Raw genomic sequence first — 57,671 nt, forward strand, 5'->3', positions numbered from 1 at the left:
TGGGATTAATTACTATATATAAATTATGAGTGATTTTAAGAAAAAATTCTGCCCGGAATGCGGCTCCAGCAATATTAAATGGACCATACCGCAAAACTGGTCTCTCTGGGAGTGTTTTAACTGTGGATATGTGGGTCCGGTGGTTATTGATGATGAGAAGATGGCAGATGAAATTAAAAAGCACCATGATTTAAAAAAGAAGGTATGAAATATTTTAAATTAAAAAATAGGGAGTAACTAAAAGGATTAAAAAAAATATAAATTATTTATTCTTTCGCTTTTCCTTTTTTATGTATTCCTCAAGATTGTCCATGGCCTTTTGCACCATCACCGGAGAGGGACCACCCGGCACAGTCCTCATCTTCACATTTTCCAGAGGATCCAGGGCTTTTTTTATAAGGTCTTCATCCAGATTCAATTTATCACCGGTAATATCCACTGATATTTTATCTAAAAATTCTCCGGTGACCTCTTCTGGTTTTAATTTTTGATTTATGGCCTCAGTTACCATTCTACCTACAATTTTATGGGCGGTTCTAAAGGGCATCTTTTTTTCCCGGACCATTATATCTGCCAGATCCGTGGCAGTGGCAAAATTAGCCCCGGCAAGTTCCAGGCAACGCTCTTTATTTACTTTAACACTTAACAGCATATTGGCTACCATGTCCAGTATTTCCTGAGAGTGCTTAACTCCGTTCCATAAATGAGGGGTTATTTCCTGTAAATCACGGTTATAAGTATAGGGCAGGGCCTTTAAGATGGTGAGTATGGTTACCAGTTCACCATATAAAATTCCACTTTTTCCCCGGGCTATTTCTGCCACATCTGGATTTTTTTTCTGGGGCATGATAGAAGAAGTAGATGAGAACTCATCTGCAATTTCAATTATCCCGAATTCATAGGTACTCCAGAGCACCATTTCCTCACAAATCTTACCTAAAGTAGTAACCAGGAGAGATAGACTGAATATGGTTTCGGCAATAAAGTCCCGGGAACTAACAGCATCCATGGAATTTTCCATATAAGCACTAAATCCCAGTAAATCCGTGGTAATATTCCTGTCTATAGGAAAACTGGTGGTGGTCATGGCTGCTGAGCCTAATGGATTTAAATCAACCCGTTTATATGCATCCTTTAATCTTTCATAATCTCTTTTAAGGGAGTGGGCATAGGCCAGTAAGTGGTGGGCAAAGGTGGTGGGCTGGGCATGCTGCAGATGAGTATAACCAATCATCACTGTTTCCTGGTGCTCATGGGCCATTTCCAGGATACCCCCTATAAATTCCAGTATAAAACCCTGGATTTCATCCACTTTCTCCTTTAAAACTATCCTTAAATCAGTGGCTACCTGGTCATTACGGGACTTGGCTGTATGCATAAAACCTGCTTCTTCACCCACCTCACCGGTAACGTAATTTTCCACCGCCATATGGATGTCTTCTACAGAGTGGTCCAGAGTAAGTGCCTCAATGCCCTCGCTTTTTAATTTTTCCAGGGATTGGATTATTTTATCTGCAATTAGAGGATCTATTATTTTTTGACGGGATAGCATGGTGGTGTGGGCCAGGTTACATTCAATATCAGCCTGAAAAATGTATCTATCAAATTCCAAAGAAGAAGTAAATTCAGCCGTCTTAGCACTCATCTTTTTACCCAATCGTCCGGATCTTAAATTCACAGATACTCACCCTTAAAAAAAAGTTATAAAACTTAAGTAATAGTAAAATAAAATAAATTAATAAACAAAGGATTTAACCCTTGTTTTTCCATTCGGTGTAACCACACTTTCCACAGGAGTATCGGTCCCCATGGTCAGCCATGAATACTCCGCTGGAGCATCTAACACAGAAAGGATTTTTACGCTTGATTTTGTCTCCATCCACTTCGTAAAGTTCACATTTTTTCATTATTATTCCTCCTGGCCTTCTTCTTTAGAAGCTTCTTTATTTTTTTCCAGGATGTGTTTAGTTTCTATATCATTTAGACTTTCTTTAGAATCGTAAATTTTAGCATAGCATTTGGCCCGGCCTTCTCCAAAGAAAGGCTGAACATTATCCACTACCATTAATTCTTTATCAGCATCAAGTAATGCAACCAGCTTACTTTTAATATCTAAAAGTTTAGGGGTAGCTTCTCCATGGTATAAGCATTCAAAATCTATTTCAGTTCTGTTAAGAACTGGATTTTCAGTTTTTTCTATTATATTGAGTTCCATATTATTCCTCCTCAAATCTATTGATTAATTCTTCAACTTTTTTCTTTACCTTTTGACTTTTCACCATTACCAGACCCTCATTAGGCTGCCCATATAAGATTACAGAATCTTCAGGGGCTAAAAGGATGCAGGGAAGAACAGCAAGATCTTCTTCACCACTTACTATAATCAAAAAGTTTTCAGAAAACTCCTGTGAAGAGCTTAGAGCTTTTTCTATGGTTTCCCATAGAGCTTTGGTTATAGTTCCCGGGGGGTTTTTGGCTTTTAAAATGGTGGCAGAGTAATTAATTTCTTGATTGGAATCTTTTCTCTGAATCCGATTGTCTATAATGGCTAAACGGGGACAGATTCCTGATTCAATGAGATTTTTTGTAGTGACATCCCCTACCGAAATTATAAAATCTTCAGGGGATAATAAATCAAGTGCTTCTTTAAATGAAGGATAGAGATCTCCTAATGGTTTTTTAAGTTCTGATCTCAATTCTTTTTGAAGTTTTAACACTATCTAACCCTCAATGCATATTCTCCCGGTATATTAATATTCAACTCTGAAGCAATATCAGACTTATCAGGGTCGATGATTATCAGGAGCCCACTCCAGTTAGTGGAAGAGGGTAAATCACACACCGGGCAACGTTCATCATTAGTTATACGGTTGCACTTTGTACAGGCTTTTATGGTCATTTTTTCTTCTTCCTTTTTTCGTTTTCAATCCATTCGTCTTTTCCAAGACCAGGCTGCCTCATGGTAAGACCTATCTTAGTTTCTTTAGAAGATTTACCCTTCAAACTAAGGGCCACTATTCGAGCCCGTACTTTATTACCTTCTTCCAGACTCTTTTTAGATTCTTTACCAAGTAAGGCTCCTCTTTTAGCGTCGTAATTTATATAATCGTCAGTAACCTGAGATACGTGAACCAGACCATCCATTGGTCCCATCCTGACAAATGCACCAAATTCTGCTATTTCAATTACCTCTCCTTCAATTATTTCATGGAGTTCTGGTTTGAAAAATATAGCATTGAATTTCAGGTCGTGATAGGCGGCTCCATCTCCCATGATGACTCTACCGGTACCCAGGTCCTCTATATCTTTAACAGATACCATCAAACCTAATTTTTTATCAATTTTTCCTACATAGGATTCATTTAAGGTTTCAATGGCCACCTCTTCTAAAGGTTCATCAAAACGGTGGGGCGGAATCCGCACAGTGTCTTCTATTTTAGATAGGTAATACAAATAAATCCCTCAATTAACCTTTTTTTTAATTATCCATAAATCTTAAAATATAAAATTTAAGTATCATTTATACTATAAAAATGATAGTATATTAAATCTTAGTTGCATTTTTTGTAGATAGTATATTAAATCTTGGTTGCTATTTCTGGTATAAATCAATGGAGTGTTCAATAGCTTTAAATGCTTTTTCTGCATTTTCCCATCCTAAAATCTGGGTGCTTTTACCCTCCAGGTGTTTGTACTCTTTGAAGAAATGTTCAATTTCTTTTAGCAGGTGGGGTGGAACATCGCTAATATCCTTTACCTCTTCATAGCGAGGGTCCTGAACTGGAACTGCCAGTATTTTATCGTCCTGATCTCCCCCATCAATCATACGCATTACCCCGATGGGTCTACTTTCAATAACGCATCCCGGGAAAGTTGGTTCCTCCATCAGTACCAGTATATCCATAGGGTCACCATCATCGTAAATGGTCTGGGGGATGATTCCGTATTCAGCAGGGTAAACAAATGGTGAATACAGCACCCGATCCAGTGCAAAGGCTTCCATATCTTTATCATACTCGTACTTGTTTCTTGATCCTTTTGGTATTTCAATAACTGCATATACCACTTCAGGTACTGAAGGCCCAGGGGCAATATCTTTCCAGAGATTCATTACATTCCTCCTGATAAACTTGGAATTAATTTAAATGATTTTAATAAATTTAAGTTAAAAAATTTTTAATCCTTAACTACTATGGCCTTCCACAGCCATGTATCTTTTTTGACGTAAGTAAACCACGGTTATCCCTTTAGAACGGGCCCTTTTTTTTAGTTCCCGGTCATTGGTACATAACACTTTTGATATTCGAAGAAGCGCATCATCCACCTTTTCGCCTCTTTTAAGAGGATATTCAGTGATTTTTATTTGAGGAGAAGATACCATCTTCAGGGCAATTGATGCTGCCAGTTTATCCTTACCCTTTGCTGTTTTTTTTATACCTTCCAGTTCTCTAATAACAAAGGAAGGCACAGTTAACTGGTAAGAGGGTAAGATTTTTTCCAGTTCCTCAATGATATCCACCTTGAACTGGAAAGGCAGCATTAAAAATTTGTATCTAAAACCGCCTCTTTATTTGATGATACCATATCCAATTAACCTCCATCTGGCACCTACCCTACGGGATAAAGCAACCCTTTGACCGGTTTCAGCACAAACAGGTAATTTAAGAGTTACACTGGCCTGATTACCAGCAGTGGTAACCACTCCAATGGTGGTGGTGGTACCGGCATTAATCATCAGAGGTTCCTTGGCTTTTATGGGCTCTACTTCTCTTTCTTCTTTAGTACCCACTACTCTTTCGAGTAAATTGACTTCCATATCCAGCTGGTGCATTACGGGAGGTAAGGTTCCTGCTTCACCTGCTACAGATCCTGAAAGAGAATCGGCTTTGGTTAAAGCTGGATCAAGATTGGTACCTACACCGACCAGTCCTCCGGGACCTACTTCATCCACGGTTTCTCCACCTGCTATTAAACCGGTTATACGAGAGTGTAAACTAATCCAGGTAGTTTTACCATCTTTTTTGATTTGTACACCTGGTTTTATTTCTAATTCATCCCCTACTTTCAGTTTACCCTGAACCAGGGTCCCTCCAATAACTCCCCCTACAATGTCTTCTGGTCCAGATCCTGGCTTGTTAATATCAAAGGAACGGGCCACATACATCAGTGGTGGTTTATTGATTTTCCTCTTGGGGGTTTTAATTTTATTTTCAATTAAGTCTATAAGAATATCAATATTAGCTCCTTGCTGAGCAGATACAGGAATTATAGGTGCGTCTTCTGCGCAGGTGCCCTTAACGAAATCCTTAATTTCCTGGTAACTCTCCAGGGCCCTTTCTTTAGATACGATATCTATTTTATTCTGGACTACAATTACTTCCTTAACTCCAATAACATCCAGGGCCATAAGGTGTTCCTTGGTTTGAGGTTGAGGACATGGTTCATTAGCAGCTATAACCAGAACAGCTCCATCCATTATGGCTGCTCCAGAGAGCATGGTAGCCATAAGGGTTTCGTGCCCAGGAGCATCTACAAAAGATACCTTTCTTAAAATTTCGGTATCCTTTCCACATTTCTCACAAACCAGTGCAGTGGTGAAGCACTGGGGTGGGGCACATTCGGCACATTTACGGAAGGTTATATCTGCATATCCCAACCGGATAGAGATACCTCTTTTAGTTTCTTCACTGTGGGTATCGGTCCATATACCAGATAATGCCTTGGTAAGCGTGGTTTTACCATGGTCTACGTGACCCACTAGCCCTATGTTAATTTCCGACTGAATTTTCACAGATTACACCTATAATTTTATTATTAATATTTGCTTCTAATAGATATTTAATGGGGAGGATTATTCTTCTGAAGGATTTTTGATTTCATCCAGGGATTTTTCACCAGATTGAGTTACTATAGTATTAATCTGTACTATATCATCAGATACAGTGTTTCCCCTGACTGTTTTCCTTCTTCTTAGCCCATCACGGGTGGGATTAAAACCAATGCCTCCTGCTAATAAACTTTTAATTCTACGAGGTCCGCTTATATCTTTCCTCATAGGGAAACCGTTTTTATCGCTCCCTCCAGTTATTTTTAATTTATAACCCTTTAATCCAATTAAAGAACCATCGAATTCTTCACCAATGGTTAAACCCACTAATTTTTTAGAGTTAGCAGCGTCTAATTCCATTTGTAAACTTTTTTCTTTTTCTGAAACAACTACTTTAAATGCCACAGTATTTCCTCCTTCATTTCTTCTTTGTAATTATAGTATATTTAATTTTATTCTATTAAGGAGCCTTTTAAAAGACTTTTTCCACAATATATATTTATTCTATTCTATTAATAAGCCGTTTGCATTCCCCAGTCCGGTTCATTCTTTCTTTTAATATCCACTGTTTCACCCAGGGTTTCAAACTCGTCTTCACTCAATTTTTCTTTTAGTTCTCTTTCCAGTATAAAGTAGTGTTTTTCCGGGATGTCCACATATAAGACATCTCCTTCTTCAAAGTTTTTTCCATGAATAGCATCTTTAATGGCCATGGCCACTTTCTGTCCACGGGTGATTGATTTTTTATTATCTCCCTTGTCCTGCATACTCTCCACAGTACCAACTTTACTACCATCTTCCCTTAAAAGAGAATATCCCTGTTTTACAGTGCCGCTTAAGACTTCAATCCCTGCAATGGCAGGTTTACTTTGTCTGAAAATCAGTTTAGGTATTATTCTGATTTTAGCGGGTTTGATAATAGCATCCATCCATTTCTTTTTCTTTTGATCCTCGGTATCCTTGATCCATTTTTCATATTCTTCGGTAATCTGATAGATTACCTTACCAGAGAACAATTTTACCTGGGAGTCTTTAAGTTCCTCCTGGGCAGATGGAAGTATCTTAACATTAAAAGCAATAATAACTCCATTAGCAGGGTCTTCCTGACGAACAATGGCCGCATCTATTATATCTCTACGGGATACATCGCCAATATCTGCGGTCCTTATGGGTATATCTATATCCTTTAACAGGTTAACCAGTGCTTCTAAGGACCCCAGGGTATCAGCTTTTACCATTATACCCACATCTTCGGTATCGATTTTTATATCTTCAATTTCCCTTAACATTTCTTCTTTTATAGATTCCATATTCCCTCTTCCCACTCTTAAAGGGGAACCTGAAACCACGTTTTCAATATTTGGGGCTACTATTTTAATACCGGCAGCGGCCACCACCTCATCCACTTTCTGGAATCTTTTTTTAGAGTCCCTTATTTCTTCTAAAGGTCGAGGCTTTAAAAGAGATCTAATCCGGGTGGTTATAACATCTTCAGAGGTCATTAAGGCTATTTGATCATCCTTTTTAATAATTCCATCGTAAATAACTGCATCAATGGTAAGACCCAGTCCCACTTCTTCTTTTACTTCCAGTATAGTACCCTTAGCAGGGGCGTGGGTTTCAATTTGCAGCTGCTGTTGCAGGTATTGCTGGGCCAGCCCCATTAACATGGTTAATAGTTCGGCTATTCCTTCTCCTGTCTGGGCACTAATAGGGATAATAGCAATCTGGGAGGCAAAATCAGTAACCCGATCAAAACGTTCTGATTCAAATCCTTCCTGATGTAAAATTCCCACCAATTCATAAATCTGGGTTTCCAGATTTTGTTGAATATTAGCTGGCTGTTTAGAAAAAGTTTCCATAAAAGAAGATTTTTCATTAACTTGCCAACCATATAAGCGGTCTATCTTATTAGCAGCAACGATAAAAGGAGTTTTATACATTTTAAGGATATTTAAAGCTTCATAAGTTTGAGGCTTGAATCCTTCATTTATATCCACAATCAAAATAGCCAGATCTGCCAGAGCACCACCTCGCTTACGTAAAGTGGTGAATGCTTCATGCCCGGGGGTGTCAATAAAAAATAGTCCCGGCAGGGTATCTTTGATGGTGACTTTATTTAAAAAATCCCCGCAGATATTTTCAATGACTTCCATGGGAATTTCTGTTGCCCCGATATGTTGGGTAATTCCTCCTGCTTCTTTAGAGGCAATAGCACTACCTCTAATAAAATCCAGTAAGGTGGTTTTGCCGTGGTCCACATGACCCAGCACCGATACTATAGGTGATCTGATCTTCATCGTAGTCTCCAATCATGGGGTTATATTATTTAAAGAATTATCAAGTTTTTAGGTTTATAGCACTTGGATTAAACTATTAAAGAATAGAAAAGTAGAGGGTGGATTATTATTCCTCGTAAATCAGGTCTGAATCAGGCATGCTATAATCACAGATTTCTGAGTCCTGGAAAAATAATGCAATTTCCCTTTCAGCAGACTGGGGTGAATCTGAAGCATGGATAATATTCCTACCTGTATCTAGAGCATAATCTCCTCTGATAGTTCCTAAATCAGCTTCTTTAGGATTGGTAGCACCTACCATTTTTCTAATCATGCTGATACAGTCATCACCCTGTATTACCATGGCTAAAACTGCAGAAGAAGTTATATATTCCACCAGGTCATTGAAGAATGGCCTTTCACAGTGTTCGCCGTAATGCTCCTGGGCCAGCCCCGGGCTGATATGCATCATCTTAACAGCTACAATCTGCAGTCCTTTTTCTTCGAACCTGCTTAGAACTTTCCCCATAAGTCTTCTCTGGATCGTGTCGGGTTTCATCATTACGAAGCTTTTTTCCATCATTCTTTAACCCATTTAACTTTTCTAGGAACCCTTCCTAGTTTAATCATATTCTTCTCGCATTTACTGCTACAGAAAAAGTAAACCGCACCATCTCTTTTAACATACATGGTACCTGTCCCTTCTCCTATTTCTTCCTTACAGAATGAACATTCTCTCATGTTCAGCACCTCTCCTTATTAGATTAAGGAGTACGGATCTCCTTGGCTTCACGGATAGTGTCCAGTAACATCAAAACATCCCCTTCTTTAATAGGGCCCATGACATTCCGGGTTAGTATCCGGCCTTTGTCTCTTCCATCCAGAATCCTGCATTTAATCTGCATGACTTCCCCAGTCATTCCAGTTCTTTTGAGGACCTCAATAACTTCTGCTGGAGTTCCTTCTTCCATATAATCACCTGTTAAATTAAATTAAAAGGCATCATGCCTTTTATAATAGATTGAATTTCTATTAATTTTTAAGTTCTTCGACTTTTTCCACAACTTCTTTAATCAGATCTTCTGCTTCTCCAGCATCAACTATACATGCAGATGCAGTACCCACATTTAAGCCTGCTGCTCCACCAACTTCATCTTTGGTAGGTAAGTATGCATAAGGGATTTCTTTTTCCTCAGCTAGAACCGGTATATGTGCTACTATTTCTGCTGGTTCAACATCTTCTGCTATTAATACCAGCTGAGCATTTCCTCTTTCTATGGCTTTGGTAACCTCATTGGTTCCTTTAGCCACTTTACCAGTGTCTCTTGCTATTTCTAATGCTTCTGCAGCTTTATCAGCTATTTCTTGGGGTACGTCGAATTTTACATAAATTGATTTTGCCATTTTATTTACCTCCTTTTTCATCTGGAATTTTACCATCCATCGGCAAATAGTCACAGCCTAAAAAAAGGCCATGATACACTAAACCAGTGATTTGCAATTTTTAAAGGTCTAATTATGATGCTGAAATATACAGCAAAATTATGGATTTTAAAAAAATTTTATACTCAAACCTAATTCTTTTAAAAGGATAGTCCATAACGAATATAAAAATCCAAAATTAGTCAATTTTGGTAATTAGACATATTATGCATAGGGCCTTATCCTTTATAAAGTTTTTCTATCATTCCTGGATATTCCATCGGGAATGGAAATGATTAACCAGTCAGGACCCGATCTAAATATAGATTGATTTACCTGGATCTTTTAATTTATAATTAATAATATTATAAGTTGTAGAAAAAGATTTAATCTTTTCTAAAGAGTTGTAATTAATAGGGTTATTTAATAGTTTAAGCCCTTATCAGAACGATAATTTTTTTTTAGTGATGGAATTATAAAGGATAATTTAATCAGTAACATGGGCGATTAAATCACCTGGGAAATAAAATCAGATTTTATTAAAAAATTTAAAAATAGAAAATAAAAAAAATGCAGTTTTAATGTTTCTTAGAGTCTTTTAACTGCTAATTCTATGTCAGAAGCTTTTACAGTTTTTCTTCCAGCGTGTTTAGCTAGTTTAACAGCTTCTGAAGCTAGTACTTCCCCTTTTTCTTCTAAAGCCTTAGCCAGTTCTTCCCGAGCGTCATCGCTCACTCTTTCTGCACCTGCATTTTTTATTATTCTTCCGATTGGAGCAATAGGTAATTCCATAATTAATCACCTCATATTAAATAATATAATCTGTATTAAAACTCTTATATAAATATATCGTTTTTTAGTGGGATTATGGGCTAAAAAATATGGTATTTGCTCATGAATCTATAATCCATATGATTATGGCTGATGTTATGTGCAAATATATGTTGATGAAGGAGTCTGGAAAAAAAGATAAGATAATAATAGTCAAAATAAGCTCTAAAAGAAAATAAAAATTAAAAGGTTATCTACTTCTAATAACCTTTCTCAAGTCATTAATATCAGCCTTAACATTCAAGGGTTCACTGCAGGCGTTAATAGCAGTATCAGGATCTTTTAATACATGTCCTGTTACAATACATACCACCTGTTCTCCCTTATCAATCACGCCATCTTCAACCAGCTTAATAAGGCCAGCTATAGATGCAGCCGAGGCGGGCTCCACACCAATTCCTTCTGTTCGGGCCAGCATTTTCTGGGCACTGAGTATCTCCTCATCACTAACGGTATCAGCACAACCATCCGATTCATAAATAGCCCTTAATGCTTTTAGAGAACTAACCGGGGCACCAATACGTATCGCGGTGGCCACTGTTTCTGGATTTTTAACAGCTTCGATTTCCATCCTATTATCTCGAACGGCATTGACAATAGGGCAGGCTCCTTCGGCCTGAATACCAGTCATCATAGGTCTTTCTTTGATAAAATCAGCCTGGTAAAACTCATTAATCCCTTTCCAGATAGCAGAAATATTACCGGCATTACCTACAGGTAAAATGATTCTATCCGGCGATTCCCAACCCAGATCATCCACTATTTCAAAACCAATTGATTTTTGACCTTCTAAACGGAAAGGGTTAATGGAATTAAGTAAGTATAGTTCTCCTTCCAGGGCCAGGGCCGTTACCGCTTCTAATGCCTCATCAAAATTTCCTTCAACAGAAAGTACCTGAGCTCCATGAAACATGGCCTGGGCTAATTTTCCTAAAGCTACTTTACCTGAAGGGAGTAACACTACGCATTTTACTCCTGCCCGGGCAGCATAGGCAGCCAGTGAAGCAGAAGTATTGCCTGTGGAGGCACATCCTACGGTATCCACCCCCAGTTCCATGGCCTTGGTTATTCCTACACTCATACCCCTGTCTTTAAAACTTCCTGTGGGATTTGAACCTTCAACTTTAACATAGAGATCTATTCCCAGATCCGATCCCAGTTTATGGCACCCGATAAAAGGTGTACCACCTTCTTCTAAACTGACAATTCTGGATTCATCCACCGGCATGAATTCCTTGTATTTCCACATGGTGTTTTTTCTACATGCAAAAACATCTCGAGATACATCTGGATTTATTATAACTTCCAGTATGGAACCACATTCTTTACAGGTATATATTATTTCATTTAAATTGTATTCTTGACCACAGGATATGCATTTAATCATTATTTCACCATTAATTTCTTACGGTAAATATTAGTAAAACTGATATTTTCATTTTAATTATAATTCTAAATCTATTTAAATACTCTAACTTAATTAATCTTATTTACTAAAATAAAAAAGTAATAATAACTCTTTTTAAAATATTCGGGCCTATATTCAATCATATATTAGCCATTACGTACTGGGCCACAGGTAGAGTTATATTTGCCTCTATAAAGGCAGCTATGAACAATAAAACAATGGATATGCCTAAAAGTATCAGTGATTCTTCTAATTCCGGTGAATTATTCTGGAAGGTGTGGGTCATTTTTCCCAGAAGGGAACCATACCAGCTTTCTGATATCAGCTCTGTAAAATAGTTGTATACAAAACTGGCCAGTCTAAAACCACCTGCTCCGGCAATGATTATACTTAAAACTTCAAAGATTCCATGGGGAATGGTTAGTATGGCCAGATCTCCTAGAGGAACTCTGCTGGCAAAATAACCAATAAATGAACCATTTATAAACAGGAATATTATGGTAAAGGATCCCAGTAATATACCTCCTCCATACAGGAATAATATTATGCGGAGGTTGTGGGTGAAAAGGGACAGGGTATTTAATTTTATTTTACCCTGGGCTATATTTCTTTCAAAATCCCTTAAAAGGCCTTCCAAAAAGAAACTAAATAATCCGGAAAGAAAATAACCCATAAACATTGATCCAAAGAATATTAGAGCAGAAAGTCCAAAAAATTTTTCATTTCTACGATACAGGGCATGAAGGGTACTTTCATATTTTTCTTTATTAATCATTTTATTCTCCAATGTCTTGAATCAGATTCATTCCATCAATAATTATTATAATAGTTTAATCCAGGTTATTAATAAATTATTTTATATTTAATTTCACACTGCCGCCATAAATTAAATAATTATTAGTATTCTACCAGCACCTTATCTGCTATTTTCGCTGCTTTTTCTCGCTTTTTAGAGAATTTCTCAAAAAATACCCTTATCATATCCCTGGTCATGCTTTTACATTCACCACACATCATGGTACCATTTTTACAGTTATCATGGATTTCCTGTAACTTTTCATCATTTTCCAGAAGATGATAAAGTAACATTTCATAGATTACACATTCTTCTGGCTGACCTCCCAGTTCTTTTTGAATTTTTAGGCTCTCTCTACCTCCTGTTTTCCCGGTCATGACTTTTTTTTCCGCATCTTCCGGGGTGTCTGAGAGAAATATGGCTGTTTTAGGTTGACTACTGGACATTTTACCTCCGGTCAGACCGGTTATAAAGCGGTGATAGGTAGAAGAGGGTGCCACAAAATTATAGGTGGATTTAAATCGATCAGCTATGTCCCTGGTTAAACGTATATGGGGGTCCTGATCTGGCCCCACCGGAACCACCGTGGCTTTAGGCCCACCAAATTCCTCCAGCTGAGGGTGTAATATATCTGCCACCTGGATTAAGGGTACATAGAGATGGGCCATATTGGTGGAACCATTAAACCCATAAATTGCTTTCATTTCATTAAAATTAACTTTTTTTGCCAGTTCATAAGCCAAATCCTGCACAGTACGGTTTTTTGATTGAAGATAAACCCTGACATTGGAGGCTTTAAAGTCCAGGCCCAGGGCCAGGTAATTGGTAATGTATTCGGTTATGGCCAATTTTCGGGAGCTTTCAAAGTCAATTCCCCGTGCCGAATATGATTCCATATCGGCAATAGGGATGTAGATATCTGCACCATTTTTCTGATACCAGATTAACTGATCCACAATCATCTTATGCCCAATATGCATATTACCACTGGGCATCATTCCACTTACAACTGCAAAATCTTTTTTTTCTCTAAGAGCCTTAATTATGCGCCCGTAATCTCGATGGCCAAATATTATCCCTCGACTCATCAAAAGGTGTGGGTTTTCCAACTCACCCAGTAGCTCGGTGAAGGGTTTAATACCAAATTGCCGGGTGAGTTTTTCATAATCTAAACTGGCTGAACTCCAGGGGTTAATCAATTAATCACCTTAAATCTTATTTATCATCAATATTATCTGAATAAATACAAAAATCTGTTATTAGAATATATTCTTAGTAAAATCTTAGAACCTGGAATTATTCTCTAGGGCCGGATCCATTCCACATTATAATAGGTGATGTCTCCTTCTTCATCAACCACAGCCATTAATAGTTTTTTATTAACACCATGGGCTACCCTTACATAGCTGGAAAAATCCAGAACATTTAAATCATAATTTTCTGATATTACATTAACCAGATAATCGGAGTGACCTTCACCGGGAGATTTTCCTCTTTCATAAAGTCTGAATTCTGATCCGTACTTAAAACCAGTTTTGACTATATATCCTCTGTTTCGAAGGTCTTTAAATACCAGGTATTTGCTGTATAAATCCTTATCTTTGATGATGCCGGTCATCTCTTCCCGGGATAGTTCTTTATCCTTAGAAAATATGGAAATTTTTTCTTTATCCAAAAGATAGAGAGCTTCAATCAGGGATAATTCCAATTGTTCATTTTCCATACGCCCGTAATGGCTTTTTTGATTTAATTTCTCTGCTTTAGGACTTATTACTGTAACCAGATCATTTGATAACTCTGAACGCATTTAAATTCTCCTTGAAAGGGATTGGAAATTTATTCAATAATAGCATGCCTTAATTTCAAATCCTGTTCTTTTTTACCCAGTAAGGCCATGAATTCAGCTATAAGGCCATCCAGGAATAAATGGGTGCTATCCTCAAACATGGTCCCCATAGGTGTCAGATCATCGTAATCACCTTTTAGAGAATTGGAATTATAATCCTTCCAGGGTTCTTTGGTTTTACTATCCAGGTAAATAATAACATCCAGGTACTGGCTCAGGGTTGACTCCTCACTGGCGGTGATGGCAATTACTTTAGCCCCTACCTCCTGGCTAGTTTTAGCAGCCAAAGTCACGGTTTTAGTTTCACCTGACCCGGAAATGGCAATAAGGCAGTCTCCTTTTTTTATGGCTGGAGTGGTAACATCTCCTACCACATGCACAGTAAAGCCCAGGTGCATCAGACGCATGGCAAAGGCCTTACCCACCAGTTCTGATCTTCCACTCCCTACAATGAATACCGAATCAGCATCAATTATGGTTTCAATCATCAGTGAAACCTGGCTGGGACTAATTTTTCCTATAACTTCCAGAGCATGCCTGGCTATCTCTTGGGTGGTTTTTTTAATAATTTCCATCTTATTCACTTATCCTGGTTATTAGAACATCTATAAATCAATATTATAAACTGAAAGTGTTTAGAATTTAAAATTTATTCTTTATTAAAAATAAGAATTTAAGTTTAATTATCATAATCCTGTAATCCTTAATCCTGCTAATCTGGTTTTATTTTTTATATTCAGGGTAATAAGAAGGGGGGTTATTTTTTCCACAATACGTGCATTCTCTAAGGGGCCGCAATCTATGGCCCTTACACCAGGAATTTTCTCAGCAAGCTCCATAACCTTGTTTTTTGATTCTGCGTCATCACCTGATACCAGGCAGTCACATTTTACATCTTCTTTAATATTGGTCAGACTTGAAGAGCTGATATTATTAAAAGCAGACACAATTGTGGTTTCTTTTTCTTTTAAAAATTCAGCAGTTCTCTCTGCAGCAGAACCTTCCCATAAATCAACATATCTGGTTGAAGATCCTCCTATACAAGTTTCCAGAGGTACAGTAGCATCCACCAGGATTTTACCTTCCAGATGATCTTTAATACTCCGAAGGGTTACTTTCTGTGCCTGAAGGGGTACAGTGAGTATTACAAGATCTCCCTTTTGAGCTGCCTGTTGATTGGTCATCCCCTGTATACACTCCAGTTCTTCTCCTTTTAACATATTATGGATAATATTAACGGTGTTTTCAGCTTTTTTAATATCCCTTGAACCTAAAAGGACCTTTTCACCTGCTTTAGCAAATCTTAATGCTAATCCAAAACCCTGATCTCCTGTTCCACCTATTATAGCCACTTTCATCTTCAAAACCCCTTTAACTATTTTTAACTAAAACCACTATGTTATTTTTTCATCTTATTACTTATCTTAATATATGGATCAATAAATATTTGCACCGGTTATTATACCTTCTTTAAGCGGGGCTTTAGATAATCCAGGCTTTCTTCAATCTCTGCTTTATTTTTAACTTCTATAGTCAAAATACCCTGGTAATTGATTTTATGCAATTTATTTAGAAGTTTATCAAAGTCTATGTTGCCCTGACCCAGGGCCTGGTGATTATCAAAGGACCCATCGTTATCTGAAAGGTGTAAATGTCCTAATGAATCAAAATCAAGCATAATATCGGTGGAAAAACCCATGGTATGGGCATGCCCCACATCCAGGGTCATTAAAACCCCTAGATTATTAACCAGATTATCTAATTCACCCAGGTCTTTAAATAGATATCCTTCCATCCGGGGCATGTTCTCCACACAAATCTGGATACCCCGGTCCTGGGCATAGGAGGCACATTCTTCTAATGCCTGGTAATTTTTTTCTAATATCTTATCCTGGAAAACCCGTGCTAAAAAAGGCACCTGTCCGGGATGAACCACCACCACTTCTGCCCCAATAGTATAGGCCCACTCCACCGATTTTTTCACCTGACCAATAGATGATCTTTGAATGGATGGGTTTAAAGAAGCTATATTGATATCTGATAAGGGTGAATGTACTGATATATTCAGGGAGTAAGAATCCAGGATATCCACGTCCAGGTTGTGATAGGGATATTCATGAATAATTTCACAGTACTCTACCTGCATACCTTCCAGATAGTTCATAACCTCTTCCCATGGTTGGGGATAAAGGGCTAATGTGGAAACACCGATTTTCATATATATTCATCCCTATTTTTTACTCCGGCCGTACCCGGGCTAAAACAGCTTTATTTTTATCAAGAGCATGTTTAATTATATCTGCCAGTTCCATATCCTTTTTAATTTTTATAGTACCTTTTTTACCCACGGTGGCAGTAAAAAGATACTCCTTTTCCACAATAATATCAAAAGCCACTCCTATGGCATCTTTACCAAAGTTAAGTACCATGTAGTTACCGGTTATTTCCACAGGTATTTCAAAAATATCCTCTCTTTTACGACTTTCTAGAGGCTCAATCCCAATACTTATACCAATTTTTTTTTCCAGTTCCTCAATATTTTTACCCTTTTTACCAATTATCTGGGGGATGTTTTTTTCTTCAATCCAGACCTGGGCCCTTTTGTCAGATTTAACCACTACCTTAACTGGTCCTCCCCTGATTTTCTTTTTGATTTCCCGTTCTATTTCCCTTTCTGCAATTTTCTGCACCGGGGTTTTTTGAGGAAGAGAACCAGCACCGGTAGCCCCTACATCCATAACAATGGTTTGTTCTCCATAGGTGTAAATTTCATGGGCCAGTTCCCCATTTTCAAAGTTACGAATCTCTATTACTGGACGGGATAAATCTGCTTCCTGCATACCACTGGGAACTTTAACTGTTAGTTTCACATCATAGATGGCCTTTACCTTTCCCTCATCAATGAAGATGGTGGTATCCACCACCGAAGGGATAACCCCTAATTCCACCCGGCCAATGATTCTCTGAATGGCATCAATAGGTCGGGTGGCATGGACCACTCCAATCATTCCCACTCCTGCCAGGCGCATATCGGCAAATATCTTGAAATCTCTGCTTTTTCTAAGTTCATCATAGATGGTATAATCCGGACGCACCAGAAGCAATATGTCCGCAGTTTTTTGCATATCCTTTTCCAGAGGTGCGTACTGGGTAATCTCATCCCCTACCTGTAAATCACGAGGGGATTCCATAGTTTTAACTACGGTTTTAAGGTCTTTACTGAAAAAATCGGCCACTGCCTGGGCAAAGGTACTCTTACCTGCTCCTGGTGAACCAGAAATGAGTATGCCTTTAGCAGTATCCCTTAAACGCTCCACGAGTTTTTCAGGCAATCTATAATCATCCAGGGATACCCGGGTTATAGGCCGGACCACGGTAATCTCAAATGCTTCTGAAAAGGGAGGACGGGCAATAGATATCCGGTATTCCCGGAATTGCACCACAGTAGCCCCTTCCATCTCTATTTCAATAAAACTTTTAAAATCGCTTTTAGCCCTTTCTACTATCTCCCGGGCCATAGCATGTATATGGGAATGTTTCAAGGGACGGGAACCAATTTCCAAAAGCTGTATATTACCAGGGGTACCTTTTTTGGCCATGGGCACCACATTTTCTTTAAGATGCACTGACATGGTTTCCGGATCAAAGTATTTGGTTATTTCCAGTTCCTCATATTCCATCACCTCTGGTCGGATATAAACTACATCCAGACCCTGGGCTTTTCCCACTTCGGATTGGACCCGGTCACTGGTTACCAGAACCGCATCTATATCCCGCGCGGTGCTGCGGATCATAGCATCTATTTCCCCTCCTCGAGATAGGGATATCTCTTCTAAGGTGGGCCGGCGCCCTACAAAGCTTATGGTGATAATATGATCTTTATGCAGCTTTTGTAAATTTTTAAGTTCTGAGAGTCCATTAAATCCGGTTTCTCTTCCCCGATTAGCCTGATATTCCAGTTCAGATACCACTGCTTCTGGTACGATCACCTCACTTCCTCTGAATTCTTCTTCCTGAACAATGCTGGTGATTCTCCCATCCACAATTACACTGGTATCTGGCACAATTTTCATTTAACTCTCCCCATATATTTTTTCAGGCTCAAAAACTTTTTTGCCAATAGTTTTCAAATCATCTGAATCCAATCTCCTGTAAAAACAGGAGTAATAGCCGGTGTGACAGGCTCCACCTTTTTGTTCCACCTTTAAAACAACCGCATCCTCATCGCAGTCTACTAAAACTTCATGCACTATTTGCACATGCCCTGAACTTTCACCCTTAAGCCACAACTTTCCCCGGGAAGTACTCCAGTAATGGGCTTTTTTTGTTTCTAACGTCTTTTCAAGGGCTTCTTTATTCATATATGCAACCATAAGTACCTGGGAGGTTTTTATATCCTGAGATATGGCTATAATTAAATCCTGGCCATTGATTTTGTGCTTGAAATTTAATGAAATTTTAACATCTCCTGTTATATATCATAATATGAAGGGTTTAACATAAAAATTTATATTAAAACCAGGTGCTTTTAGATAAATATTATTTTAAGTGAAAAATAAATGGATATAAAACCTGTTTCAGGACCTTATATGTTCCAGTAATTCTTTTTCACTAACTAGTGTTTGATTCCCGGTTTCCATATCTTTCAGGGTTAACTTACCCTCTTCCAGATCTCTTTCACCTACCAGGACCACCTTTCTAACCCCCAGATTATGGGCATAGGATAATAATTTTTTAAGTTTCCTCCTTCCCAGATCCACTTCCACAGATATACCCTGGTAACGTAATTTTTGAGCGATTCCAAATGCAGCTTTTCTGGTTTTGGGACTTATTGGTGCTATAAATACGTCTGCAGCTACTTTAAGATTTAAATCTTTCTTTTGTGCTATTAAAGCAGCCATCAAACGGTCAAATCCAAAGGCAAAACCAGTTGATTCAACTTTTTCCCCACCAAATGTCTCCACCAGGTTATAGGTCCCTCCACCACAAATCTGTTTTTGAGCCCCCAGGGAGGGTACATAAATTTCAAATACCATTCCCGAGTAGTAGTCCAGACCCCGGGCAATACCCAGATTAAGTACATAGTCCTCCATCTGGAACATCCCCAGAGTTTCCACTAATTCTTCCAACTCAAATAAGGCTTCTAGTGCTTTATTTCTATCTTTTAATAATTCTTTTACTTCATCTAGCAGTTTAGATGTTCCTTTCATTTCTATTATCTTATACAGGATTTTTTGAGTGTCTGGCTCAATTTCTGATTCATCTAAAAATTCTTGAAGTAATTTTGGTTCTCCCTTATCAATAAGTCCCATAATATGGTCCTGGGTTTTTCCAGTAATATCTTCTTCATCCAGGATCCCTCTTAATATTCCCAGATGCCCCAGGTGTATCTCAAAACCTTCTAATTCTAGTTCCTTAAGAGAATGGGAAGCCATAGCTATTATTTCAGCATCTGCTTCAGGTGATTTACCTCCAATCATTTCACAACCAAATTGCCAGAATTGTCGGAATCTCCCGGCCTGGGGCCGTTCATATCTGAAACAACTCCCATAATAATACATTTTTATTGGTTTAGGGCTTTTTTGCATTTGAGCCATATATAAACGTGCCACCGGTGCAGTTAATTCTGGTCTAAGAGCCAGTTCCCTATCCCCTTTATCTTTAAAATTATAGAGCTGCTCTACAATCTCATCCCCTGATTTCTGGGTAAATAAAGATAAATTCTCAAAAATCGGGGTTTTAATTTCCTGATAAGCATAATTTTCAAATATCCGTTTTAAGGTGCTGGCCACCACTTTGCGCTGTTTCATCTCTTCAAAGAGGAAATCTCTAGTTCCTCGAGGTCTTGATAGTTCCATTCTATTGCTCCCGCAGGGTTTTTTATAAAATATTAATTAGTATAACTATTTTTATTTAAAATTTAATCTTATCTTAATATCTAAATTTTATTTACCTCTTAGTTTGATATTACTCCATTTAGAGGAATATAGAATATATGGATTATTTTTTCATTAATCAAAATGATATATTATTCCCTAGTATTAATTTTAAGAAAAAAATTTACTTAATAATCAGTTTAATTTGAATATTATTTATTATAATCCGATTAACTTTGAGATATTTATAATAGGCCGGATTTGGTATTTTCTCGAAGGCTTTATTAAAACAAAAAATCATTTCAACCTTAATTTAAGATTATTCATAATATTTAAGATATTCCTGGAGCATTTGAGGAAATGATTTGGCATGTAAGAATCGCAAGCCCAGTCGCTCTGCCCAGACTTTTATGCCTTCATCTGCAGCCACCACTCCTGCTCCTAATTCTTTGGCCAGTAAAAGCACATCGAGATCCGGGGCACTGTCCAGGGTTCCTTTCCTTAAAGCAGCCCTATATTTTTTTCTAAAATCTTTTATGGCCTTACCTACAATCTCCATCTCGATTTTATTTTTTTCCTCACCCCGGGACATCATCACCATGGATTCCACAGCAGCCTGCCACATGGCACTTTCTGATATTTTCATACCTTTATTCATTCTCTCCCGCATATCCTGAACATATTCAAAGAATATCTCTGAAGGAATCTGGGTATCATATCTATTAGGAGTTTTCTTAACAATCCAGGTTTCTGCTTTTATCATTATATCCTCAGGGCACTCATAACGGGCCATGTAATCTGAGAATTCTTTATAAGTTACCGGGGGCATATGGCAACTTATATTCAGTTTAATTCTAGAACGGGCAATCAAATCAATCAGATAATTTACCGACTGATTAAGTTCTCCATCACCTAAATCATCCCGTAACTGGTTATCCGTAAAAGCAGTAGTATCGAGAACAAACCTTTGCTTGGCAAACATTTTATACATCTCCCTAACCCCAAATTCACATATTAAAATAATCGATTATTAAATACACTCCATTTAAATTTGAATCTTATAAATTCCTTTTTTTATAAGGTGAATATATAATAACTTTTATCTTGAAATATACTAATATAATTATGGTTAAAGATTAACCGGCATAGTCTAAACTAAAGAAACAATTCCCACTAGAGATTAAATTAATTCCGCCACCACCGGTAAAATCTGGAAAAAATTATATTAACTTTGCCTTATTTAAGTACTGACACTATGGTTTTAGTTATTTAAAAATACTTACTTTCCAGTTATTTATTTAAGGTGGATAAGATTTACCAGTTATTATAGGCTAGTGAAATTTACGTTGTTATGTAAGGTGAAAAATTGATTACAGGAAAAACTAAGATAATAGGGCTTTTTGGAAATCCGGTAGGTCACAGTCTTTCTCCAGCCATGCATAATGCTGCTTTTAATTATGAAAAAATGGATTATGTATATGTGCCCTTTAATGTAAAGCCTGAATATTTAAAAGAGGCCACCCAAGGTGCTTTTGCTTTAAATATCAGGGGATATAATGTAACCATCCCTCATAAAACCAGAATAATAGACTACCTCCCGGAGGTGGACCCTACTGCTGCTTTAATAGGAGCAGTTAATACAGTGAAAATCCAGGACGGTGTAAGTAAGGGGTATAATACTGATGGTATAGGGGCTATTAAGGCTATTGAAGAAATAACTCCTATTTCTAATAAAAAAGTGATTATACTGGGTGCCGGTGGAGCCAGCAGGGCGGTTTCATTCCAGTTACTATCTTCCTATGAAGTGGAGTTACTGATACTAAACCGGACTCCGGAAAAAGCATTTGAACTTAAAAGTGACCTGGAGAGTAATCTAAAAACTACTTTATCTACCGGGGGATTTGAACTACTACTTGAGGAAATAGAATCAGCAGATATTTTAATTAATACCACCCCCCGGGGTATGCATCCCCATGAAGATGATGAACCTTTTTTAAAAGCCAGAGACATCCCTTCTCATGTGGTGGTTAATGATCTGGTATACAATCCCCTGGAAACAGGACTTATAAAAGAGGCTACTAAGGCCGGTGCTACCACCATTTCTGGATTAAAGATGTTGCTTTATCAGGGAGTAGAAGCATTCAAGATATGGACCGGGCAGGAACCACCAGTGGATATTATGGAAAAAGCGCTATATGATTTTTTATAATCAAAATCATGCCCTAATCTAATTTTTCAGTTATAAATATAATTAAGAGCATTAATCTATTTTTTTTAGTCACAGATACATTTTCATCCGGATCATATCTCTACAGAGAATACCATTTTCATAGAACTCTTCAAAATAATGTTTATAAAAATCAAGCTCCACTCCTACAATCCGGAAACCACATTTCTGATATAATGCTATTTGCTTAATACCACAGTTTCTAAGTTCCGATGGCAAGGATTTCATTTTTCCCGGCCCGGGCCATATTGATAACAAATTTTATCAGTTGTTCACCAATTCCTTTATTCTGAAATTCTTCCCTTACAGCTATATTAAGAATTTCCAGAGTCTTTGGTCGGGTATTAATTATAACAATGATTCCCACAATCTTTTCACTAATTTTTGCCACATACTTTTGGCTACGATTAATATAATCATTTAACATATCCTTAGAAGAATCTCCCAGTAACAGCAAGTCATAAATATCCTTATCTATCTGGGTAATTTCTTCAATCACTATTTTAATTGTCATTTGATAATAATTCCTCTTTTATTATGGAGTTATAGAATAAGATATTTAAATTTTTAGCAATTATCCTGATTTATTTCTACTTTTTATACTGGCTATGGCTTTTTTAAGTGCAATTTCAAATTCATAAGACTCTCCCTGGGATTTATTCAATGCTTCTTCCAGATAGGGAATGGTATTCTCCTCACCAATGGTTCCCAGGGCATAGGTAGCATTTACCCGGACAAGATAACTATCATCCTGCAGGGACCTTAAAAGTGACTTTATGGCCACATCATCACCGATTTTACCCAGAGAAGTTACAGTACAGGCTCGAAGAAGAAAATCATCTTCACCCAGTATTTCACTTAGGTGCTTAGATGCTTTTATATCTCCCAGATTTCCTAATGCCCCTACCAGTTCACATTTAACATTTAAGGAACCATCTTTTAAGGCCTGGATTATGGGATCAACTGCTCTTTTATCACCAATAGCCCCTAATGAGAGAGCAGCATTTTCACGTACATGCCAGTATTCATCATTTAATAATTTAATCAGTACCGGGACTGCTTCAGGATTTCCTATTCTTCCTAAAGATAGGGTAGCTGCTTTACGCAGGGGCCAGTATTCATCATCTAGACAATTGATTAAATCATCCACAGAATCATCGGCATGAATATCTCCCAGAATATAAGCCACCTTTTCACGTATTCTATTATCTTTACTGGTTTTTAAGGTACTAATCAGTCCGTCAATGTCCTTTTCTTTTCTCATTTTTTCTAAATCATTCCCGGAATTCATTATTAATCGCTCTTTGTATTAATTTGAAGGGTTAGTGTACTAATTTATATCCAGTTCTAATTAATAATTGGTTTATTTTCTAATAATTTTTATTATTAAAGTTAATTTAATAAGGTACAATAACAAAATAAAAAATACAGTTAAAATCTTTTAAAAATAAGTTATTTTAAAATACATGATTTTGTTTCTTATTTAAGTAGATTCCGTCCTGGAATATTATTATGCAGATTAAAATTTTTCAAAATTAAAATCAAAGGATTACTATAAAAATTATTTACTAAAATGGTGATTATATGAGTGGACCATGGGTGGAAAAGTACAGACCAGCAACACTAGACGACGTGGTGGGTCAGGATCATATCATAGAAAGGCTCAAAGCTTATGTGAAAGATGAAAGCATGCCTAACCTTATGTTTACAGGGCCTGCAGGCGTGGGTAAGACTACCACGGCACTTGCATTATCTAAATCAATCTTAGGAGAATACTGGAGACAGAACTTCCTGGAACTCAATGCTTCTGATGCCCGGGGTATTGATACGGTGCGGACCAATATCAAAAATTTCTGCCGCTTAAAACCAGTGGGAGCTCCCTTTAGAATAATATTCCTGGATGAAGTGGATAACATGACCAAAGATGCTCAGCATGCTCTTAGAAGAGAAATGGAAATGTATACCAAGACTTCTTCATTCATACTATCCTGCAATTATTCTTCTAAAATCATAGACCCCATACAGTCTCGTTGTGCCATATTCCGCTTTACACCGGTAAAAGGGCATCAAATAATTAAGAGAATGGAATTTATCGCCCAGGAAGAAGGCCTGGATTATGATCCTGCGGCTATTGAAACCATGGTTTACTTTGCCGAAGGGGACCTGAGAAAGGCCATTAATATTCTACAATCCTCGGCTTCAGTGGGAGAAAAAATCACAGAAGATAGTATTTACCAGGTAATATCTAAAGCCAGACCTAAAGATGTTAAAAAAATGATTATTAAATCATTGAATGGGGATTTCATGGGAGCACGTGACTTACTTCGTGAAATTATGGTTTTGCAGGGTACCAGTGGGGAGGATATGGTGAATCAGATTTATCAGGATGTTTCTCGCATGGCCACAGAAGAGGAATTAGATGGTTCTTCTTATCTGGAGATAATTGAAGCTATTGCTGAGACTGATTTTAGAATAAGGGAAGGTGCTAATCCTAGAATACAATTAGAAGCACTTCTAACCAGGTTCTTATACAAGGCCCGGACTTAAGATATATAATCACTCTTATTTTTTTCGAGGATAATTACATGTTATGGACGGAAAAATATCGACCCCGAAGCTTTGATCAGGTAGTGGGCAATGCCAAGCAGGTTAAAGAGATTAAAGAATGGGTTGATCAATGGATTAAAGGAGAAAAACAACCCTGCCTATTTTTAGTGGGTCCTCCTGGAACAGGTAAAACTACCCTGGCCCATATAATTGGTAGAGAATTTTCAGATTATGTGGAATTAAATGCCAGTGATAAACGGTCCTATGATATTATCAAAAATACAGTGGGAGAGGCTTCTGCCACCAGATCACTATTTAGCCAGGGATTGAAATTGATTATTCTCGATGAGGTGGATGGTATTCATGGTACTGATGACCGGGGTGGCAGCCGGGCTATTAATAAGATAATAAAAGAGGGACACCACCCCATGATTTTAACGGCTAACGATCCCTATAGCAAGCGTATAAAATCATTTAAGTCTAAATGTAAGGTTATTAATATTAAAAAGGTGCATACCAACTCTATTAATGCTCTTTTAAAAAGAATATGTTCTAAAGAAGGGGTCAGCTTCGATGATCAGGTATTAAAAGAACTGGCTAAAAGATCCAATGGAGATTTACGTTCAGCCATTAATGACTTAGAAGTCCTGGCCCGGGGCAAGGATAGTATTGATAAAAGCAATCTGGAGGAGGTAGGGGTGAAGGATAATCGCTCCAATATCTTCGATTCAGTGCGCCGGGTATTAAAAAGCAAAAACTTACCTAAAATCCGCCAGGCCATGTACCTGGATGAGGATCCCACCCTGGTGATGGAGGTTATGGCTGAAAACATCCCCCGGGAATATGAAAAACCACAGGAAATCCAGCGGGCATATGAAATGATTTCCCTGGCAGATTTGAATTTTGGCCGTGCCCGTTCCAGCCGCAACTACTCTTACTGGAGATATGCCTCTGATTTTATGGGTATCGGGGTGGCTTTATCCAAAAAAGAAACCTACCGAAAGTTTGCCCGCTATACGGGATCCACTTCCTTTGCTCTTCTGGGTAAAACTCGCTCTAAAAGAGATTTAAGAGACAGGGTTGCGGATAAAATGGCTGAGAAAATGCATATCTCCCGGCAGGTGGCCATATCCCAGTTCCCCTATCTGAGTCTCATATTTGATAATGATGAGATGGCCTATGAAATTGCCACTTATCTGGGACTGGAAGATGATGAGGTAAAATTATTCCGGAAGAGAAAAATAAAAAAACCCCCTAAAAAAAAGAACATTACACCTAAAAAAATAGGCACTGATATAAAATCAGATGGAATAAATTCTTCTATTTATGCTAAAAAATCAAAAAGTAAGTCTGAATCTGATAATAAAAAGGCTAAACCTAAGGATAAACCTCTTAAAAAGAAAAAAATATCTAAAAACTCGGCTAATGAAGATAATAAACCCGCTCCCAATGAAAAAGAAAATGAAAAAGAAAAACAAACTTCTCTATTTAGTTTTAACTAGAAACTGATTTCCTGGAATTTTATATTAAATTCAGTGGGGTCTTTACGATTGACGGTAAGCTGGCCATTAATTTGTTCAGTAAGACTATTTACCAGTTGCAGGCCCAACGATTTAGTATTTTCTACATCAACTTCTTCGGGTATGCCTATACCATCATCGGAGACGTTCAGGATAAAATAATCATCCTGAGGGTAAAAATCTATTTTTATTTTCCCTTTACTTCCCGGTGGGAAGGCGTATTTCATACTGTTGGTTATTAGTTCATTTACTATTAGTCCCAGGGGTATGGAGGTGTTAATATCCAGCATTACGTGTTCTACATTTAATTCTAATTTTACCTGGCGGGGGTCTCCTACAATGGAGTGGTATAGTTCTGCAGAAAAGGTGCGGATATATTCTCCAAAGTCTATTCTTTTAAGGTCAGTGGAACGGTATAATTTTTCATGAATAAGGGCCATGGATTTAGCCCTATTTTGGCTTTCTTTAAATACAGCCAGTGCTTTTTTATCCTTTATATAACGCGATTGCAGACTCAAAAGGCTGGAAATTACCATTAAATTATTTTTAACCCGGTGATGAATTTCCTTCAAAAGCATCTCCTTTTCTTCCAGGGCCTTTTCTAGCTGGATGTTCTTTTTTACCAGTTTTCTTTTGGTAGTGGTCAGTTCATTATTTAGCTGAGTGAGCTGGACATACTGGGCATCAGAAGTTTTTAAATCATGTTTATAACGGGTTAAATCTTTCATAATACTCCTTAAAGCATTGTTTTGCTCGGTATTTATGTGGTATATTTCTTCCCAGAACTTTTCAATATCTTCCGGGGATTTAACTCCATAAATAAGTAAATCATTATCCTCTATTAATAAACCTGAAAAATGCATTACCTCAATTTTTTTATCCAGGGAAATATTTATTTCCCAGTTAAAAGTAGCTTGTTCTTCTTTTATTCTTTCTATAAAATTTGATGCTTTATTTTTACTCTCAACATCTACAGAATCTATAAATGAAACTCCCTTTTTGAAGTAGCCACTTAAATTTAATCCATCGTGGATTATGTCTTTTATTTTGCCAGTGGGAGTGCAGGATAATGCTATTCCTTTTATTTCTTCTTTTTTATAGTTTTTCATATGCATTCCTGAATATCAGATTTTTTAATATAGTCTTTTTGCCAGGTAATCATCCAGTCTAAATAAAGGGTTATCTCTGAGGCATATTCCTCCGTTAAGGCTTCTATAATTTGTTCACGGTAAATCTCAAGCCTTATAAGAATATGTTTCAGGGCCACTCCATCATGTGGCAGTCGATCACAGGCCCAGTTTAGTTGATATTCCAGTATGGATACTTCCCCTAGTGACATTGCTGATTCTAACATCCTGGTGGTAAATTCCATTCCAATGGTCAATAATTCCCTGGCCTGGTCCCCATGCTGATCAACCTCATCTGAACGCTTCATAGAAATATTAACCGTATTTTTAATTATATCTGGAGAATGTTCTTTAAAGGACTTCAATGCTTCTGGAGAAACTGGAGGAAATTCATCTTGATTCATTATAATGACCTCTTTTTATGAAATTAATTCGCTGGCCACTTTAATTGCTTCCAGGGCATTGGAGGCAGTAGCATCAGCACCAACTTTTTTCCATAACTCCGGTGATATGGAAAATGGTCTACCTCCTACCATAATTTTTAACCGGGATCTCAAGGGGAGTGAATTAATTTTATCAACTAATTCTTTTACAGCCGGTATATTAAAATGAATAGATGCAGATATGGCAACTACATCTGGTTCTAAAGTGGATATAGTATCTAAAATACTATCTAATGGCGTGTTAGCCCCTAAATAATAGGAATCCCATCCCTCTAATTCAAATATATCTGCTACCATCCTTAACCCAATTTCATGCATTTCTCCAGCCACACAGGTAGCCAGTAATTTATAACCCTTTTTTGGTGACTTGAAGATTACAGGATATAATTCTGACATTATCTGCTGGGTGGAGGCAGAGCAGTAATGTTCCTGGGCCACATTTATGATGTTTTTCTGCCAGAGCCTTCCCACTTCATGCTGGCTGGATTCGAAAACTTTTATATAAATATCTTTAATAGGCACACCCTCATCTAAAGAGCTATGGATAATTTTGCTGGCTTTATATCGGTCTAAATTTAAAAGAGCATCCAGGTAATTTTGGGCTATTTCACTTAATTCTCCTGATTCTTTTTCAAACTCACTTAAAACCATATTCCCCACCACCTTCTTAAACTGGCAATGATTTTCTCTTAAAAAGATTTTATTACATATATATTATTTTATTTGCTTATTTAAATATTCATTCGCCCTTATTTATTTCATTTTAGGAATTACCAGACGGATTATAGTCCGTTAAAATATAAATTAAACCGGGGATTTTTTAATTTACAGGGATTTTTTAGTAATAAATTGGCTGGATTTTAAAATATTTTCCCTCACCTGGGGCACCACACCCTCTAAAAATAGTAAAAATTCAGGGGATAATTCTTCATCATCAACTGGACCGGCTTCATTTTCTGGATTTAACCAGTCCTCCAGCCACTTTTCAGGAATATTTAGAAGGGGATAAATTAAACGCACCTTACCTCTTTTAATTTCCGAACTTTGTAACTTAATTTTTTTACCGGTAAAAATTCGTTCTAAAACACCTTTCACTTCCTCATCCAGGGTTAAGGGAATAGCCAGGGAGTCAAAATTATAATCTGATTGTTGGTCCAGGTCTTCCACTTTTAAATGCTTTTTTATGATTTGTATTCCATATTTACGGGTGTAGGGTTCTAAAATAATATATAATGCTTTGTTTTTTAGTGTTAAATCAGATTCAATCACCACTCTTTCCTGGGGATGAAGAGAATCCCCCAGAACCCGGGAAGAACGTGCACATATTTTCTGAAATAGGCTGGATCGTATTACCTCTCCTGAAGGGTAGTTTTTTAAAAATAATTCTTCCTTTTTACGGGAAAACCGGGAAAACCGTAGATTATTAATATATAGCCGGGGGTAAACTACACTAACAAAACGGGTATCCACCCCAATTCTTTTTAAAAATACCAGTATTTCTTTTTTTTCAGGTATCATAACATCAATAAACCATTTTAAAGGGTTTTTCACCACTTTCTATATAATTGATCTTTAATATTTGAATTATTTTAGTTTTATAAAAACAAAAATTTAATTATTTTATTATAGATATTATGTTTCAGTTGTTTTTAGAAAGGGTTTTTTATTAATATAAGATAGGGGACTTTTCATGTTTAAGATTTTTGGCCAAAAAAAGGATGAAAAAGAGGATATTTTAGAAATAGTACTAACAGAAGAGGTGGACTGTGTAGGGGATTTCACCTATAATTTCTACTGGCAACACCAGGGAGAAAAACTGGATCCTGATGAAAAGATCCCGGGTAATGATTATTCCTTCCGGGATGTGGTAGAACACCTTAAAGCCAAAAAAACCGTTAAAATTAAGGGCAATGTGGGCCACCGTTTATGTTCCAGCATGGGGGTGGATATTAAATATTTTGGAGGTAGTAGCCAGGATATAGAAGTGGGTACGGTGATAGTGGATGGAAATGTGGATAGCCGGATGGGTATTAGTATGGTACGGGGGACTATCTATATTAAAGGAGAGTTTAAAACCCCCATAGGTAATCTCCTGGAACTAAAATCAGATAAAAAAGGTTACCGTAAATTCAAATCCATCACCGATATTGTCAAAAATGGTTTAAATGGGGAAAAACTTATAGGGGCCCAACTATCAGGCAAGCGGTTGTTAATTAATGATGGCCTGGTAAAAGACACGGTAGGAGCCCGCCTGGATATAGATGCAGAAATTGTAATGGAGGGGGATGCTGATTTATCCACCGGAATATTGATGCGCCAGGGACGGGTGATAATAAATGGTAATGCCGGAAAAAACACAGGAGCACTTCTAAATGGAGGTACAGTGGTTATAAATGGAGATTGTGATGATTTTACAGCTATTGAGATGAAGAAAGGATTAATAATTGTTAATGGTGATGCTGGAAAATTTTTAGGGGCTCAAAAGAAAAAAGGTAAGGTTTTAGCTAAAAAGGGAAGTCCCATTCCTCCCACCACTAAAAAAATGCTGGATGAGGCTGATAAGAAAATTTTGTTACAGCAGGGATATAATCCTCACCACTTCCAGGCATTTGAATAACTTTTTCTAACCAAATGTAACTTAAGTAATATTTCAGATTAGAAATTTGAATTTTTTACTAAAAAATTAATTTTTATAGACTGTTATAATAATTATTTATTTAATTTAAGCTATTTGATAGTTTTAATTTCTTATTAGATTTTGATTATATCTTTAAAATAGATTTAAATTCTTATTATGTCTTTTATTTTATTTAAAGTCAGGTAATAACCAAAAGATTTATAAGATGATTATCATATTATGGAATCGAAATATAAGATGTAATATTCATGGAGGAAAATACCATAATGAAAAAATTCAGTACATGGAAGCTTAAATTAAGATTAATTTTTGCCACCTTCCTGCTCTTTGCACTGGTTTATGCTCTGGTAGTACTGGTGGGATCATTCTTAGGCATATCTGGACCTCTATTTTATGTTGGTTTTGGTCTGGCTATTGTGGTAATTCAGTACCTGGTGAGTCCAAAAATGGTGGAACTTACCATGAAGGTACGTTACGTTTCCCCAGAAGAAGCCCCTCAACTGCATCAGATGGTGGAGGAACTCTCTCGAAATGCAGGTATACCCAAACCTAAAGTGGGTATAACTGAAATTGCCGTACCCAATGCTTTTGCCTTTGGAAGAAGTAAGGGTGACGGTCGGGTATGTGTTACCCGGGGCATAATTAATCTCCTGGATCGAGATGAGTTATATGCTGTTTTAGGTCATGAGATATCCCATATAAGGCACTCGGATATGGCAGTTATGACAGTTATTAGTGCCATACCCTTAATCTGTTATTATATCTTCTGGAGCACACTATTTAGCCGGAATGATAACAACAACGGAGCTGCACTTATAGGAGTGGCGGCTTTAGTTGCTTACTTAATTGGACAACTACTGGTGCTATTCGTATCCCGGGTGAGGGAATACTATGCCGATGAAGGTAGTGTGGAAATCGGAGCACAACCTCATAAAATGGCCAGCGCTTTGTACAAACTGGTATATGGTTCGGCCAATTTAAATAAGGATCAGTTAAAAGAAGTAGAAGGGGTAAAAGCCTTCTTTGTAAACGATGTATCTGATGCCCGGAATGAAATAAATGATTTAAGACAGGTTGATTTTAACCAGGATGGTATAATCAGCCAGGATGAATTAAATCAACTCAAATACTCCGATGTAAATATTAAAACTTCCAGTAAACTATTTGAACTTATATCCACCCACCCCAATATGGTAAAAAGGATTAAAAGATTAGCAGATATGAACTGATTTTTTAATCCCCAACTTTTTTTTTTAAAATTCAGTACTTCTTTTGAAAAATATTAGTTCCAGTTTAATTTAAAATTAAAAAAAATATAAGGGTTTAAAACCCTTAAAATTCGCTGTTTAATTAAGCTTTTTCAGTTATTAACTGTCTTAATTCTTCTATTTTGGTAGTAAATGCTTCTAAATTATTAATAGCTGTTTCTAAACCAGATCCAGTTTCTAAAAATTCGATATAATTGGTTAAGAAGTTATTGTATTCCTGTATGGCTTCTGTGGCTTTTGCTTTTATTTCTTCATATCCGGCAGGTGGAGTACTTGCTTCTAAATCAGAAAGTATGGCCTGCACATCTTTTTGACTATTTTCCAGTCTAGTTTTTAATTCATCTTCAGTTATATTCCCATCTACCTGGGCTTGTAAATTAGAATTTACTTCCATTCCAATTTCACCCATCTTAGAAATATAATCATTTATCTCATTAAGGTATTCTGCACCTTCTTGATTATTTCCAATACAACCTGATACCAGAACTAAACTGGAAACCAGCAATATTATAAAAACACCTTTAATTTTCAATCTCAAACACCCCCTTTCATATTATTAACTATCTATATAATTAGTATTCAATATATTTTTCTAACCTATTTATTGAAAATCAATATTTTAATTCTTTAGAGGATAAATCCACGGACCGCGAGTATAAAAAAAATTATTATTTTTTCTAAAACAACATTTAATTTATTCTATTTGAATACTGTCATGATGTTTTTGAAACTAAAAAAAGAAATTTATAAACAGATGAATGAAAGATATAACATTTAATATAATTCACCCTACATAATAGGTATAACATTATCTTAAAAAAGGGAATTTAATAATAATCTGGCAAATGGGGGTGGAGAATATATACTGTAAAAACTGTGGATCAAAAAATGAAAAAACAGCTAAATATTGTGAAAAATGCGGGCAAACTCTAAATTCAGGTGGTTCAAATACCACCAAAGTTTTAATAGCACTGGTCTTAATTTTATTCATAGGACTGGGTGCTTTAGCCGCTTATGTAATGAGTATGGATACCACACCGGTGGTTATAAGTTCCACCTATAATGAGACTCAGGAAAAAACCCAGGCCTACCAACCATCCTGGAAATTAATTGATACTTATCAGGGAGTAAGTGGTGATTCCCGATCATTTACCACCAGGGGTAATAAATTTAAAGTAACCTACTCCGCCAACCCCCTGGTAAATTATAATATCAATTATCTGGAAATACTGCTTATTCAAGGTAGCCAGAGACTGGAAACTGGTTATGTATCATGGGAAGCATATGATTCCCCTAATACTAAAAGTGGAACTATAGAAGTAAGTAAAGGACCAGGAACATATTACCTGGATATCTATGCCTATGAATTAAAAGACTGGAATATAGAGGTATATGACTACTATTGATACCCGGGATAATAATCTGCAGTCATTAATCCGGGAATTCAAATAAAATGAGTTAGATTAAAGTTTTAATCCCTACCCCCCTTAGTCCTGTACCTTTTATTAACTATAATCATATTCTTTATCCCTGGTTTTCTAAAAATTCCTGGATATATTCCTCTAATTCAGTTATCCGGGAGGGTACAAATAGATTATGTCCCTCTCCTCTTAAAATAATCCACCGGGAATCAGCTAAAGACTCTTGCATAATTTTAGATAATTCTATACTGGTTAATTTATCTTCACTGCCTGAAAAAATTAAAACCGGACATTTAATTTTAAATAATTCTTCGCTGATATCAAAGTTTAAAATAACATCAATAGTACTCATAAGGGAATTTATTGAAGTAGTTTTGGCTTTAAGGACCTTAAATTCTTCTAAGGCTATTTTATTTTCAGATAGAAACTCCGGGGTATTAACCACCTGCACTGCTTCATCAAAAAAGGCCTCATAGTTTTCCTTTAATTTTTCTTTAAAATTATTCAATTGGAACTTTAAATTATGGTCTACCTGACTAAATCCAGAAATTATTGTTAGTGATTTTATCAGATGAGGAGCATCACAGGCTAATTTAAGTAAAATAGCAGATCCCCATGAAAAACCAATAAAATGTGCTTTTTCTATGCCCTGATTTTTTAGAAATTCTATTAAAGTATCATTAAAAGAATCAAGATTAAAATCATTATTAATCTCTGAAGAAGAACCATGGCCCGGTAAATCCAGGGCCAGGGTGAAGTAATCTTTTTCAAATTTATTTATTAATGGCAGCCAGATACTTAAATCATCAGAAAAACCATGTAAAAAAATCAGGGGAAATCCAGCACCGCTCTTCTGGTAATGTAATTCCATATTATTTATTTTTGAATAGATGATTATCCCTCCCATTTGACCCCTGCTGAAAAGGTGATTCTAATTCCTATTTTATGATAGCAATTACTAAAAATTTATAGATTATCAGTTACCATAATTTAATATACCTATATTAATTTCAGTATTTACCTTAAATAGTTGGGAGAGGGTTTTACATGGTACGTTACCAGTTAGATGAAATTCCCAGTTCAATTAAATGTTCTAATTGTGGAAAAACTTCTCTAGAAGTAGAAGGAAGCTTTCAACAGGCCGGTAATTTTATAATAGTTTATTATGAATGCCCTGACTGTGGGCATAAAGATAAATTACAGTGTGGAAAGCCAGTGGATATTATTGATTAATATATAAAAAAGGGGACTAAAAAAAAATGAAGGTTAGTGAAGATATAAAAAAAATCTCCCTTAAGGGAGAGTTTAGAATATGCCCGGAGTGTGGCTATGAAAGTGGTTTTCATAATTCCTTTTTAAAAAATGAAGCCGGTAACTATCAGAATATCCTCATATGCCCCCAGTGCGGGGCCCGCTATGATGTGGGATGGGAAGTACCAGTATAATAGTAGAAAATCCAAAATTAAGGGAACATAAATAAAATAAACAGGTGAAAAATATGGAAGACTACGATGTGAGTGGATATGATATTGTTTCTAAAAAAATAAAAGAAAGTCTGGGGCTTAAAAGATCCCCGGTAGCCATAAAATTTGTTCTAAAAAAGGAGGATCTACCTGAGAAGATTCAGGAAATTGATAAAGCAGTAAGGCACTGTGAAATGGTAACCCGGGCCAGTCTGGGTGAAACATTCTATGCCACCTCCGAAGATCAATCCTGTAAAGGTGGAGCAGCAGCCATTGGTGCAGGTGAAGCTCCAGAAAAAATTAAAACCGGAGAATTTTATTATGATCTGGGACGCTTTTCCAGTATAGGTGCGGCTAAAAGGACCCTGGATGCTATTCCAAAAATAGACATGGATATTTATGCCACTATCTACGCTCCCCTGGAGGATGCTACCTTCCATCCGGATATAATTGTGGTGGTGGGAAACCCGGCCCAGGCCATGAAATTATCCCAGGCCCTGGTCTACACCCTGGGTGGTAGGGTGAAAGCAGATTTTTCCGGTATACAGTCATTATGTGCTGATGCAGTGGCCGGACCCTTTACCAGTAAAAATCCTAATATAACTCTGGGTTGCAGCGGATCCCGTAAATTTGCCGGTATTGAAGATGAAGAAGTAATTGTGGGACTTACCGGGGAAAATATTGGATGCGTGGTTAATGCTCTGGATGCTATTAGCTAAGCATCCCCCTATTATTCTTCTTTAAAATCATTTAAAATAAGTTCATAATCCTTATAATGATTTATATTTATTAATTCCAGCTTATTTTCTGGAGGAAATCCATAAAATTCCACTCCTTCTTTAAACATTTTTCTTAACATGGGGTTGAGGTTGCTTTTATAATGGGGCAGGTAATCTAAAAGCAGATTCCGGGAAGAGGCAAAGGGCATCCCTAAACCTTCAGCAGAATCCAGATGACCGTAAGTTTTTCTACCCATAATAGAAACCATGTTATCTGGATTATCACTATTTATAATTTTATCTTTTAATTTTCTAAGGCTATTACTTTTTACGGTGGGCTGATCACCAGCTATACAAAGGCATATATCACCAGAAGCAGATTTTAATCCATTATACAATGATTGGGCCAGGGGAACATCAACTGGATTATTTTTAATTATTTTTAAGCGAGGGTCATGGATATTACTTATAGCAGGTAGTATTTCATCCTGGTAATGACCTACTACCAGGATACATTCATCTACCGGGACATTTAATACACGCCTTATGGTGTGCTGCAGCAGGGGTTTACCCTTAATTTCTAAAATGAGCTTATTTTTAAGGGGCAGGCCTTTTTTTTCCAGGTCTTCCCTCATACGCCTATTTTGTCCTGCTGCTGTTATTATGGCACTGGTAATCATTTTATCTTTTTATTTCTAATGGGGGAGTTAATTTACCCTGGATAATCTAAATGGGGGAGTTTTTGTCTCATTATCTAATTAATTGGAGAGTAACTGTCCTGATTATCTAATTAATAAGGGCAGTAACTGTTGATAAGATATTAATTGGGTAATAACTATTGGATTACCTAAATTAATTGGGTACTAACTCATAGACTTCAGCATAAATCTGTGTATTTCCGGCTGTGCCTCTGGTCCACATAATTATTAGTAAAGGATATTCCCGGGTATTATTCACCTTTACTCCAGTGGAAGGATCCACTCCAAAGGCTACACAGTTAAATGACCAGTTTAAACCTACCGGTAGAGGTACTCCTGCTGAGGTAACTGCTCCTCTTAATGCCCGGGCCGGAGGACAGGTCCCATGGGAAGCAAATCCACCTGGTGCTTCAGGATCCCTCACCCCTACAAAACCTCCTGATTTTCTACCAGAAGCCAGACTCTCAGGAGGTACTATGGTCCCGTTCCATCTATTGGCAAATTCTCGAGCATTATGGGCCCGAGAATAATCATTGAACTCTGGAAAAGACCCTAAATAACTAACCGATCCAGATACTTTCTGGGGAGTGTAGTCATGCATATAAGCCATTACCGGGGCCCCTTCTGGGTAATCTTTAATGTACTCCCGCACAGATTCCCCGAAATAATCCTCAATTTGGGAGGGAGGTACCGTATTTCTACCATCACTGAAATTGGTAAGAGCATAATCCAGTACAATTTTATCTCCTGTCTGGGCCTTATCATACCATTCTTTTACTTTTTCCCCGGAAATATATTGATTAGGGATGGTATCATTGCTGATATCTTCCCCACCAACCACCCTCAAAGTCTGGTTATTTTCACTGATTTCTAAACCGTCTTCAGTTTTATATCCATAGACATAGGGGTTTTTAAATCCCCAAATAAAATTATCAGGGGGGTTAACTGTTAATTTTTCCGCATTAACCACCAGCATTCCTGGTCCTTCATAACCGGTGGCAACTCCATACCGGGAAATACTGCCTCCCGTAAGGTGCACAATAGGGGTGCGGATACTGCCGGTTAATAAAGACTCCATTAAATCCAAAATACGAATATCCCGGGCAAATTCAATCAGATAGCGGGGGTGGGTAATTAAGGGAACCTTCCTTATTTTACTATCATCCACCACATCAGTTCCAGGTAATATGGTATCCCCTGGTGATAAACTGGTGATTTCCTCTGCATTCTGAGCAGGGTATACTTCTTCCAGGTAAACTCCCAGAGGGGTGCTTATAATACCTAGAAATATTAACACTACCAGTACTTTAAATGCCGAGTTCTCCCAGTATTTTTTTAGAATACTTAACTCCTCCTTCTCCAATTATTAATATAATATCCTTATCTTTAACCAATTCCAGTGCTTTTTCCAGGGCCTCCTGCACCTGTTTTTTACTGGCACCCAGGGTTCCTTTTTTTATATTCTCGGCACTGGCACGAGTTTCCACAACCTCTTTATGGATATATTTAGAAGATTTATAGGCAGCATAGGAAGCAGGTATAACCACATCGGCATAGTTAAGGATTTTTGCAATATCTCCATCACCCTGGCTGCCGCTTTCTGAGGAAATGGTGTTTACCACTATTAGTTGAGAATCATCAGGTTTCTTACTTAAAATTCTTTGAATAACTGCTTTTACACCGGCAGGATTATGAGCATAATCTATGATTATAGGGGGATGGTCGCCTATTTTTTCAAACCGACCTTCCACACCACTAAAATCTTGAATACCAGCTACTATATCTTCAAATTTAATACCCATTGCCCAGGCACCTGCTGCAGCAGATAGGGCATTGTAAATATTATATATTCCCTCTATTTTTAATTTAATCAGGGCCTGTTCTGATTTAATCCGAAGCACCATACTTTCTTCTGTTACCTGACGCCCGGATATATCCAGTGGTGGTTTTTTAAATCCACATATACATTTATATTTGCCTAAATGTCCTAAATAATGTTTTTCATACTTGAGCAGGGCTTCACACTGGGGACACTCCCGTCCCTCAGAAAAGGTATTGGTTCTGGTATTAATATTTTCTATACCATAGAATATTATATTTTCCGGATTTTGGGAATGGGCAAAACTGGCTACCAGAGGGTCATCGGCATTTAGTATCAATATATCTGCCACTTCTGTTATTTCTTTTTTACACTGCACATAAAGGTCAAAATCATCATCTTTTTTTAAGTGGTCCCGGGAGATATTGGTTACCAGTCCCAGATCAACTTCACAGTTTAAGGCAGAGTTTTTTATTTCATCCAGGTTTCCAAAGGTACCTATTTCCACCACGGCCATATCTCCTTTAAGACGAGCCTGTAAAGCAGGAATGAGTTCGGTATTGCCCTGGATAGGCATATGATGTTCAGGCACCAGGTAACCTGCTTTATGGAGGATATTTTTCAATATCTGGGTGGTGGTGGTTTTTCCATTGGTACCGGTAATGCCGATAACTGGTTTATCCACCTTACAGATGGCCATTACTTCCTCCACACCAATTATATCTGCATTACTATTTTGGGTAATCATATCCCATACTTTCTGGTTTTCAAATAGTCCGGGGGTGAGTACAATGGTATGGGCTTTTTCTAATACCTCCCGGGAGTGGCCTCCCAGATCCATATTTATACCTTCCTTTATAAACACATCTTTCAAATAGGTATCTGGACTTAAATCAGAAACTGTTACATCAGCTCCGTTATTTTTTAAAACTCTGGCTAATAAACTCCCTACAGTTCCACAACCTCCTATCACCACCACCTGGGAGTTACAATCCTCATAATAATCCAGGGCTTTAAGGATATCATTTTTTACATTGCTATAAGCATTCACTACACCAGGACCCAGGTGCAGGATAGTATCACCTGGTGCTGAAATTTCCAGAGCCATTAAAATAGAAGTGGTAACATCTTCCACTCCATAGCTTTCCACAGCTTCTGCACCAGAGATTACTTCTTCTACTGCTGTCCAGTCAACTTCCTCGGTGGTTTCATTTTTAGCACTGGAAATAATCACATCTGCTTTTTTATCTAAAATACCACCAATTTTTGATTTATCTCTGGTGGTAAGGGTGTCCGGGTTATCCAGGCTTATTATCAGTCTTCCCGGAACAGATAATCCTTCTAATAATTTTTCCATACTTTCCGGGTTATGGGCTGCATCCATAAAAATATTAACCTCATTAAGTTGGCCTATTTTCTCAAAACGACCTTTAACCCCGGGGAATGATTCAATTTGTTCTTTTAAATATTCCAGATCAAAACCCAGGACCAGCCCGGTCCCCAGAGCAGCCAGCGCATTCTCTATATTACAGCTACCCGGTATTTTTAACTGTATATCTGTTTTAAAGGGCCCTATTTTTTTTGGGGTGAAATTATCACAACTGCAACTTAGCTTTTTACAATGGACACATATACTACTAGGAAGGGTGGTGGTTACCAGGGTGAAACTGGAACCATCCAGACCATTTAATTTGATATTCTCTGCTCGAATATTAAGATCCTGAGGGAGAGGACCATAAATTTCATCCTCAAATTCTATGCACTGGGGGATTCCCAGTCCATAATAAACACATTCTTGGTTAATCTCTCTTGTTTTTTGGATGATCACCGGGTCATCACCATTTACCAGTAACACACCCTGGGGTGCAATTAAATGGGATAGTGAAAAGTTACGGTTTATATACTCTTCATAGCTTTGGAATTCATCCATATGATCCGGGGTGAGGTTGGTTAATACTCCGGCACATAGTTCCAATCCATCAGCCATCCTTATAGTTCCATGGGGAAGTTCAAATATAGCCAGATCCTTTTTACTGGTTTTTTCACTCACCACCAGTTCTACCAGCCCTTCAATTACCAGAGAATCCTGCAGGGATGAAAAAGTCACGGTCTCCAGCTTTCCTTCCAGCAAGTGGTTAATCATATTGGTGGTGGTGGTTTTACCATCAGTCCCTCCAATACCCACCAGGGGTAAGCTCAGCAGGGAATTCAAAATTTCCCCTATATGGGAAGTAGTTATGAGATCTATTTTTTTATTTTCTTTACTCTTTTCAATGAATTTACGTATATCTGCCTGGGGTGGTATGTTAGGGGATATGAAAATAGCATCTGCCCATAATACACTGTCAAAGATATGGGTTCCCAGCTCAAAAACAACCCCCTTTTCTTCCAGTTTTTTAATTTTTTTTCGGGCTTTTTTAGGAAGGGAGTTATAGTCCTGCATATCTGAAACCCTAACCTGATTACCTAAATATTTTAATAAATTAGCAGCAGGCCTTCCTGCATTCCCTGCCCCTACTACCAGTATTTTTTTGCCATTTATCAATGTATCAACCTTTAGAAAGTGATTCAATATAATTTTGTATTTTCATTATTTTATTTTGACCATTTCCACCTATAAAAATATTTTTAAATGATATGTATGGTTTTATAATCTCAGGGAGTTGATTTAATTCCTTTATGATTTTCACTTCACCTTCAAAGCCCAGTGATATTAATTTCTTCACTCCCAGGGAAGTGGTATCCTCCAGACCAGGGAATAAAATAATGGTCTCTGGATGGGATTTATATACTTCCTCTAAAATTTGAAACCTCCATTTTTCCTCTTTTCGGGGTGTTCCCACCACCATCACCGGAAAATCTCCTTCTTTTAAAACTTCCTGAATGGCCCCGACGTTATCAGTTTTACCTACCACAATGTGGCTGCCCTGAATATTAAATGATTTTATACGCCCTTTGATGGGATTAAAATTCTCCAGTGAATCTTTAATAATATCCTGTTTTATTTTTAGAAATTGGGCCACAGTTTCTGCTGCTCCTGCATTAATTTTATTAAATTCTCCAAAAAGAAGAAGGGGATAGGAGGTCTTATCATAAAAACTGAAATTTACTAGATTTTTTGATATTTCCACCAGATACTTATCCTGTTTATTCAACAGACTATGTTTTGACTTTAAAAAAGCACCCAGGTTATGGGCATAGTTTTCCAGGGACTGATGGTGGTTCAGGTGGTCGGCCCCTATATTGGTGGCCACCACCAGATCGAAGTCAAAACAATGTTCGGCATAGTCCAGGGTCATATCACAGACTTCCACAATCATCACCTGGTATTTATCACCATCAGCTTCTAAAATTAGTTCACTGTAACCATCAAATCCACCCCCGGCATTACCCCCGATTAAAACATCCATACCTGCCTTTTCCAGTATGCTTTTTATCAAAAAAGAGGTGGTGGTTTTTCCATTGGTTCCGGTAACTCCAATGGTGAAAATTGAACGGTGGGTGTTTATTTTATCAGACAATAGTATCTTAGATTTTTTAACTTTTTTACCTAAAGGAGTTTGCCATAAACCGGGACTTAGAGCCACAGCATCGGCTGAAAATATTTTATCTTCATCATGGAATCCTAAATCAAGATCAACATCCTTTTCTTTCAGGATGATTTCTTTATTAAGGTCAGTAGCATAGATCTGGTGATTCCTATTTTTAAGAGATTTGATGGCTTTTTTACCCTCAACTCCCAGTCCAATTACGGCAACTTTCATCAATACACCTTAAATATAAAATTAAGTAAATTATTCTGGTTGTCTTTTTCTGGTTTTTAAGATTAATTATAAGAAATTTTTATTAGTTATCTATTAAAATAAGTAATATTTAAAGTAATTTTTTATGCATATTTTATTAAAAATTCACAAGTTTATTCCTGTTGATAAATTAGAATAAAGTAAAAAAACCGGGAGTTAAGTAATGATTATTTTCTAAAGGATATTTTATTCTACTTTAGAATCATTTTTATCTTGATTTACAATATTATCTTCTTCTTTGTCAATACCATACTCTTCTTTTAGCTCATCCAGGATATCTTCATGTAGATTAGAAACTTTTACTTCTAGTTGTTCCCTTTTTCTAGTTTTTACTCTACGGCCAATAATCCATAACACCACTACCACCGACAGGATAAAAGCCAGTGCTACTACAACCGGGATTAAAAGCGAGTAATCAAATCCATCAATATTGAATTCCGGCCCCATAGTTAAAATATTGGTAAAGAGATATATAATAGTAATCATTTGAAATTTAAATAAAAAATATGTTTTATTTTACATCTCGGGGGTAAAAAATGGGATTAAGATATGATACCGGAGGACAGGGGTCAGCTGAATATGTGCTGCTTTTTGCTGCAGTTATTGTGATTGTTATTGCTGGATTATACATGTATTATTCTTATTTTAGTTTTGGAGAGGAAGTGGAAATGGTGGATGTGAGTTTAACCATTACCAATACCGGGCCCCGGCCATCCCAGTTTATTTATGAAGCCAATAATACCACTGGTGTAAATCGCCATATAAGTACCGGTAACCCTGGAAATTTCTTTTTCACCTTGGCTCAGGGCCGAAGCCGTACCTTTTCTTTAGGCACCATGCATTCTCCTGCCAGCTTCACCATTGAAGGAGGGGTGGGAAATCCCACCCGTGGAAGTGCCCAGCAAAGAGGTGAAGGTCAGTCTGGTAGATGGACCCTTACTATTGGAAACCAGACCATCTCCTGGGATATAAAGGGTCCTTATGATTGGAGAAAAAAACCTTCAGGTAGTGTTATTAGAAGCTTTTCTATAAGTGGAGGGGGAGGAGGACTTCCATTTAATATCACCGAAGACCTGCAAACCGTGAGGACCAATGTGAGTGGGGCCTTTAAAATAATATAAGTTTTAATATCCCCTTTTTTTATTAATTTTTATATGCCTCAAAAAGTACTACTTTTTATAATCCACTATTATTAGTTTGTTTTACAGTATTTTAATAATCCACTACTTTTAGTTCTTTTACCGGTGTACCATCACTCCACAAACCCATAAAACGCTGCTGGGTGGTATTTCCCAGGGCGTATTCTCTGTTTATCCCATAGAACGCTGCTTCATATAGTCCATCAAATAATTTCCAGGTTCCATAATAATCCAGGGCATTAACCATTAAACGATATTCTCCACAATTTAAAATTGCTAAAGGGGAGAGATGGTCTGCAATTAAAGGCGGGTTTCCATGGAAATCTGATACCATAATTACATAATTTTTATTTTCCGGGGGTATGCTGGTGGTTTCTTTTATTATCTTTTCTGAATCAAAAGAACCTACAATATCATCCCTATCACCAGCTAAAGTTAATAGTAGGGTGCTGGATGGTATTTTAGATAAATCCTCCAGCAAGGGTCCCATGGTCCGGTTTTCTGAACGGGATAAACCGGGTTGGACACAGAATATTGCTTTTGGTTGGGGAATACCTTCCTGGGATGCTCGAGCTGCCATATTGATGGATATAAGACCACCAGCGGAGTGCCCTACCAGGGCCAGATTTTCCCTCTGGGGCCGGACATGCTCACCATTTTCCAGCTGGATAAATGCATCTTTAAGGGAATAAATAGCATTCTGGGTGAAATTGTCTGAAGAATCCAAAATACTGGACTGATAACGGGGATAAATCACAATATTGCCTTTTTTTACCAGATGATCAATCCAGGGACGATAAAATAAAGGATTGGTAGCGGACCATCCGTGGTTAAATACTATTACTGGAGCAGATTCAGGTGAAGGGGATCCTGGCTCAAATATCCAGTACTGCAATGCTCCACTACCATAAGTAGAGGATATCACTTGAGAATGATTATAATCCCTTCCACCAGGACCACTAACTGCCTGGAAGGGCCCCTGAATGTTTGAAGCATATATGGGAGTGCAAAAAGCTATAATTAAAAATATAAAAGCAAAACCCGAAAAAAATAGATATCTATGGGAGGAAGACGCAAGAATCATGTATAACTTTTTTTAATTAATTGCTAATTAATCTATTCCTGGTAAGTTTTTTTAAAATAACAGGGAAAAAAATTTGTATTTATAAAAACATAATTACATTGATGATGAATACCATTTTTCGGTAAAAATCAGGGTAAGTATCTCTTTAAAGATAATCTCACATCATGGATAGGGATAATATGAAAGAAGACAAAACACAAAAAGCTACCTTTGGAGCAGGATGTTTTTGGGGTGTGGAAGATGCATTTAGAAAGCTTAAAGGAGTTAAATCCACAAAAGCAGGTTATATGGGTGGTCATCTAAAAGACCCCACCTATGAAGATGTATGCCGGGGGGATAGTGGACATGCAGAAGTGGTTCAGGTGACCTATAATCCAGAGGAAGTATCTTATATGGATCTTCTGGATTTATTCTGGAAAATTCACGACCCTACCACCTTAAATCGTCAGGGGCCAGATATTGGATACCAGTACCGTTCTGCTATCTTTTATCATAACCTGGAGCAGAAGGCCCAGGCCTTGATTTCTATGGAAAAACTGCAGTCCTCCCCGGGATATGATAGGGAAATTGTAACTGTTATTGAACCAGCCACCACCTTTTACCAGGCAGAGGAATACCATCAACAGTATCTGGAAAAAACAGGGAAAAAAAGCTGCCATTTCTTCTAGTTATTTAAAAGATACTACCTTTTATAATAGGAGAACAATTTATTTACTTCAAAAATCATATAATATAATGATTTTATGTTAAAATCACTTACAACCACTCTTTTAAAACAATCAACTTATTTTAAAAGGCAGATTCCTATCTTTTATATTTACTTAAGTATCCTTATTTATTTTTCAAATACTTTAAATTACTTCTCTTTTCCAATGGATTTATTAAATACTCCTTTTAGAGCTTTTAATTCTTATTTATCATAATAAAGTATAATGCGGGTGAAAACCAATGTCCATGATAAAATTAGAAGAAGATGTTTCCCTGGTGCTTTGTGGTGAAGCAGGGCAGGGAATTCAAAGTGTGGAGAATATTATGGTGCAGGCCTTGAAGATGGGAGGTTACCATGTTTTTTCCACCAAGGAATACATGTCCCGGGTGAGGGGTGGTCAAAACTCTACCCAAATCCGGGCCTCCTCAAAAAGGGTTAAAGCTTATCGGGATAGGATTGATATCCTGGTGGCTCTAAGTAAGGGTGCTATTCCCCACTTAGAAAAGAGAATAACTGAAAATACCCTTATATTAGGAGATGAAGAGGTACTCCAGGACTTGGAGGAGAAATACTATAATCTCTTAAAAGCCCCCTTTATTTCTAAAGCCAAAAAACTGGGAGGCCTCATATTCTCCAATGTGATTGCTGCTGGTGCCCTGTCCTGTATTATGGGAGTGGATAAAGAGATATTTGACGAACTAATCACTCTTCTTTTTGCATCCAAGGGTGAAAAGATCCTGGAAAACGATTTAAAAGCCGGGGTGGAAGGATACGATATAGGGAAAAAAATCCTTGATAGTGGTCGGATTTCAATTAAAATAGAAAAAAACCCGGCTACTGGTAAAGAAATATTAATTAACGGTACCCAGGCAGTGGGGTTAGGTTGCATTTCCGGGGGATGTAAATTTATTTCAGCTTATCCCATGACTCCTTCCAGTCCCTTACAGGTCTTCATGGCAGATAATGCCTCAGAATTTGAAATGGTATTTGAACAGGCAGAAGATGAAATAGCTGCCTTAAATATGGCCTTAGGAGCATCTTATGCTGGAGCACGGGCTATGACTGCCACCTCAGGAAGTGGATTTGCCCTTATGCAGGAAGGGGTGGGACTAGCAGGGATGATTGAAACCCCGGTGGTTATCTATATTGCCCAGAGGCCAGGACCAGCGGTGGGCCTGCCCACCCGAACTGCCCAGGAAGATCTTAACTTAGCCCTTTACTCGGGGCCCGGAGAATTTCCCCGGATAATCTTTGCCCCCGGGAACTTTAAAGATGCCCTGGAATTATCCCATAAATCATTCAACCTGGCTGAAAAATATCAAATCCCGGTATTTATATTATCCGACCAGTATATGGCGGATATTTATTATAACCTGCCCTCTCTGGATATAGAAAAACTGGAAGTAGAGGATTATATCTTTGAAACTGATACCGATTATAAAAGATACCTCTTCACCCCGGATGGTATTTCACCCCGGGGTATACCTGGTTATGGGCAGGGCTTAGTATGTGTTGACTCAGATGAACATGATGAAGAAGGACACATAACAGAAGATCTTAATCTTCGAACCCGTATGGTGGATAAAAGACTAAAAAAGATGGATAAAATAAGAAAAGAAGCAGTTCCTGGTGAATTTTTTTCCACATCAAATTCGTCGGCCTATACAACTCTGATAATGGGCTGGGGTTCCACTTACTGGCCCTTGAAAGAGGCCCTCCTGGAAATGGATAATGATAATCTGGCCCTATTACACCTCAAACAGTTATATCCTCTCTCTTCCCAGGCAGGGGAATTAATTAAAAAGGCCAAAAAAAGTGTTATGTTTGAGAATAATGCCCAGGGCCAGATGGCCCAACTCATTCAAAAGGAAACAGATTTGAAAATTGATCATAAGGTTTTAAAATATAATGGAATGCCCTTTTCTGTTGAAGAAATTTTAGCAGTATTGGAAACTCTGGAGGAGGAATAATAAATGGATCCAGAAATCTTTGAAATGGAGAATGCAGATATTGCCTGGTGTCCGGGATGCGGGGATTTTCTTATATTAAAAGCATTAAAACAGGCCCTGGCAGATTTAGAATTAGGTCCAGAAAAACTGGTTTTAGTATCCGGTATTGGACAGGCTGGAAAACTACCCCACTACCTTAAATCCAATGTATTCAATGGTTTACATGGCAGATCCCTATCACCAGCCACGGGTATTAAAGCATCAAATCCAGATATGGTGGTTATTGATGTTTCTGGTGATGGTTGTATGTATGGGGAGGGGGGAAATCACTTCATGCACACCATACGCCGTAATCCAGACATCACCAACATAGTATTAAACAACATGGTCTATGGTTTAACCAAGGGTCAGGCATCACCCACCAGCCAGATAGACTTTAAAACCCCATTCCAGGTAGATGGAGTATTTGAAGAACCATTTAACCCCTTGGCCGTGGCCATAACTTTAGGTGCTTCTTTTGTGGCCAGAACATTTGCAGGAGATATACCTCATATGGTGGAAGTCCTGAAAAAAGCCATAGAACACAAGGGATATTCACTGGTGGATATATTTCAACCCTGTGTTACCTTCAACAAGGTGAATACTTTTACCTGGTTTAAAGAAAACACCTACCTCATGGATGATACCCACAATCCCTACCTTAAAATAGAGGCCCTGAAAAGAGCCCTGGAAGGAAATGATGGTGAAGGTAAATTCCCCCTGGGCATATTTTATATTAAAAAGGGCCATCCCACCTTTGAAGAAAATCTATCAGTTTATAAAAAAGACAAAACACCCTTATTCCGGAGGAAAGTGGATAAAAATAAATTAAAAAATTTAATTGATTCTAAAAGAGGCCTGTAAATAAATATGCCTTTTATAAGTATATTATTTACAGGATAAATTATAACAGGTAATACCATGTTTGAAGAAGAAATGGACAACCGGACATATAAATTATTTATAAGCCAGTATAAAGAGGAAGAAGAAGAAAATATACTTTTTATAAATAGACTGGAACAGGCCCATGATTTCCAGTGGGAAAATAATTCCCTCCCCCAGGATACACCACTTGAAATCAAAAATAAGTTAAAGGAAGCAGATGTGGTGGTGGTACTCTCCGGACTATACAGTAACCACCCTGATTACATTAAAAAACTAATAAATACTGCCCAACAAGAAGATAAACCCCTGGTCATTATCCGGCCCTATGGGGTGGAAAATATACCTCTGGAACTGGAAAAAAAAGCCCAGGAAGTGGTGGGATGGAATGCTCCCTGTATTGTGGATGCCATAAAAGGTGTTTTAGGTGTGGGGGAGGGTAGTTGTGATTTATAAAAAATTAATTCACCTTTAGATTACCGGTACTTCCTCCCGGGCCACATCCATAATCACCCGGGATTCTCCTTCTTCTTTTTTAACTTTAATTATATTATCAGCAGCTTCTTCCAGGTCACTATCATGGGTAACAATAATCATCTGGGGCAGTACCGATAATCTCTTCAGGATATCGATTAATTCCTGACGACGGTAACTATCCAGATGGATGGTAGGCTCATCCAGCATAATAAGCTCCAGTTTACCTCCAGATAGCACCCGGGTAATGGCCAGACGCAAGGCCAGGGCCACTGCAATTTTCTCCCCACCACTAATCATATCTAGAGTGGTCTTACCCCCGGGACCATATACTTCCACCTCATAGTCCTCATCCAGGGAAATATCGGAATACTCAAAATTGAACCTGTCAAAAAACTTACGGGCCTCCTCCTGAATAAGAGGCCGGGAACGGTTCCGCAGATCCTTTTGCACTCCATCCTTGCCAAATAACTTACGAATATAATTCAGAACTTTAATAAAATCTTTAAGATTATCTAACTCTTTTTCAACATCCTTTAAAGAATCCAGATCCTTTTGTAGATCCTCTATAGCAGAAATGTTCATGCCCTGAATTCCCTCATTTTTACTTTTCTGGCTATTTAACTCTATGAAGGAATCTTTTTTTTGTTCATAAGCCTGGAGAATCTTTTTATGTGCAATATCATCATACTCGATTTTAATAAGACTACTGTGAAGGGATTCCTTATTTTTCATATTTTCTTCCAGGTCCAGTTTCTTTTTTTGCAGCTTTTCGATTATGCTATTTTTTTGAGATACCCGGCCCTTCAATTGATTTAAATTATTCTTGAATTCTTCCCTCTTATCAATTTCTTCCTGGAGGATATCACTATCCAGCAGGGAATAATCCTCTTTAAATTGTCTGAAATAATCCAACTCCAGGGAGGATAATAATCCCTTTATCCGGGAGTCTTCTTCAATTATTTTTTCCACCAGACTATTTTTCTCTTTTTCCAGAGTCTCCACCGGATCCAGGTTTTCCAGGGAATGTTTGGCCTTGAAATAATTCTCTTTATGATTTTCAATCTCTTTTAACCGGCTTTTTTTGGATTTTATACTGGATTCTATTTCTTCAAGGGCGATATTTTGGATTTTTAAATCCTCCAGTTTCATCTCCAGATTACTCAGTTTGTGGGAGGCCGTATTTCTGGTTTTTATTTTTTCCTGAAGTATATCCATATTGATGTTCTGGAAGGAATTTTTACGTTTTTGTAACTCTTCCTTTTCATTATCCAACTTCTCTATAGATTCTTCCAGAGCCACCATCTGCTTTTTATTGGAAGTGATATCCTGCTGGTAAAGTGTTACCAGCTCTGTTTTTTTGATTTTACTGATATCTGACTGGCAGATGGGACACTTATCCTCCACCTCTTTTAATTCCTCCAATGGTTTTTTTAGCTGCTGGTTTTGATTTTTAAGGGATAATAAGGTTCCCTTTTTATCCTGCAGTTCCTGGTCTAGAAGATTCAGTTTATGGTTCAGGGCAATTTCTAATTTTCTATGGAGTGAATCTATTTCCTCTGCCGAGTCCAGATTACTCTCCAGGATCTGGTTGTAATAAGAGAAAGTTTCACTTATTTGTTGATTCAATTGGTCTATTTCCTGCTTAGTTTTATCTTTATCTGATATGAGACTTCTTATAATGGCCGGGGTGCCTTCAAACTTCTCTTTATCTTTAAGCAGGGATTCTATTTTCTTTTCGATGTTATGATACTCCTCCTGGAATATCTTATTTGAGACTAAAACTTGATTTAAATCATTAACCTTTTTTAAATTTGATAAAATCTGTTTTTCAGTTTGATGGTGTATATTTAAATTGTTAAGGCCTTTTTGGAGTAAAATAAGATTATTTAAAGGAAGGATTTCAGTTTCCAGTTTACTTATTTTAGATTCATCTTCTTTTATCCGGGATAAATCTTTTTTCAGGCTATCTTTATCTTCCTTTAATCCTTTTAGAATATTTTCCAGGGAATCCAGACGGGATTTGATTTCACGGTACTCCAGTTTTTTCTCATCCAGTTTCTCCTTATCAGTTTTTAGCTGTTCTATTTCCTGGTGAATAGCTTCAATCTCCTGGTTTAATTCCCCTATAAAAACATCCCTCTTATTTTTTTCCTCCATTTTATCAGCTAATTTTTTTTCCCAGGTTTCTTTAGACTCCATTTTACCCTTTAAAAACTGTTCTTCACTACTATAGTGGCCAATTAAGGGAACCATATTTTTCCAGGCGTTTTCCAGGGATTCAATACCCAGTAATTTACCAATCAGCTGCTTTTTTTCAGAAGGCTTTTTATCAATTAAATCTGCTATTTCGCCCTGGCGGATATATACGGCATTTAAAAAGAGACTGCTATCCATTTCCAGCAGGCTTTCAATTTCAGCACTTACCCCTTTATCCCCGGTAGCAATCTGATGGAAACCATCCCGGTCTTCTTGTTCTAAAACAGCCCGTGAAGTGGATTTACTTCTCTCCCGGGTAACCTGATAAGTTTTACCATTAACCAGGAACTTTAAAACCACCCTTAATTTCTTTTCTCCAGTTTTAATAAGACTGGGTAAATTACGAGCAGAATAACTTTTAAAAAGAGCAAAACTAACTGCCTCCAGGATACTGGACTTACCCGCCCCATTTTCGCCCATTATGATGGATATGCCTGCTGGAAACTCGATTTTACTTTTAGGGTGGGACTTGAAATTATGCAGTTGCAGTGATTTAATAATCATAATATTCCTCTAAAAATTTTTGACTTATCTTCTGGGCTGTATCCATATTACCTTCTGCTATTTCCTTAAAAAGCACCACACCCATATCGATTAAAGGCTTATTATCAGTTTCTTTTAGATGTTCCCGTAAAAGGGTGGGGATATCCAGTCCCGGACCATCCACCATCTTTTTTTCCGCATCCAATTCATCTATCTGGAAATTTGGACGCAGACTAAGCACCATTTCTGAGAGAGAATCATTGAGTTTCTGGTATGCCTCTGCACGGGAAAAATTACCTCCACTCACCGTTAAATGCAGTACCGGTTTACTCTTAAGTTTATGGATATAATCCTGCAATTTAACTATCTCCCTCTCCAGATGGGAGTATTCTGCACGGGTTTTGATAAACTCCCGGGGTAGTTCTATATTAACCGGATCCACCTGGAAGGATTCTCCATGGGTATCCACCAGATAATATCCTTTGCCTTTTTTCTGGTAGTTTTCCACTTCATCCATCTTCCATATCTCGGTAGAACCGGGATAAACCATTTTACCCCCTCCATAATCATCCACAATCCGGCTATGGATATGGCCCAGGGCATAATAATCAAATCCTTCTGGAATATCCGCCAGCTCCAGCTCATATTCATAGGGAAGGTACTTATCAATACCCTGATGCAAAACCATAATACGCTTATTATAACCAGCAGACTCCTTTTCCAGTAACTTCAACTTTTCTTTTAGTGTATCTGCATGGTAACGGGAGATGTAGGGGGATCCTCCAATAAAAATATCATCCTGCTCATAAAAGGGGGTGCGGGGGCTGATGATTTTTAAACCCAGCTCCTGGAATAAGAGATGAGGGGGCAGGGCATTTTTTTTCATAATAATATCATGATTCCCGGCAATGGCATAAACCGGTATCTTTGCTTCTTTTAGTCTGATTAATCCTTTCTGCACTTCCAGGAGGGCCTGGGTAGGGGGTCGGGAAAATTCAAAAAGATCCCCGGCATGCAGGACAAAATCCGGCCTCTCCTGGATGATACTACTTACCAGGTCTTGAAAAACATTATAATAATCCTTTTCTCTTTCAAAAAGACCATACTGCCGGTAACCCAGATGGGTGTCTGATAAATGGGCAAACTGCATCAGTAGTCCCCTCCCAGATTTTTAAGGTTCTCTTCCTGTTTTTTAATGGTTTCTTCTTTTTTTTGCCGGGTTTTACCCCAGATATCAATCACAGCTAAATCCTGACCAAATTTCTTATTTTTATGTTCATCAATTTTAACCAGGGCGGGGATTTTTGTCATTAACCCCAGCACCACAGCTTCCCCAATATTCAAGGAGGGCAGTTGTTTTAAGAGATCATCACTCAAGTTTTCACTGGCAGTCTGTACATGCCGCTGGTCCTGGGGTTCCACCAATCGCAGGATTATCATATTGTTGGCCTGGGAAAGGGAATCTGGATCAACGGACTTGGGGCTCTGGCTTACCAGACACAAACCCAATCCAAATTTACGTCCTTCCCGGGCAATACGACTAATCCATAACTTGGACTGGGTGTTCCGGTTTTTAGGGGCCAGGATATGGGCTTCTTCCAGGATGAAAAATACCGGATGTTGCAGGGGCATTTTCTCATCAGGGTCACTTCTCAACCACTTCTTATTATTTTGCAGAGCATTACGTAGTATGTGGCTTACGATAACCTCGGCAGCAGACTCATCCACCGAACCCATATCAATGATATTGGCCTTACCCATCTCCAGCCTGCTCAGGATATTACCTGCTGAGAGGTTGATTATAGAACTGTAACGCCTCTCCAGATCATCTATTTTATTTAAAACATCCACGATTTGTTTTTCTTTAGAAACATCCTGATTATTAAAGAGTATCTGGCCACTGGCCCAACCTTTTAGTATTCCCCGCAGGGCCTGGATAAAATCATTACCGGGTATGACTCCCTCCTCGGCCTGTTTACGAGCCATCCGGTAAGCCTCACCAAAGTAACGCTCCTGAAGATAGGCCTTACCCTCAATACGGGCAAGCCTCTTCATCTCTGAAAAAGACATGTAGAGGGGGTTAATCTCGGGGCGTATTATCTTTGACTCTCCGTTTTCAAAATCAATATCATACTCAGAGTGCATATCAAATACAACCACACATCCATTATATTTTAAGATACCATCTATTACCACCGCCACGGTATTGGATTTACCCGCCCCGGTCATGGCCATTATGGCCAGATGACGGGAGAACATTTTCTCCAGATCTACCTGCACTTCCACCTCTTCCTGGGAAATGAGACTACCTAATTTCAGGCTATTTTTCCGGGGGAAAATTTTCTCCAGATCACTTTTAGAAGCAGGTAAAACCTCTGTTCCCGGGGGAGCCGGGGTGCGAGGGATTCTAAGGTTATGATTAAGGTCACCCAGGATACCCACACTACCCCGGATGTAGTGATCATCCCCTTCGATTTTTCTTATTTTCTCAATGGTGGAGGGATCAAATATATCAGAGGTGATGGATACACTGCCCCTTACCAGGGATTCAATCATCCCCAGCACATTTTTTCCATCATATTTCAGGCAAACGTATTCCCCTACCTGGGGCATCTGTTTGGAAATAAAAGTAATCTGCACCAGTGAGGTCTCCCCTACACATCTTCCTATGACTTTTTTCATAACATTTCCCTCCCATCCTTTTCCAGAAAGCCCATAATACTTGAAAGTCTTTCCAGATCAGTTTTCTTTATAACCACATCATGGTGGGCCTTTTTTAATAAATAGGGATAACCTTCCACACTATCTCTTTTTAAAATTCCTAAAACATTTTCCACATCGTCTATACTTGCATGGTAGGGTAGCTCTATTTTTATAATATTCTTATAATCCTCTAAACGGGCATAAAATATGGTGAACTCCTTTTCCCGGAAATAATTATCTAAAATAGGAAACTCCCGCTTAAGCTGGCTGGAAACCGTTAAATAATAGGGATGGGAGTAACCCTCTTTTTTATTGCTCCTGTCAAAAAGGGATATGTCCGGTATATTGGATAAGAAGTAATCATTACGGGTGGAAGTCTTGGAGATGGCCACCAGTTTTTTCCCATAATCCAGCAACTTTTTTATCACCAGAAGATTCTCCAGGTTCTCCAGGTAAATTAGAGATTCTGTATCTTTATTAGAATCATCCAGGAGGTTGGTGGAACTGATTTCAACCAGATTATTATCCAGTTCCCTTAGAAGAAGGTGCCGGTATTCTTCTTCAATTTCCCTTTTAGTTTTAGTTTTAAGTTCTCTATCCATGGGAAAAGGCCGTATCAGGTTACCCAGGAGGGAACCATCAAATAAATAGTAATCAACCCCTTTTTCTAAGGCCTGCAGGGCATTTTTGGTTTCATATAAACTCATATAATTTCGCAAGCGGTCCTCTACAAAGCGGTGATGGGGTAGGAGATCTATTTGTGAGTTTTCAATTTTCTGCAATTCCTCGTTATAGATCAGGGTTTCGGCACTGATGGCATAGAAAATAAAACTTAAAAACTTTTTTTTGTGGATGCTACCATCTCCTGCAGATAGCACCACATTGTCTGGTGCGATTTTAATGTTCTGATTTATCCATTTTTCATGGGGATCTAGTTCCACGTCATAAAACACATCAACTTTATTTAAAATCTCTTCTTTTTTTTCTAAGGCCATTTCCAGTAGGGATTCCAGCATGAAGCCACCTGCAAATTAAGGTAATTAATTTATAAGTTTAAGTATCCACCTATATATATTTTCCATATACAGTTTAATTAGAAAATAAAATAATTTATAGTAATCATCAGGAGAGGTTAATTAGAATTCTAATAAATCATCATCCTTAAATTCCAGGACTTTTTTAAGGGAAAAATTTATTATTTAAGGATTTTAAGGGGAGTAAATTACCATTACCCATCTAATTTTAGTTATTCTTCTTCCTTTTCTATAATTACCGCAGTACCATAGGCCAGGATTTCCTGCATGATATCTGAAATCTCATCAGAATCAAAACGGGCACTGATAATGGCATTGGCACCTAATTCCCGGGCATGGTCCAGCATACGATTCAGGGCCTCTTCACGGGCTTTTTCCATAAGATGAACATATTCTTTTATTTCCCCTCCAAAAACCGAACGAAAACCAGCCCCAATCTGACCTCCTAAACCCCGGCTACGCACAGTAAGGCCATATACAAAGCCCAGGGTTTTAACTGCCCTGTAACCAGGAACATAATTGGAGGTTACAATGGTTATATCCCGGGGGTGGGTTTTTGATGTGTAAGACTCTAAAATAGGTTCAGCCGAAATATTCTCTGGTGGTTGTTCCACCGCTTCAGTTTTAACCTCATATTCCACCAGCCGGGATCCACAATCAGGACAAAAATGAGTATCATCTTCATAATCTACTTCACAGTTAGTGCAGTGCTTCAGGGTTTCACCAGGAACATATTCTAAATCAGTCTTTTTGGATTCAAAAACAGGTTCCTTTACTGCAGGGTTTTCTTTCATTCTTCTTTTTTCTTCTAATTTTCTACGTATCTCATCACTACTTACCATGAATACCACCTAACATGAATAATAGTTGTATGAAGGGATTATTTACTTTTTCTATTATGAATTTCTCTAAAAAAAGAAAATGATTAATAAAGCTTAAAATAAGGTATATTATTTTAATTAATGATAAGAGTGGCTATATGAGTATAACCTTTCTTTTCCTCTTTTTTAATATTATCAGTGATGATTTCCACCTTTTTTCCCTTAACTCTAAAGTGGAGAGAGAGGTGATAGAGGGCAATACCCATATCAATAGGGGTCCATTTTTTCAGTACCCGGGCTTTTATGAAATTTGAACGGGCACAATATACCTTTATTTTATTCTCATTTCCAGTGAAATACCAGGGCTGGTTATTGGTAGCAGAAGGTGCCAGACGAGCTGGCTCTAAAAATTCATTATCTCCCTCTATATCCGAGATTTCATCCAGTTTTTTTCTTTTAAATTCACCCAAATCCTGACGATGCACTGCTTCATCTGCCTCACCCAGCGAGAGAAGAATAACCTCTTCCAGATTACTTTTTTCCAATATGTTCTTTTTAGGTTGAGCCATTCCCACCCAACAACTCCCTATGTTATGGGATGATAAAAATAAATCCATCTGCTGCAACATAAATCCTATATTAACCCTGTAACCTTTTTTATTTTCAGAAAAAGCAGCAATATAGTGGGGGGCTTTTTTAAGGGGAATTAAACTCTTAATATCATCTGGACCAATAAGCATAAATTCGGTTTTAATATCCTCATCCAGTGGTATTAATTCCTCTAAAAAATTCCTGACCAGGGATAAGGTTTCATCATCCAGGGAAGTGGATTTGTACTTCCGGATGGACTTACGATGGAATATGGCTTCATATAATTTTTCGGATTTAGGATTACTCATGTTATTATTCCCCTAAAATTTATATTAGGTGATATGTTTTTTCTAACTAAAATAATCATTATGGGAAATTTTCCAGATAATTTTTTAGCAGGAATATGTAAACCGGAACTTATTTTTAATTACCTGATAATTTATTTTACCAGAAAGATACTTAAACTGGAACTTATCATATCCCTTTTAATTAAAAACTAATCTAAGGTGTTAAAAAAATGGATATGATTTATCTACAGGCACTGGGGTGGTGGGTGGTACTAATCATCATGGCCCTCTTAACTGCTACTCTCAATAACCGTATAATATTTCCTAAAGTGAAAAATGAATTGCGGGCTCATCAAATAACTTCTTTAATATCTATTGTATTATTCTTAATATTAATCTATGTCTTCTTCCGCTTTACCACAGCCTCTTACACTCCGGGTGATGTGGTGAATATTGGTTTTATATGGATGATTCTTACTCTGGGGGTAGAATTCCTCTTTGCATCTCTCGTGGCCAAACAACCCCTTTCCCGATCCCTGCAAAACTATAATATTACCCGGGGTCGCCTGTGGATATGGGTACTTTTGAGTTTACTCATGGGGCCGGTTTTAATCACCAGCTATCTCCTTTAAAAAAATTCTTGACCATGGGGAGTAAAAAATAATTTTAATTTTTCAGGGCCTTTAAAAAACCCTTCAAGGGTAGAGTATTAACTACATCTTTTTTCTGGGCCCATCCCCGGCGGGCGGTACCCACCCCCAGGTGTATGTTATTTAATTGGTCCGGGCTATGGGCATCCGTATTTATCACCAGTTTACAACCATGCTCCAGAGCCCTTTTTACATTCATATCCCTTAAATCCAGTCGTAGAGGATTGGAATTAACCTCCAGTAAGGTGCCTGTTTGTTGGGCTACCTCAAAAATCTGATTCAAATTAACCTCAGATTCTTTTCTTTTTTGCAGCTTACGACCAGTGGGATGGGCAATTATATCCACATTTTCATTTTCCATGGCATTTACTATCCGCCGGGTTAAATCAAAATATCCCTGATTCAATCCTGAGTGCATGGCTGCTATCACCACATCCATCTCCTGAAGGACTTCATCTTTAATATCCAGCCCACCATCCAGGTCAATATTAACCTCGGCACCCTTCAGGATGGAAATATCATCTAATTCATCATTTAAATGGTCTATTTCTCGGGCCTGCTGCATCAGTTTCTCTTCATCCAGTCCATT

65 protein-coding genes (1 of these 65 running past the window's edge) are annotated in these 57,671 nt (G+C 37.7%); 16 read left to right on the forward strand and 49 right to left on the reverse strand.

Annotated features, from left to right (window positions below; translation table 11 throughout):
• Positions 1-25: 25 nt before the first annotated feature.
• Complete coding sequence (locus HYG87_RS00005; protein ID WP_211533199.1) at positions 26-208, forward strand: hypothetical protein; 183 nt, start codon at positions 26-28, stop codon at positions 206-208.
• 54 nt (positions 209-262) lie between these two features.
• Here HYG87_RS00005 and argH read toward each other — a convergent pair whose 3' ends face one another.
• The 27 genes from argH to HYG87_RS00140 all read right to left on the reverse strand — a co-directional run bounded on the left by argH (position 263) and on the right by HYG87_RS00140 (position 21,267).
• Positions 263-1,678: an argininosuccinate lyase gene (gene argH, locus HYG87_RS00010; RefSeq protein WP_211533200.1), complete on the reverse strand. Its 1,416-nt coding sequence runs from the start codon at positions 1,676-1,678 to the stop codon at positions 263-265.
• A gap of 73 nt (positions 1,679-1,751) precedes the next feature.
• Positions 1,752-1,907, reverse strand: coding sequence for a 30S ribosomal protein S27ae (locus tag HYG87_RS00015; protein ID WP_211533201.1), 156 nt, complete (start codon positions 1,905-1,907; stop codon positions 1,752-1,754).
• A gap of 2 nt (positions 1,908-1,909) precedes the next feature.
• Complete coding sequence (locus HYG87_RS00020) at positions 1,910-2,215, reverse strand: 30S ribosomal protein S24e (RefSeq protein WP_211533202.1); 306 nt, start codon at positions 2,213-2,215, stop codon at positions 1,910-1,912.
• 1 nt (position 2,216) lies between these two features.
• Entirely contained in the window at positions 2,217-2,717 is a 501-nt protein-coding gene (locus HYG87_RS00025) for a GTP-dependent dephospho-CoA kinase family protein (RefSeq protein WP_211533203.1), read from the reverse strand.
• Positions 2,717-2,899 carry a transcription elongation factor subunit Spt4 gene (gene spt4 / locus HYG87_RS00030; RefSeq protein WP_211533204.1) on the reverse strand — a complete coding sequence of 61 codons (183 nt, stop codon included), beginning with the start codon at positions 2,897-2,899 and terminating at the stop codon, positions 2,717-2,719. Before spt4 ends, HYG87_RS00025 begins: the two co-directional genes overlap by 1 nt.
• Positions 2,896-3,453 (reverse strand): DNA-directed RNA polymerase, encoded by a 558-nt coding sequence (locus HYG87_RS00035; protein WP_211533205.1) that lies wholly within the window; start codon positions 3,451-3,453, stop codon positions 2,896-2,898. Before HYG87_RS00035 ends, spt4 begins: the two co-directional genes overlap by 4 nt.
• Before the next feature lie 139 nt (positions 3,454-3,592).
• Positions 3,593-4,111 (reverse strand): inorganic diphosphatase, encoded by a 519-nt coding sequence (locus tag HYG87_RS00040; RefSeq protein WP_211533206.1) that lies wholly within the window; start codon positions 4,109-4,111, stop codon positions 3,593-3,595.
• A 72-nt stretch (positions 4,112-4,183) separates the two neighbouring features.
• A complete protein-coding gene (locus tag HYG87_RS00045; RefSeq protein ID WP_211533207.1) occupies positions 4,184-4,540 on the reverse strand; it encodes a type II toxin-antitoxin system VapC family toxin in 357 nt (118 codons plus the stop codon).
• A 27-nt stretch (positions 4,541-4,567) separates the two neighbouring features.
• Positions 4,568-5,791 carry a translation initiation factor IF-2 subunit gamma gene (gene eif2g, locus HYG87_RS00050; protein WP_211533208.1) on the reverse strand — a complete coding sequence of 408 codons (1,224 nt, stop codon included), beginning with the start codon at positions 5,789-5,791 and terminating at the stop codon, positions 4,568-4,570.
• A 60-nt stretch (positions 5,792-5,851) separates the two neighbouring features.
• Positions 5,852-6,232: a 30S ribosomal protein S6e gene (locus HYG87_RS00055; protein WP_211533209.1), complete on the reverse strand. Its 381-nt coding sequence runs from the start codon at positions 6,230-6,232 to the stop codon at positions 5,852-5,854.
• Positions 6,233-6,339: 107 nt separating this feature from the next.
• Positions 6,340-8,127 (reverse strand): translation initiation factor IF-2, encoded by a 1,788-nt coding sequence (infB, locus tag HYG87_RS00060; protein ID WP_211533210.1) that lies wholly within the window; start codon positions 8,125-8,127, stop codon positions 6,340-6,342.
• 106 nt (positions 8,128-8,233) lie between these two features.
• Positions 8,234-8,689: a nucleoside-diphosphate kinase gene (ndk, locus tag HYG87_RS00065; RefSeq protein ID WP_211533211.1), complete on the reverse strand. Its 456-nt coding sequence runs from the start codon at positions 8,687-8,689 to the stop codon at positions 8,234-8,236.
• Positions 8,686-8,847 (reverse strand): 50S ribosomal protein L24e, encoded by a 162-nt coding sequence (locus tag HYG87_RS00070; RefSeq protein WP_211533212.1) that lies wholly within the window; start codon positions 8,845-8,847, stop codon positions 8,686-8,688. Before HYG87_RS00070 ends, ndk begins: the two co-directional genes overlap by 4 nt.
• A gap of 23 nt (positions 8,848-8,870) precedes the next feature.
• Entirely contained in the window at positions 8,871-9,077 is a 207-nt protein-coding gene (locus tag HYG87_RS00075) for a 30S ribosomal protein S28e (protein WP_211533213.1), read from the reverse strand.
• A 61-nt stretch (positions 9,078-9,138) separates the two neighbouring features.
• Entirely contained in the window at positions 9,139-9,510 is a 372-nt protein-coding gene (gene rpl7ae, locus HYG87_RS00080; protein ID WP_211533214.1) for a 50S ribosomal protein L7Ae, read from the reverse strand.
• Positions 9,511-10,116: 606 nt separating this feature from the next.
• Complete coding sequence (locus HYG87_RS00085; protein ID WP_211533215.1) at positions 10,117-10,320, reverse strand: histone family protein; 204 nt, start codon at positions 10,318-10,320, stop codon at positions 10,117-10,119.
• A gap of 229 nt (positions 10,321-10,549) precedes the next feature.
• Positions 10,550-11,746, reverse strand: coding sequence for a threonine synthase (gene thrC / locus HYG87_RS00090; RefSeq protein WP_211533216.1), 1,197 nt, complete (start codon positions 11,744-11,746; stop codon positions 10,550-10,552).
• A gap of 160 nt (positions 11,747-11,906) precedes the next feature.
• Positions 11,907-12,542, reverse strand: coding sequence for a stage II sporulation protein M (locus HYG87_RS00095; RefSeq protein WP_211533217.1), 636 nt, complete (start codon positions 12,540-12,542; stop codon positions 11,907-11,909).
• A 122-nt stretch (positions 12,543-12,664) separates the two neighbouring features.
• Positions 12,665-13,762, reverse strand: coding sequence for a tryptophan--tRNA ligase (locus HYG87_RS00100; RefSeq protein ID WP_211533218.1), 1,098 nt, complete (start codon positions 13,760-13,762; stop codon positions 12,665-12,667).
• A gap of 104 nt (positions 13,763-13,866) precedes the next feature.
• Positions 13,867-14,370 (reverse strand): tRNA-intron lyase, encoded by a 504-nt coding sequence (endA, locus tag HYG87_RS00105; RefSeq protein WP_211533219.1) that lies wholly within the window; start codon positions 14,368-14,370, stop codon positions 13,867-13,869.
• Positions 14,371-14,399: 29 nt separating this feature from the next.
• The gene (hxlB, locus tag HYG87_RS00110; RefSeq protein WP_211533220.1) at positions 14,400-14,984 is read right to left on the reverse strand and encodes a 6-phospho-3-hexuloisomerase; all 585 of its coding nucleotides are present in this window, start codon (positions 14,982-14,984) and stop codon (positions 14,400-14,402) included.
• 111 nt (positions 14,985-15,095) lie between these two features.
• Positions 15,096-15,767, reverse strand: a complete 672-nt coding sequence (gene npdG / locus HYG87_RS00115) for an NADPH-dependent F420 reductase (protein WP_211533221.1) — start codon at positions 15,765-15,767, stop codon at positions 15,096-15,098.
• 101 nt (positions 15,768-15,868) lie between these two features.
• Positions 15,869-16,627, reverse strand: a complete 759-nt coding sequence (locus tag HYG87_RS00120; RefSeq protein WP_211533222.1) for a sugar phosphate isomerase/epimerase family protein — start codon at positions 16,625-16,627, stop codon at positions 15,869-15,871.
• A gap of 19 nt (positions 16,628-16,646) precedes the next feature.
• Positions 16,647-18,482: a PINc/VapC family ATPase gene (locus HYG87_RS00125; RefSeq protein WP_211533223.1), complete on the reverse strand. Its 1,836-nt coding sequence runs from the start codon at positions 18,480-18,482 to the stop codon at positions 16,647-16,649.
• The gene (gene hisI / locus HYG87_RS00130) at positions 18,483-18,866 is read right to left on the reverse strand and encodes a phosphoribosyl-AMP cyclohydrolase (protein WP_211534165.1); all 384 of its coding nucleotides are present in this window, start codon (positions 18,864-18,866) and stop codon (positions 18,483-18,485) included.
• A 120-nt stretch (positions 18,867-18,986) separates the two neighbouring features.
• Positions 18,987-20,267 carry a histidine--tRNA ligase gene (gene hisS / locus HYG87_RS00135; protein WP_211533224.1) on the reverse strand — a complete coding sequence of 427 codons (1,281 nt, stop codon included), beginning with the start codon at positions 20,265-20,267 and terminating at the stop codon, positions 18,987-18,989.
• Between the two features lie 337 nt (positions 20,268-20,604).
• Positions 20,605-21,267, reverse strand: coding sequence for an RNA ligase partner protein (locus HYG87_RS00140; protein ID WP_211533225.1), 663 nt, complete (start codon positions 21,265-21,267; stop codon positions 20,605-20,607).
• Between the two features lie 384 nt (positions 21,268-21,651).
• Here HYG87_RS00140 and aroE point away from each other — a divergent pair, with 384 nt between their 5' ends.
• Entirely contained in the window at positions 21,652-22,494 is an 843-nt protein-coding gene (aroE, locus tag HYG87_RS00145) for a shikimate dehydrogenase (RefSeq protein ID WP_211533226.1), read from the forward strand.
• Positions 22,495-22,563: 69 nt separating this feature from the next.
• Here aroE and HYG87_RS00150 read toward each other — a convergent pair whose 3' ends face one another.
• Genes HYG87_RS00150 through HYG87_RS00160 form a run of 3 tightly spaced genes read right to left on the reverse strand, consistent with a single transcriptional unit; the run spans position 22,564 to position 23,776 of the window.
• Positions 22,564-22,731 (reverse strand): GNAT family N-acetyltransferase, encoded by a 168-nt coding sequence (locus tag HYG87_RS00150; protein WP_211533227.1) that lies wholly within the window; start codon positions 22,729-22,731, stop codon positions 22,564-22,566.
• Positions 22,715-23,026, reverse strand: a complete 312-nt coding sequence (locus HYG87_RS00155; protein ID WP_211533228.1) for a GNAT family N-acetyltransferase — start codon at positions 23,024-23,026, stop codon at positions 22,715-22,717. Before HYG87_RS00155 ends, HYG87_RS00150 begins: the two co-directional genes overlap by 17 nt.
• A 60-nt stretch (positions 23,027-23,086) precedes the next feature.
• Entirely contained in the window at positions 23,087-23,776 is a 690-nt protein-coding gene (locus HYG87_RS00160) for a HEAT repeat domain-containing protein (protein WP_211533229.1), read from the reverse strand.
• Positions 23,777-24,096: 320 nt separating this feature from the next.
• Here HYG87_RS00160 and HYG87_RS00165 point away from each other — a divergent pair, with 320 nt between their 5' ends.
• Together HYG87_RS00165 and HYG87_RS00170 are read left to right on the forward strand one after the other, a co-directional pair.
• Entirely contained in the window at positions 24,097-25,059 is a 963-nt protein-coding gene (locus HYG87_RS00165) for a replication factor C small subunit (protein ID WP_211533230.1), read from the forward strand.
• A 38-nt stretch (positions 25,060-25,097) separates the two neighbouring features.
• A complete protein-coding gene (locus HYG87_RS00170) occupies positions 25,098-26,561 on the forward strand; it encodes a replication factor C large subunit (protein ID WP_211533231.1) in 1,464 nt (487 codons plus the stop codon).
• Here HYG87_RS00170 and HYG87_RS00175 read toward each other — a convergent pair.
• From HYG87_RS00175 to HYG87_RS00190, 4 genes are all read right to left on the reverse strand, one after another.
• A complete protein-coding gene (locus tag HYG87_RS00175) occupies positions 26,558-27,688 on the reverse strand; it encodes a sensor histidine kinase (RefSeq protein ID WP_249164858.1) in 1,131 nt (376 codons plus the stop codon). The two genes, HYG87_RS00170 and HYG87_RS00175, sit on opposite strands and share 4 nt — an antisense overlap.
• A complete protein-coding gene (locus tag HYG87_RS00180; RefSeq protein WP_211533233.1) occupies positions 27,685-28,110 on the reverse strand; it encodes a hypothetical protein in 426 nt (141 codons plus the stop codon). The genes HYG87_RS00175 and HYG87_RS00180 overlap by 4 nt, the downstream gene beginning before the upstream one ends.
• Before the next feature lie 15 nt (positions 28,111-28,125).
• Positions 28,126-28,800 (reverse strand): cobalamin B12-binding domain-containing protein, encoded by a 675-nt coding sequence (locus HYG87_RS00185; protein WP_211533234.1) that lies wholly within the window; start codon positions 28,798-28,800, stop codon positions 28,126-28,128.
• A 174-nt stretch (positions 28,801-28,974) separates the two neighbouring features.
• Positions 28,975-29,667: a tRNA lysidine(34) synthetase gene (locus tag HYG87_RS00190; RefSeq protein ID WP_211533235.1), complete on the reverse strand. Its 693-nt coding sequence runs from the start codon at positions 29,665-29,667 to the stop codon at positions 28,975-28,977.
• Between the two features lie 172 nt (positions 29,668-29,839).
• Here HYG87_RS00190 and HYG87_RS00195 point away from each other — a divergent pair, with 172 nt between their 5' ends.
• Together HYG87_RS00195 and HYG87_RS00200 are read left to right on the forward strand one after the other, a co-directional pair.
• Entirely contained in the window at positions 29,840-30,766 is a 927-nt protein-coding gene (locus tag HYG87_RS00195) for a hypothetical protein (protein WP_211533236.1), read from the forward strand.
• A gap of 287 nt (positions 30,767-31,053) precedes the next feature.
• The gene (locus HYG87_RS00200; protein ID WP_211533237.1) at positions 31,054-32,016 is read left to right on the forward strand and encodes a zinc metalloprotease HtpX; all 963 of its coding nucleotides are present in this window, start codon (positions 31,054-31,056) and stop codon (positions 32,014-32,016) included.
• A gap of 121 nt (positions 32,017-32,137) precedes the next feature.
• On the opposite strand, the gene HYG87_RS00205 is transcribed toward HYG87_RS00200, so the two are convergent.
• Entirely contained in the window at positions 32,138-32,587 is a 450-nt protein-coding gene (locus tag HYG87_RS00205; RefSeq protein ID WP_211533238.1) for a hypothetical protein, read from the reverse strand.
• A gap of 319 nt (positions 32,588-32,906) precedes the next feature.
• On the opposite strand from HYG87_RS00205, the gene HYG87_RS00210 reads away from it, so the two are divergent.
• Positions 32,907-33,461 (forward strand): zinc ribbon domain-containing protein, encoded by a 555-nt coding sequence (locus HYG87_RS00210; RefSeq protein WP_211533239.1) that lies wholly within the window; start codon positions 32,907-32,909, stop codon positions 33,459-33,461.
• Between the two features lie 118 nt (positions 33,462-33,579).
• On the opposite strand, the gene HYG87_RS00215 is transcribed toward HYG87_RS00210, so the two are convergent.
• Positions 33,580-34,383, reverse strand: coding sequence for an alpha/beta fold hydrolase (locus tag HYG87_RS00215; RefSeq protein WP_211533240.1), 804 nt, complete (start codon positions 34,381-34,383; stop codon positions 33,580-33,582).
• 140 nt (positions 34,384-34,523) lie between these two features.
• Between HYG87_RS00215 and HYG87_RS00220 the strand changes: the two genes are divergently transcribed.
• From HYG87_RS00220 to HYG87_RS00230, 3 genes are read left to right on the forward strand one after another with little or no spacing between them, the layout of a single operon-like run.
• Positions 34,524-34,709: a zinc ribbon domain-containing protein gene (locus HYG87_RS00220; RefSeq protein WP_211533241.1), complete on the forward strand. Its 186-nt coding sequence runs from the start codon at positions 34,524-34,526 to the stop codon at positions 34,707-34,709.
• A 26-nt stretch (positions 34,710-34,735) separates the two neighbouring features.
• Positions 34,736-34,921, forward strand: a complete 186-nt coding sequence (locus tag HYG87_RS00225) for a hypothetical protein (RefSeq protein WP_211533242.1) — start codon at positions 34,736-34,738, stop codon at positions 34,919-34,921.
• Between the two features lie 53 nt (positions 34,922-34,974).
• On the forward strand, positions 34,975-35,658 hold the full coding sequence (locus tag HYG87_RS00230; protein WP_211533243.1) for a DUF169 domain-containing protein: 684 nt from the start codon (positions 34,975-34,977) through the stop codon (positions 35,656-35,658).
• Positions 35,659-35,669: 11 nt separating this feature from the next.
• Here the strand turns inward: HYG87_RS00230 and HYG87_RS00235 are convergent, their stop codons facing one another.
• From HYG87_RS00235 to HYG87_RS00255, 5 genes are all read right to left on the reverse strand, one after another.
• The gene (locus HYG87_RS00235; RefSeq protein ID WP_211533244.1) at positions 35,670-36,338 is read right to left on the reverse strand and encodes a nucleotidyltransferase family protein; all 669 of its coding nucleotides are present in this window, start codon (positions 36,336-36,338) and stop codon (positions 35,670-35,672) included.
• 172 nt (positions 36,339-36,510) lie between these two features.
• Positions 36,511-37,719, reverse strand: coding sequence for a hypothetical protein (locus HYG87_RS00240; protein WP_249164859.1), 1,209 nt, complete (start codon positions 37,717-37,719; stop codon positions 36,511-36,513).
• The gene (locus tag HYG87_RS00245) at positions 37,664-40,720 is read right to left on the reverse strand and encodes a Mur ligase family protein (RefSeq protein ID WP_211533245.1); all 3,057 of its coding nucleotides are present in this window, start codon (positions 40,718-40,720) and stop codon (positions 37,664-37,666) included. The genes HYG87_RS00240 and HYG87_RS00245 overlap by 56 nt, the downstream gene beginning before the upstream one ends.
• Before the next feature lie 4 nt (positions 40,721-40,724).
• Complete coding sequence (locus tag HYG87_RS00250) at positions 40,725-41,939, reverse strand: Mur ligase family protein (protein WP_211533246.1); 1,215 nt, start codon at positions 41,937-41,939, stop codon at positions 40,725-40,727.
• A gap of 225 nt (positions 41,940-42,164) precedes the next feature.
• Positions 42,165-42,464 (reverse strand): hypothetical protein, encoded by a 300-nt coding sequence (locus HYG87_RS00255; protein ID WP_211533247.1) that lies wholly within the window; start codon positions 42,462-42,464, stop codon positions 42,165-42,167.
• Between the two features lie 50 nt (positions 42,465-42,514).
• Here HYG87_RS00255 and HYG87_RS00260 point away from each other — a divergent pair, with 50 nt between their 5' ends.
• Positions 42,515-43,099 (forward strand): class III signal peptide-containing protein, encoded by a 585-nt coding sequence (locus HYG87_RS00260; protein ID WP_211533248.1) that lies wholly within the window; start codon positions 42,515-42,517, stop codon positions 43,097-43,099.
• Positions 43,100-43,190: 91 nt separating this feature from the next.
• Here the strand turns inward: HYG87_RS00260 and HYG87_RS00265 are convergent, their stop codons facing one another.
• Complete coding sequence (locus HYG87_RS00265; protein ID WP_211533249.1) at positions 43,191-44,201, reverse strand: alpha/beta hydrolase fold domain-containing protein; 1,011 nt, start codon at positions 44,199-44,201, stop codon at positions 43,191-43,193.
• 179 nt (positions 44,202-44,380) lie between these two features.
• On the opposite strand from HYG87_RS00265, the gene msrA reads away from it, so the two are divergent.
• The 4 genes from msrA (at position 44,381) to HYG87_RS00285 (ending at position 48,236) form a co-directional block, all read left to right on the forward strand.
• Positions 44,381-44,869 carry a peptide-methionine (S)-S-oxide reductase MsrA gene (gene msrA, locus HYG87_RS00270; RefSeq protein WP_211533250.1) on the forward strand — a complete coding sequence of 163 codons (489 nt, stop codon included), beginning with the start codon at positions 44,381-44,383 and terminating at the stop codon, positions 44,867-44,869.
• 280 nt (positions 44,870-45,149) lie between these two features.
• Positions 45,150-46,880, forward strand: a complete 1,731-nt coding sequence (locus tag HYG87_RS00275; protein WP_211533251.1) for a 2-oxoacid:acceptor oxidoreductase subunit alpha — start codon at positions 45,150-45,152, stop codon at positions 46,878-46,880.
• Between the two features lie 3 nt (positions 46,881-46,883).
• Positions 46,884-47,762, forward strand: a complete 879-nt coding sequence (locus tag HYG87_RS00280) for a thiamine pyrophosphate-dependent enzyme (protein WP_211533252.1) — start codon at positions 46,884-46,886, stop codon at positions 47,760-47,762.
• A 57-nt stretch (positions 47,763-47,819) separates the two neighbouring features.
• A complete protein-coding gene (locus HYG87_RS00285) occupies positions 47,820-48,236 on the forward strand; it encodes a TIR domain-containing protein (protein ID WP_211533253.1) in 417 nt (138 codons plus the stop codon).
• A gap of 15 nt (positions 48,237-48,251) precedes the next feature.
• On the opposite strand, the gene HYG87_RS00290 is transcribed toward HYG87_RS00285, so the two are convergent.
• The 6 genes from HYG87_RS00290 to HYG87_RS00315 all read right to left on the reverse strand — a co-directional run bounded on the left by HYG87_RS00290 (position 48,252) and on the right by HYG87_RS00315 (position 56,453).
• Positions 48,252-51,017 (reverse strand): AAA family ATPase, encoded by a 2,766-nt coding sequence (locus HYG87_RS00290; RefSeq protein WP_211533254.1) that lies wholly within the window; start codon positions 51,015-51,017, stop codon positions 48,252-48,254.
• Positions 51,007-52,146: a metallophosphoesterase family protein gene (locus tag HYG87_RS00295; protein WP_211533255.1), complete on the reverse strand. Its 1,140-nt coding sequence runs from the start codon at positions 52,144-52,146 to the stop codon at positions 51,007-51,009. The genes HYG87_RS00290 and HYG87_RS00295 overlap by 11 nt, the downstream gene beginning before the upstream one ends.
• Positions 52,146-53,678 carry a helicase HerA-like domain-containing protein gene (locus HYG87_RS00300; protein WP_211533256.1) on the reverse strand — a complete coding sequence of 511 codons (1,533 nt, stop codon included), beginning with the start codon at positions 53,676-53,678 and terminating at the stop codon, positions 52,146-52,148. The genes HYG87_RS00295 and HYG87_RS00300 overlap by 1 nt, the downstream gene beginning before the upstream one ends.
• Positions 53,675-54,715 carry a DNA double-strand break repair nuclease NurA gene (locus HYG87_RS00305; RefSeq protein WP_211533257.1) on the reverse strand — a complete coding sequence of 347 codons (1,041 nt, stop codon included), beginning with the start codon at positions 54,713-54,715 and terminating at the stop codon, positions 53,675-53,677. The genes HYG87_RS00300 and HYG87_RS00305 overlap by 4 nt, the downstream gene beginning before the upstream one ends.
• 230 nt (positions 54,716-54,945) lie before the next feature.
• Positions 54,946-55,311, reverse strand: coding sequence for a YbjQ family protein (locus tag HYG87_RS00310; protein WP_394357456.1), 366 nt, complete (start codon positions 55,309-55,311; stop codon positions 54,946-54,948).
• Positions 55,312-55,688: 377 nt separating this feature from the next.
• Positions 55,689-56,453, reverse strand: a complete 765-nt coding sequence (locus tag HYG87_RS00315; RefSeq protein ID WP_211533258.1) for a nitroreductase family protein — start codon at positions 56,451-56,453, stop codon at positions 55,689-55,691.
• A gap of 209 nt (positions 56,454-56,662) precedes the next feature.
• On the opposite strand from HYG87_RS00315, the gene HYG87_RS00320 reads away from it, so the two are divergent.
• Positions 56,663-57,064, forward strand: a complete 402-nt coding sequence (locus HYG87_RS00320; protein ID WP_211533259.1) for a hypothetical protein — start codon at positions 56,663-56,665, stop codon at positions 57,062-57,064.
• A gap of 34 nt (positions 57,065-57,098) precedes the next feature.
• Here HYG87_RS00320 and polX read toward each other — a convergent pair whose 3' ends face one another.
• A protein-coding gene (gene polX / locus HYG87_RS00325) for a DNA polymerase/3'-5' exonuclease PolX (protein ID WP_211533260.1) crosses the window boundary here: on the reverse strand, positions 57,099-57,671 show its 3' portion. Its footprint extends 1,134 nt past the window's final position; only the last 573 of its 1,707 coding nucleotides appear in the window; its start codon lies beyond the right edge, outside the window; its stop codon occupies positions 57,099-57,101.

This window comes from Methanobacterium alkalithermotolerans, assembly GCF_018141185.1.
Lineage (GTDB): Archaea > Methanobacteriota > Methanobacteria > Methanobacteriales > Methanobacteriaceae > Methanobacterium_F > Methanobacterium_F alkalithermotolerans.

Bases quoted from the DNA above. Each gene is read 5' to 3' on its own strand.
- HYG87_RS00005 (WP_211533199.1), top strand. From the start codon at position 26: ATGAGTGATTTTAAGAAAAAATTCTGCCCGGAATGCGGCTCCAGCAAT.
- HYG87_RS00015 (WP_211533201.1), bottom strand. From the start codon at position 1,907: ATGAAAAAATGTGAACTTTACGAAGTGGATGGAGACAAAATCAAGCGT.
- HYG87_RS00020 (WP_211533202.1), bottom strand. From the start codon at position 2,215: ATGGAACTCAATATAATAGAAAAAACTGAAAATCCAGTTCTTAACAGA.
- spt4 (WP_211533204.1), bottom strand. From the start codon at position 2,899: ATGACCATAAAAGCCTGTACAAAGTGCAACCGTATAACTAATGATGAA.
- HYG87_RS00040 (WP_211533206.1), bottom strand. From the start codon at position 4,111: ATGAATCTCTGGAAAGATATTGCCCCTGGGCCTTCAGTACCTGAAGTG.
- HYG87_RS00045 (WP_211533207.1), bottom strand. From the start codon at position 4,540: ATGCTGCCTTTCCAGTTCAAGGTGGATATCATTGAGGAACTGGAAAAA.
- infB (WP_211533210.1), bottom strand. From the start codon at position 8,127: ATGAAGATCAGATCACCTATAGTATCGGTGCTGGGTCATGTGGACCAC.
- ndk (WP_211533211.1), bottom strand. From the start codon at position 8,689: ATGATGGAAAAAAGCTTCGTAATGATGAAACCCGACACGATCCAGAGA.
- HYG87_RS00070 (WP_211533212.1), bottom strand. From the start codon at position 8,847: ATGAGAGAATGTTCATTCTGTAAGGAAGAAATAGGAGAAGGGACAGGT.
- HYG87_RS00075 (WP_211533213.1), bottom strand. From the start codon at position 9,077: ATGGAAGAAGGAACTCCAGCAGAAGTTATTGAGGTCCTCAAAAGAACT.
- rpl7ae (WP_211533214.1), bottom strand. From the start codon at position 9,510: ATGGCAAAATCAATTTATGTAAAATTCGACGTACCCCAAGAAATAGCT.
- HYG87_RS00085 (WP_211533215.1), bottom strand. From the start codon at position 10,320: ATGGAATTACCTATTGCTCCAATCGGAAGAATAATAAAAAATGCAGGT.
- thrC (WP_211533216.1), bottom strand. From the start codon at position 11,746: ATGATTAAATGCATATCCTGTGGTCAAGAATACAATTTAAATGAAATA.
- HYG87_RS00095 (WP_211533217.1), bottom strand. From the start codon at position 12,542: ATGATTAATAAAGAAAAATATGAAAGTACCCTTCATGCCCTGTATCGT.
- endA (WP_211533219.1), bottom strand. From the start codon at position 14,370: ATGCGTTCAGAGTTATCAAATGATCTGGTTACAGTAATAAGTCCTAAA.
- hxlB (WP_211533220.1), bottom strand. From the start codon at position 14,984: ATGGAAATTATTAAAAAAACCACCCAAGAGATAGCCAGGCATGCTCTG.
- npdG (WP_211533221.1), bottom strand. From the start codon at position 15,767: ATGAAAGTGGCTATAATAGGTGGAACAGGAGATCAGGGTTTTGGATTA.
- HYG87_RS00120 (WP_211533222.1), bottom strand. From the start codon at position 16,627: ATGAAAATCGGTGTTTCCACATTAGCCCTTTATCCCCAACCATGGGAA.
- HYG87_RS00125 (WP_211533223.1), bottom strand. From the start codon at position 18,482: ATGAAAATTGTGCCAGATACCAGTGTAATTGTGGATGGGAGAATCACC.
- hisS (WP_211533224.1), bottom strand. From the start codon at position 20,267: ATGGAACTATCAAGACCTCGAGGAACTAGAGATTTCCTCTTTGAAGAG.
- HYG87_RS00140 (WP_211533225.1), bottom strand. From the start codon at position 21,267: ATGTTTGCCAAGCAAAGGTTTGTTCTCGATACTACTGCTTTTACGGAT.
- HYG87_RS00155 (WP_211533228.1), bottom strand. From the start codon at position 23,026: ATGACAATTAAAATAGTGATTGAAGAAATTACCCAGATAGATAAGGAT.
- HYG87_RS00160 (WP_211533229.1), bottom strand. From the start codon at position 23,776: ATGAGAAAAGAAAAGGACATTGACGGACTGATTAGTACCTTAAAAACC.
- HYG87_RS00165 (WP_211533230.1), top strand. From the start codon at position 24,097: ATGAGTGGACCATGGGTGGAAAAGTACAGACCAGCAACACTAGACGAC.
- HYG87_RS00170 (WP_211533231.1), top strand. From the start codon at position 25,098: ATGTTATGGACGGAAAAATATCGACCCCGAAGCTTTGATCAGGTAGTG.
- HYG87_RS00175 (WP_249164858.1), bottom strand. From the start codon at position 27,688: ATGAAAAACTATAAAAAAGAAGAAATAAAAGGAATAGCATTATCCTGC.
- HYG87_RS00180 (WP_211533233.1), bottom strand. From the start codon at position 28,110: ATGAATCAAGATGAATTTCCTCCAGTTTCTCCAGAAGCATTGAAGTCC.
- HYG87_RS00185 (WP_211533234.1), bottom strand. From the start codon at position 28,800: ATGGTTTTAAGTGAGTTTGAAAAAGAATCAGGAGAATTAAGTGAAATA.
- HYG87_RS00190 (WP_211533235.1), bottom strand. From the start codon at position 29,667: ATGATACCTGAAAAAAAAGAAATACTGGTATTTTTAAAAAGAATTGGG.
- HYG87_RS00195 (WP_211533236.1), top strand. From the start codon at position 29,840: ATGTTTAAGATTTTTGGCCAAAAAAAGGATGAAAAAGAGGATATTTTA.
- HYG87_RS00200 (WP_211533237.1), top strand. From the start codon at position 31,054: ATGAAAAAATTCAGTACATGGAAGCTTAAATTAAGATTAATTTTTGCC.
- HYG87_RS00215 (WP_211533240.1), bottom strand. From the start codon at position 34,383: ATGGGAGGGATAATCATCTATTCAAAAATAAATAATATGGAATTACAT.
- HYG87_RS00220 (WP_211533241.1), top strand. From the start codon at position 34,524: ATGGTACGTTACCAGTTAGATGAAATTCCCAGTTCAATTAAATGTTCT.
- HYG87_RS00225 (WP_211533242.1), top strand. From the start codon at position 34,736: ATGAAGGTTAGTGAAGATATAAAAAAAATCTCCCTTAAGGGAGAGTTT.
- HYG87_RS00230 (WP_211533243.1), top strand. From the start codon at position 34,975: ATGGAAGACTACGATGTGAGTGGATATGATATTGTTTCTAAAAAAATA.
- HYG87_RS00235 (WP_211533244.1), bottom strand. From the start codon at position 36,338: ATGATTACCAGTGCCATAATAACAGCAGCAGGACAAAATAGGCGTATG.
- HYG87_RS00250 (WP_211533246.1), bottom strand. From the start codon at position 41,939: ATGAAAGTTGCCGTAATTGGACTGGGAGTTGAGGGTAAAAAAGCCATC.
- HYG87_RS00255 (WP_211533247.1), bottom strand. From the start codon at position 42,464: ATGATTACTATTATATATCTCTTTACCAATATTTTAACTATGGGGCCG.
- HYG87_RS00260 (WP_211533248.1), top strand. From the start codon at position 42,515: ATGGGATTAAGATATGATACCGGAGGACAGGGGTCAGCTGAATATGTG.
- HYG87_RS00265 (WP_211533249.1), bottom strand. From the start codon at position 44,201: ATGATTCTTGCGTCTTCCTCCCATAGATATCTATTTTTTTCGGGTTTT.
- msrA (WP_211533250.1), top strand. From the start codon at position 44,381: ATGAAAGAAGACAAAACACAAAAAGCTACCTTTGGAGCAGGATGTTTT.
- HYG87_RS00275 (WP_211533251.1), top strand. From the start codon at position 45,150: ATGTCCATGATAAAATTAGAAGAAGATGTTTCCCTGGTGCTTTGTGGT.
- HYG87_RS00280 (WP_211533252.1), top strand. From the start codon at position 46,884: ATGGATCCAGAAATCTTTGAAATGGAGAATGCAGATATTGCCTGGTGT.
- HYG87_RS00285 (WP_211533253.1), top strand. From the start codon at position 47,820: ATGTTTGAAGAAGAAATGGACAACCGGACATATAAATTATTTATAAGC.
- HYG87_RS00290 (WP_211533254.1), bottom strand. From the start codon at position 51,017: ATGATTATTAAATCACTGCAACTGCATAATTTCAAGTCCCACCCTAAA.
- HYG87_RS00295 (WP_211533255.1), bottom strand. From the start codon at position 52,146: ATGCAGTTTGCCCATTTATCAGACACCCATCTGGGTTACCGGCAGTAT.
- HYG87_RS00300 (WP_211533256.1), bottom strand. From the start codon at position 53,678: ATGAAAAAAGTCATAGGAAGATGTGTAGGGGAGACCTCACTGGTGCAG.
- HYG87_RS00305 (WP_211533257.1), bottom strand. From the start codon at position 54,715: ATGCTGGAATCCCTACTGGAAATGGCCTTAGAAAAAAAAGAAGAGATT.
- HYG87_RS00315 (WP_211533258.1), bottom strand. From the start codon at position 56,453: ATGAGTAATCCTAAATCCGAAAAATTATATGAAGCCATATTCCATCGT.
- HYG87_RS00320 (WP_211533259.1), top strand. From the start codon at position 56,663: ATGGATATGATTTATCTACAGGCACTGGGGTGGTGGGTGGTACTAATC.